At 29.9% G+C, this 56941-nt stretch carries 65 protein-coding genes and 1 pseudogene (1 of these 66 cut by a window edge); 40 read left to right on the top strand and 26 right to left on the bottom strand.

Annotated elements, in window-relative coordinates:
• The 4 genes and pseudogenes from ACFQ1U_RS06895 to ACFQ1U_RS06910 form a co-directional block, all read right to left on the bottom strand.
• Positions 1 to 1705: pseudogene (locus tag ACFQ1U_RS06895) on the bottom strand (hypothetical protein); the annotation flags it as partial.
• A 37-nt stretch (positions 1706 to 1742) separates the two neighbouring features.
• On the bottom strand, positions 1743 to 2591 hold the full coding sequence (locus tag ACFQ1U_RS06900; RefSeq protein ID WP_386106691.1) for an ABC transporter permease: 849 nt from the start codon (positions 2589 to 2591) through the stop codon (positions 1743 to 1745).
• A gap of 15 nt (positions 2592 to 2606) precedes the next feature.
• Positions 2607 to 3512 (bottom strand): ABC transporter ATP-binding protein, encoded by a 906-nt coding sequence (locus tag ACFQ1U_RS06905; protein ID WP_386106693.1) that lies wholly within the window; start codon positions 3510 to 3512, stop codon positions 2607 to 2609.
• 88 nt (positions 3513 to 3600) lie between these two features.
• Positions 3601 to 4113 (bottom strand): IS1096 element passenger TnpR family protein, encoded by a 513-nt coding sequence (locus ACFQ1U_RS06910; protein WP_386106695.1) that lies wholly within the window; start codon positions 4111 to 4113, stop codon positions 3601 to 3603.
• Positions 4114 to 4174: 61 nt separating this feature from the next.
• Between ACFQ1U_RS06910 and ACFQ1U_RS06915 the strand changes: the two genes are divergently transcribed.
• From ACFQ1U_RS06915 to ACFQ1U_RS06930, 4 genes are all read left to right on the top strand, one after another.
• Positions 4175 to 4591 (top strand): PaaI family thioesterase, encoded by a 417-nt coding sequence (locus ACFQ1U_RS06915; protein ID WP_386106697.1) that lies wholly within the window; start codon positions 4175 to 4177, stop codon positions 4589 to 4591.
• Positions 4591 to 5442 carry an alpha/beta fold hydrolase gene (locus ACFQ1U_RS06920; RefSeq protein WP_386106699.1) on the top strand — a complete coding sequence of 284 codons (852 nt, stop codon included), beginning with the start codon at positions 4591 to 4593 and terminating at the stop codon, positions 5440 to 5442. The genes ACFQ1U_RS06915 and ACFQ1U_RS06920 overlap by 1 nt, the downstream gene beginning before the upstream one ends.
• Positions 5439 to 6467 (top strand): chorismate-binding protein, encoded by a 1029-nt coding sequence (locus tag ACFQ1U_RS06925; RefSeq protein WP_386106701.1) that lies wholly within the window; start codon positions 5439 to 5441, stop codon positions 6465 to 6467. The genes ACFQ1U_RS06920 and ACFQ1U_RS06925 overlap by 4 nt, the downstream gene beginning before the upstream one ends.
• Before the next feature lie 121 nt (positions 6468 to 6588).
• Positions 6589 to 6729, top strand: a complete 141-nt coding sequence (locus ACFQ1U_RS06930) for a hypothetical protein (protein WP_386106703.1) — start codon at positions 6589 to 6591, stop codon at positions 6727 to 6729.
• A 120-nt stretch (positions 6730 to 6849) separates the two neighbouring features.
• Here the strand turns inward: ACFQ1U_RS06930 and ACFQ1U_RS06935 are convergent, their stop codons facing one another.
• Positions 6850 to 7206, bottom strand: coding sequence for a PUR family DNA/RNA-binding protein (locus ACFQ1U_RS06935; RefSeq protein ID WP_386106705.1), 357 nt, complete (start codon positions 7204 to 7206; stop codon positions 6850 to 6852).
• 81 nt (positions 7207 to 7287) lie between these two features.
• Positions 7288 to 9042 carry an ABC transporter ATP-binding protein gene (locus tag ACFQ1U_RS06940; RefSeq protein ID WP_386106707.1) on the bottom strand — a complete coding sequence of 585 codons (1755 nt, stop codon included), beginning with the start codon at positions 9040 to 9042 and terminating at the stop codon, positions 7288 to 7290.
• 192 nt (positions 9043 to 9234) lie between these two features.
• Here ACFQ1U_RS06940 and ACFQ1U_RS06945 point away from each other — a divergent pair, with 192 nt between their 5' ends.
• The 11 genes from ACFQ1U_RS06945 to ACFQ1U_RS06995 all read left to right on the top strand — a co-directional run bounded on the left by ACFQ1U_RS06945 (position 9235) and on the right by ACFQ1U_RS06995 (position 18040).
• A complete protein-coding gene (locus ACFQ1U_RS06945; protein WP_386106710.1) occupies positions 9235 to 10335 on the top strand; it encodes a Glu/Leu/Phe/Val family dehydrogenase in 1101 nt (366 codons plus the stop codon).
• Positions 10336 to 10413: 78 nt separating this feature from the next.
• Positions 10414 to 11352: a transcription antitermination factor NusB gene (gene nusB / locus ACFQ1U_RS06950; protein ID WP_386106712.1), complete on the top strand. Its 939-nt coding sequence runs from the start codon at positions 10414 to 10416 to the stop codon at positions 11350 to 11352.
• Between the two features lie 56 nt (positions 11353 to 11408).
• A complete protein-coding gene (locus ACFQ1U_RS06955) occupies positions 11409 to 11873 on the top strand; it encodes a DUF1573 domain-containing protein (RefSeq protein ID WP_386106714.1) in 465 nt (154 codons plus the stop codon).
• A gap of 3 nt (positions 11874 to 11876) precedes the next feature.
• Positions 11877 to 12188 carry a preprotein translocase subunit YajC gene (yajC, locus tag ACFQ1U_RS06960; protein WP_386106716.1) on the top strand — a complete coding sequence of 104 codons (312 nt, stop codon included), beginning with the start codon at positions 11877 to 11879 and terminating at the stop codon, positions 12186 to 12188.
• 90 nt (positions 12189 to 12278) lie between these two features.
• Positions 12279 to 12665, top strand: coding sequence for a lipocalin family protein (locus tag ACFQ1U_RS06965; RefSeq protein WP_386106718.1), 387 nt, complete (start codon positions 12279 to 12281; stop codon positions 12663 to 12665).
• Between the two features lie 79 nt (positions 12666 to 12744).
• On the top strand, positions 12745 to 13683 hold the full coding sequence (locus tag ACFQ1U_RS06970) for a CdaR family protein (protein ID WP_386106720.1): 939 nt from the start codon (positions 12745 to 12747) through the stop codon (positions 13681 to 13683).
• Positions 13683 to 14273: a dephospho-CoA kinase gene (coaE, locus tag ACFQ1U_RS06975; protein ID WP_386106722.1), complete on the top strand. Its 591-nt coding sequence runs from the start codon at positions 13683 to 13685 to the stop codon at positions 14271 to 14273. Before ACFQ1U_RS06970 ends, coaE begins: the two co-directional genes overlap by 1 nt.
• Positions 14274 to 14382: 109 nt before the next feature.
• A complete protein-coding gene (locus tag ACFQ1U_RS06980; RefSeq protein WP_386106724.1) occupies positions 14383 to 15951 on the top strand; it encodes a sensor histidine kinase in 1569 nt (522 codons plus the stop codon).
• Between the two features lie 15 nt (positions 15952 to 15966).
• A complete protein-coding gene (locus tag ACFQ1U_RS06985; RefSeq protein WP_386106827.1) occupies positions 15967 to 16662 on the top strand; it encodes a response regulator transcription factor in 696 nt (231 codons plus the stop codon).
• Between the two features lie 93 nt (positions 16663 to 16755).
• Positions 16756 to 17376: an L-threonylcarbamoyladenylate synthase gene (locus tag ACFQ1U_RS06990; protein ID WP_386106726.1), complete on the top strand. Its 621-nt coding sequence runs from the start codon at positions 16756 to 16758 to the stop codon at positions 17374 to 17376.
• A gap of 4 nt (positions 17377 to 17380) precedes the next feature.
• Positions 17381 to 18040 (top strand): hypothetical protein, encoded by a 660-nt coding sequence (locus ACFQ1U_RS06995; RefSeq protein ID WP_386106728.1) that lies wholly within the window; start codon positions 17381 to 17383, stop codon positions 18038 to 18040.
• Here the strand turns inward: ACFQ1U_RS06995 and ACFQ1U_RS07000 are convergent.
• Both ACFQ1U_RS07000 and ACFQ1U_RS07005 read right to left on the bottom strand, forming a co-directional pair.
• On the bottom strand, positions 18032 to 19030 hold the full coding sequence (locus ACFQ1U_RS07000) for a glycosyltransferase family 2 protein (RefSeq protein ID WP_386106730.1): 999 nt from the start codon (positions 19028 to 19030) through the stop codon (positions 18032 to 18034). The genes ACFQ1U_RS06995 and ACFQ1U_RS07000 overlap by 9 nt on opposite strands.
• Before the next feature lie 47 nt (positions 19031 to 19077).
• Complete coding sequence (locus ACFQ1U_RS07005; RefSeq protein WP_386106732.1) at positions 19078 to 19524, bottom strand: type I restriction enzyme HsdR N-terminal domain-containing protein; 447 nt, start codon at positions 19522 to 19524, stop codon at positions 19078 to 19080.
• A gap of 85 nt (positions 19525 to 19609) precedes the next feature.
• On the opposite strand from ACFQ1U_RS07005, the gene holA reads away from it, so the two are divergent.
• Positions 19610 to 20611, top strand: a complete 1002-nt coding sequence (gene holA / locus ACFQ1U_RS07010; RefSeq protein WP_386106734.1) for a DNA polymerase III subunit delta — start codon at positions 19610 to 19612, stop codon at positions 20609 to 20611.
• A gap of 10 nt (positions 20612 to 20621) precedes the next feature.
• Positions 20622 to 21080, top strand: a complete 459-nt coding sequence (locus tag ACFQ1U_RS07015; RefSeq protein WP_386106736.1) for a DUF1569 domain-containing protein — start codon at positions 20622 to 20624, stop codon at positions 21078 to 21080.
• 5 nt (positions 21081 to 21085) lie between these two features.
• On the opposite strand, the gene ACFQ1U_RS07020 is transcribed toward ACFQ1U_RS07015, so the two are convergent.
• A complete protein-coding gene (locus ACFQ1U_RS07020; RefSeq protein WP_386106738.1) occupies positions 21086 to 21445 on the bottom strand; it encodes a DUF1304 domain-containing protein in 360 nt (119 codons plus the stop codon).
• A gap of 60 nt (positions 21446 to 21505) precedes the next feature.
• On the bottom strand, positions 21506 to 22018 hold the full coding sequence (locus ACFQ1U_RS07025) for a lactoylglutathione lyase family protein (RefSeq protein ID WP_386106740.1): 513 nt from the start codon (positions 22016 to 22018) through the stop codon (positions 21506 to 21508).
• A 91-nt stretch (positions 22019 to 22109) separates the two neighbouring features.
• Here ACFQ1U_RS07025 and ACFQ1U_RS07030 point away from each other — a divergent pair, with 91 nt between their 5' ends.
• A complete protein-coding gene (locus tag ACFQ1U_RS07030; protein ID WP_386106829.1) occupies positions 22110 to 22397 on the top strand; it encodes a winged helix-turn-helix transcriptional regulator in 288 nt (95 codons plus the stop codon).
• A gap of 38 nt (positions 22398 to 22435) precedes the next feature.
• Here the strand turns inward: ACFQ1U_RS07030 and ACFQ1U_RS07035 are convergent, their stop codons facing one another.
• The 4 genes from ACFQ1U_RS07035 to ACFQ1U_RS07050 form a co-directional block, all read right to left on the bottom strand.
• Positions 22436 to 23482, bottom strand: coding sequence for a M28 family metallopeptidase (locus tag ACFQ1U_RS07035; protein WP_386106742.1), 1047 nt, complete (start codon positions 23480 to 23482; stop codon positions 22436 to 22438).
• A 61-nt stretch (positions 23483 to 23543) separates the two neighbouring features.
• The gene (locus tag ACFQ1U_RS07040; protein ID WP_386106744.1) at positions 23544 to 24341 is read right to left on the bottom strand and encodes an ABC transporter ATP-binding protein; all 798 of its coding nucleotides are present in this window, start codon (positions 24339 to 24341) and stop codon (positions 23544 to 23546) included.
• Complete coding sequence (locus tag ACFQ1U_RS07045; protein WP_386106746.1) at positions 24342 to 25376, bottom strand: FecCD family ABC transporter permease; 1035 nt, start codon at positions 25374 to 25376, stop codon at positions 24342 to 24344.
• A gap of 34 nt (positions 25377 to 25410) precedes the next feature.
• Positions 25411 to 25992 carry a non-canonical purine NTP diphosphatase gene (locus ACFQ1U_RS07050; protein ID WP_386106748.1) on the bottom strand — a complete coding sequence of 194 codons (582 nt, stop codon included), beginning with the start codon at positions 25990 to 25992 and terminating at the stop codon, positions 25411 to 25413.
• Between the two features lie 202 nt (positions 25993 to 26194).
• Here ACFQ1U_RS07050 and ACFQ1U_RS07055 point away from each other — a divergent pair, with 202 nt between their 5' ends.
• Complete coding sequence (locus ACFQ1U_RS07055) at positions 26195 to 26977, top strand: helix-turn-helix domain-containing protein (protein WP_386106750.1); 783 nt, start codon at positions 26195 to 26197, stop codon at positions 26975 to 26977.
• Here ACFQ1U_RS07055 and rlmH read toward each other — a convergent pair.
• Positions 26968 to 27441 (bottom strand): 23S rRNA (pseudouridine(1915)-N(3))-methyltransferase RlmH, encoded by a 474-nt coding sequence (rlmH, locus tag ACFQ1U_RS07060; RefSeq protein WP_386106752.1) that lies wholly within the window; start codon positions 27439 to 27441, stop codon positions 26968 to 26970. The genes ACFQ1U_RS07055 and rlmH overlap by 10 nt on opposite strands.
• 132 nt (positions 27442 to 27573) lie before the next feature.
• On the opposite strand from rlmH, the gene nadC reads away from it, so the two are divergent.
• From nadC to folE, 5 genes are all read left to right on the top strand, one after another.
• The gene (gene nadC / locus ACFQ1U_RS07065; RefSeq protein ID WP_386106754.1) at positions 27574 to 28434 is read left to right on the top strand and encodes a carboxylating nicotinate-nucleotide diphosphorylase; all 861 of its coding nucleotides are present in this window, start codon (positions 27574 to 27576) and stop codon (positions 28432 to 28434) included.
• The gene (locus ACFQ1U_RS07070) at positions 28434 to 29006 is read left to right on the top strand and encodes a pentapeptide repeat-containing protein (protein WP_386106756.1); all 573 of its coding nucleotides are present in this window, start codon (positions 28434 to 28436) and stop codon (positions 29004 to 29006) included. The genes nadC and ACFQ1U_RS07070 overlap by 1 nt, the downstream gene beginning before the upstream one ends.
• A 4-nt stretch (positions 29007 to 29010) precedes the next feature.
• Positions 29011 to 29931: a YihY/virulence factor BrkB family protein gene (locus ACFQ1U_RS07075; protein ID WP_386106758.1), complete on the top strand. Its 921-nt coding sequence runs from the start codon at positions 29011 to 29013 to the stop codon at positions 29929 to 29931.
• Positions 29932 to 30059: 128 nt separating this feature from the next.
• Complete coding sequence (hisS, locus tag ACFQ1U_RS07080) at positions 30060 to 31424, top strand: histidine--tRNA ligase (protein WP_386106760.1); 1365 nt, start codon at positions 30060 to 30062, stop codon at positions 31422 to 31424.
• Positions 31425 to 31473: 49 nt separating this feature from the next.
• Entirely contained in the window at positions 31474 to 32163 is a 690-nt protein-coding gene (gene folE, locus ACFQ1U_RS07085) for a GTP cyclohydrolase I FolE (protein ID WP_386106762.1), read from the top strand.
• 73 nt (positions 32164 to 32236) lie between these two features.
• On the opposite strand, the gene ACFQ1U_RS07090 is transcribed toward folE, so the two are convergent.
• The 5 genes from ACFQ1U_RS07090 to mtaB are packed head-to-tail and all read right to left on the bottom strand — an operon-like array spanning position 32237 to position 36189.
• Positions 32237 to 32446 (bottom strand): hypothetical protein, encoded by a 210-nt coding sequence (locus tag ACFQ1U_RS07090; RefSeq protein ID WP_386106764.1) that lies wholly within the window; start codon positions 32444 to 32446, stop codon positions 32237 to 32239.
• 1 nt (position 32447) lies between these two features.
• Positions 32448 to 33434 carry a lytic transglycosylase domain-containing protein gene (locus ACFQ1U_RS07095; protein ID WP_386106766.1) on the bottom strand — a complete coding sequence of 329 codons (987 nt, stop codon included), beginning with the start codon at positions 33432 to 33434 and terminating at the stop codon, positions 32448 to 32450.
• 20 nt (positions 33435 to 33454) lie between these two features.
• Positions 33455 to 34120 carry an alpha/beta hydrolase gene (locus tag ACFQ1U_RS07100; RefSeq protein WP_386106768.1) on the bottom strand — a complete coding sequence of 222 codons (666 nt, stop codon included), beginning with the start codon at positions 34118 to 34120 and terminating at the stop codon, positions 33455 to 33457.
• Position 34121: 1 nt separating this feature from the next.
• Positions 34122 to 34814 (bottom strand): DUF6438 domain-containing protein, encoded by a 693-nt coding sequence (locus ACFQ1U_RS07105; protein WP_386106770.1) that lies wholly within the window; start codon positions 34812 to 34814, stop codon positions 34122 to 34124.
• A gap of 40 nt (positions 34815 to 34854) precedes the next feature.
• Positions 34855 to 36189: a tRNA (N(6)-L-threonylcarbamoyladenosine(37)-C(2))-methylthiotransferase MtaB gene (mtaB, locus tag ACFQ1U_RS07110; protein WP_386106772.1), complete on the bottom strand. Its 1335-nt coding sequence runs from the start codon at positions 36187 to 36189 to the stop codon at positions 34855 to 34857.
• Between the two features lie 124 nt (positions 36190 to 36313).
• Here mtaB and ACFQ1U_RS07115 point away from each other — a divergent pair, with 124 nt between their 5' ends.
• Positions 36314 to 36811, top strand: a complete 498-nt coding sequence (locus ACFQ1U_RS07115) for a GNAT family N-acetyltransferase (RefSeq protein ID WP_386106774.1) — start codon at positions 36314 to 36316, stop codon at positions 36809 to 36811.
• Positions 36812 to 36865: 54 nt separating this feature from the next.
• Here ACFQ1U_RS07115 and ACFQ1U_RS07120 read toward each other — a convergent pair whose 3' ends face one another.
• Positions 36866 to 38131, bottom strand: a complete 1266-nt coding sequence (locus ACFQ1U_RS07120) for a S8 family serine peptidase (RefSeq protein ID WP_386106776.1) — start codon at positions 38129 to 38131, stop codon at positions 36866 to 36868.
• Positions 38132 to 38628: 497 nt separating this feature from the next.
• On the opposite strand from ACFQ1U_RS07120, the gene ACFQ1U_RS07125 reads away from it, so the two are divergent.
• A complete protein-coding gene (locus tag ACFQ1U_RS07125; protein WP_386106778.1) occupies positions 38629 to 40254 on the top strand; it encodes an ABC transporter substrate-binding protein in 1626 nt (541 codons plus the stop codon).
• On the opposite strand, the gene ACFQ1U_RS07130 is transcribed toward ACFQ1U_RS07125, so the two are convergent.
• From ACFQ1U_RS07130 to ACFQ1U_RS07150, 5 genes are all read right to left on the bottom strand, one after another.
• Positions 40241 to 40573 carry a nitrilase-related carbon-nitrogen hydrolase gene (locus ACFQ1U_RS07130; protein ID WP_386106831.1) on the bottom strand — a complete coding sequence of 111 codons (333 nt, stop codon included), beginning with the start codon at positions 40571 to 40573 and terminating at the stop codon, positions 40241 to 40243. The genes ACFQ1U_RS07125 and ACFQ1U_RS07130 overlap by 14 nt on opposite strands.
• Positions 40574 to 40647: 74 nt before the next feature.
• Positions 40648 to 41151: a type VI secretion system TssO gene (gene tssO, locus ACFQ1U_RS07135; protein WP_386106780.1), complete on the bottom strand. Its 504-nt coding sequence runs from the start codon at positions 41149 to 41151 to the stop codon at positions 40648 to 40650.
• Positions 41152 to 41169: 18 nt separating this feature from the next.
• A complete protein-coding gene (locus ACFQ1U_RS07140) occupies positions 41170 to 42036 on the bottom strand; it encodes a TssN family type VI secretion system protein (RefSeq protein ID WP_386106782.1) in 867 nt (288 codons plus the stop codon).
• 5 nt (positions 42037 to 42041) lie between these two features.
• Positions 42042 to 42938 (bottom strand): hypothetical protein, encoded by an 897-nt coding sequence (locus ACFQ1U_RS07145; protein WP_386106784.1) that lies wholly within the window; start codon positions 42936 to 42938, stop codon positions 42042 to 42044.
• A gap of 15 nt (positions 42939 to 42953) precedes the next feature.
• Positions 42954 to 43922 (bottom strand): NlpC/P60 family protein, encoded by a 969-nt coding sequence (locus ACFQ1U_RS07150; RefSeq protein WP_386106786.1) that lies wholly within the window; start codon positions 43920 to 43922, stop codon positions 42954 to 42956.
• 125 nt (positions 43923 to 44047) lie between these two features.
• Between ACFQ1U_RS07150 and ACFQ1U_RS07155 the strand changes: the two genes are divergently transcribed.
• The 14 genes from ACFQ1U_RS07155 to ACFQ1U_RS07220 form a co-directional block, all read left to right on the top strand.
• Positions 44048 to 44479: a GPW/gp25 family protein gene (locus tag ACFQ1U_RS07155; protein ID WP_386106788.1), complete on the top strand. Its 432-nt coding sequence runs from the start codon at positions 44048 to 44050 to the stop codon at positions 44477 to 44479.
• Between the two features lie 10 nt (positions 44480 to 44489).
• Positions 44490 to 46313, top strand: coding sequence for a type VI secretion system baseplate subunit TssF (locus ACFQ1U_RS07160; RefSeq protein ID WP_386106790.1), 1824 nt, complete (start codon positions 44490 to 44492; stop codon positions 46311 to 46313).
• A gap of 180 nt (positions 46314 to 46493) precedes the next feature.
• On the top strand, positions 46494 to 46880 hold the full coding sequence (gene tssD / locus ACFQ1U_RS07165; protein ID WP_386106792.1) for a type VI secretion system tube protein TssD: 387 nt from the start codon (positions 46494 to 46496) through the stop codon (positions 46878 to 46880).
• A 103-nt stretch (positions 46881 to 46983) separates the two neighbouring features.
• Positions 46984 to 47376, top strand: coding sequence for a type VI secretion system tube protein TssD (gene tssD / locus ACFQ1U_RS07170; RefSeq protein ID WP_386106794.1), 393 nt, complete (start codon positions 46984 to 46986; stop codon positions 47374 to 47376).
• Positions 47377 to 47404: 28 nt separating this feature from the next.
• Entirely contained in the window at positions 47405 to 47824 is a 420-nt protein-coding gene (locus ACFQ1U_RS07175; RefSeq protein ID WP_386106796.1) for a hypothetical protein, read from the top strand.
• A gap of 155 nt (positions 47825 to 47979) precedes the next feature.
• Complete coding sequence (locus ACFQ1U_RS07180) at positions 47980 to 48699, top strand: hypothetical protein (protein ID WP_386106798.1); 720 nt, start codon at positions 47980 to 47982, stop codon at positions 48697 to 48699.
• A gap of 3 nt (positions 48700 to 48702) precedes the next feature.
• Positions 48703 to 49299 (top strand): hypothetical protein, encoded by a 597-nt coding sequence (locus tag ACFQ1U_RS07185; RefSeq protein ID WP_386106800.1) that lies wholly within the window; start codon positions 48703 to 48705, stop codon positions 49297 to 49299.
• Positions 49300 to 49350: 51 nt separating this feature from the next.
• Positions 49351 to 51165 (top strand): type VI secretion system Vgr family protein, encoded by a 1815-nt coding sequence (locus ACFQ1U_RS07190; protein WP_386106801.1) that lies wholly within the window; start codon positions 49351 to 49353, stop codon positions 51163 to 51165.
• Position 51166: 1 nt separating this feature from the next.
• Positions 51167 to 51652: a PAAR domain-containing protein gene (locus ACFQ1U_RS07195; RefSeq protein WP_386106802.1), complete on the top strand. Its 486-nt coding sequence runs from the start codon at positions 51167 to 51169 to the stop codon at positions 51650 to 51652.
• 15 nt (positions 51653 to 51667) lie between these two features.
• Positions 51668 to 54706, top strand: a complete 3039-nt coding sequence (locus ACFQ1U_RS07200; protein ID WP_386106803.1) for a TIGR02594 family protein — start codon at positions 51668 to 51670, stop codon at positions 54704 to 54706.
• A complete protein-coding gene (locus ACFQ1U_RS07205) occupies positions 54690 to 55187 on the top strand; it encodes a hypothetical protein (RefSeq protein ID WP_386106805.1) in 498 nt (165 codons plus the stop codon). The genes ACFQ1U_RS07200 and ACFQ1U_RS07205 overlap by 17 nt, the downstream gene beginning before the upstream one ends.
• 189 nt (positions 55188 to 55376) lie before the next feature.
• On the top strand, positions 55377 to 55820 hold the full coding sequence (locus tag ACFQ1U_RS07210) for a hypothetical protein (RefSeq protein ID WP_386106807.1): 444 nt from the start codon (positions 55377 to 55379) through the stop codon (positions 55818 to 55820).
• Between the two features lie 11 nt (positions 55821 to 55831).
• Positions 55832 to 56461, top strand: a complete 630-nt coding sequence (locus ACFQ1U_RS07215) for a hypothetical protein (protein WP_386106809.1) — start codon at positions 55832 to 55834, stop codon at positions 56459 to 56461.
• Positions 56462 to 56588: 127 nt separating this feature from the next.
• Positions 56589 to 56941, top strand: partial view of a M23 family metallopeptidase gene (locus ACFQ1U_RS07220; protein ID WP_386106812.1) — the 5' portion only. Its footprint extends 154 nt past the window's final position; the window shows 353 of its 507 coding nt (coding positions 1-353); its start codon is at positions 56589 to 56591; its stop codon lies beyond the right edge, outside the window.

The raw sequence follows: 56941 nt of genomic DNA on the forward strand, positions 1-56941 counted from the left end.
TAGTTTGTGAGCTAAAAGGAGTTGGATTTGTGTAAGGATTAGGCAGTGCATTTGCTGTGTTATTATTATCGGCATCAGATTGATTTAAGAAGTATAGTACTTCAAACTGATTAGGGTCTTGAGCAGCTAAAACTTGTGGAGTAACATCTGCCTCTAAATCAAACGCATTGAAACCATCATTATCTGTGTCACAAAACGAAATATTATTAACCGAATTAGCAGAGGCAGCTTCATAAACTTCAATATTGAAAGTTCCTTCAAGTTTTGTTATATTTCCACAATCATCAACTAAGTTTACAGTTAATGTGTAGTTACCATTATCGTTATTGCTTAAATTAGAAATTGTTAAGTTGGGAGAGGAACTTATTGTGTTTTGAGTAATACCGTTATCGAAAATCCATTCGTATGTAATATTATTTCCTGTTACAGGTTCTGGATTAATTTCAATGAAATTTCCAGTACACAACTGAAGGTTTTGGTTGTTAATACTTTGGTTAGTAGCTACATCTATAATTTCTATTGGTAATAATAAAGAAGAAATAAAAGGAGGAAGCCCCTGAGTTGAAAGTCTACCGTCTAGGTCAATAGCATTTTTCGTAAAAATTACATCAGCTGCATTATCGTTGGGATTTTCTATGACATCGAGAAATCTAGCATCACCGGTCGGATCGTTATAAGCCAATGGAATAGTAGCATATATTTTACCATCAGGACCGAGTTGTAATCCTCCTCTAAAACCAGGTGTTTGCTGATGAACGATACTTTTTGTACTTGGTATGTTTATTTGAGATAAATCAAATTGAAAAAGGGTGTATGTGGTAGGAGGATCGGTCATGGTGTCTCTAAACCCGGAAACTGTACTTATATATAATTTCTGAGAATCAACTGAAAACTCAGCACCATAAGGTTCTCCATCTAAAAAATTTGTTAAGGAAACTCCATCATTAGAAACTTCTCCTGTCATTGAATTAAAACTAAAAACATACGAGCTTCCAGCTTGATTTGCTACAGCTAATTTTGTTCCATCAGGAGAGAGTTTAAGATACCCTCTTCTTGACATAAAGTTGTTAACTGTAGAAATAACAGGAGTTAGATCAACTCCATTTTGATCTATTTTATATGCGTAAAATTGATTTTGTACAACAGAAACAACCCAATATGTATTACATTCTGCACCCCTAACAGCAGCAACTTTTTCAGTCCAATCAATTTCTCTTCCAAAAGAAAGGTTTTCAAAAAATTGTCCATCATTATCTTCGTCAATAAGTGCTCCAAGTCCACTATTTAAACTCATGTCAATAGTGTATAAATTAAACCCTAAACTTATATTATTTGTGCCAGGTCCATCATCTACAGTGAAAAGATAATAAATATTAGAGGAATTAGGTTTTGGAATGATCATACCAGATTGTGTGCTTGATGGATTTCCTCTTAGATTATTTGCAAGATTACCGTTTGTGTATTGCATAGTTTGATGATTCTTGTTCCAAACAGTAACACCATCAGAATAAAATAAAAGGTTGCCATCTTCATCTGAAAATGAAGAGCAACCTTCTAAAGTATTTATTTGTCCATTAGTAATAGCACTTGGAGTACCTGTGCTAAAATCTATTCCAGCATTTCTTCCAAAATACCATACGTTTGCTTGTTTTTGAGCTGATACAAATAATGGATATATAAGTAGTAATAATAGTAGTTTTTTCATTTTTGGTAATTGATTCTGTCAAAAATACCAAAATAAATTACAAATCTCTCTTTTTCAGTAATGCATAAGATGCGTAAATAAATACTGCGATCCAAAATAATACGATAGCTATGTTAAGTATGCTTACAGAGTAGTCTTTTACAACGGTTTCGCCAATTTGTTTTGCTACAGATCTTACAGCTCCTAATCTAGAAAAAGGTTCTTTGATAAGGTTTGCCATGGCTTCTAAAGGTAAAAACTGCATTATGGCATCAACTTTTTCTGAAGCATCAAATTTTAAATGACGGTAATTCCAGTATAAGAAGCCTTTAAAAATACTTTCAATAATTAACCAAACTACCATTCCTGCAACAGCAAAGGCAGATCTTTTAATTAATATACCTAAGAAAAGTCCGAATGAGAAAAAACCAACTAATTTTACAAAAAAGGCTAATAAGTATTCGAGTTCAGAAAAAATGATTCCAATCTCGTTAAAGTCAGAGTATATTAAACCTAAAATTAATGATACTCCAAATACAAATACTGTTGAAATAGCAGCAAATAAAATTACGGTGTAAAATTTAGAAAGTATAAATTCTTTTTTACTTAGGCCGTCTATCAAGTTTTGTTTTAGTGTTTTATAACTGTATTCGTTAGCCATCATAGATACAATTACTAAGAGTAAGAAAAACTTAAAAATAGCAGCCATATATGAGTTAAAATGCCAAACATAAGGGAAGTTAAAAATACCTTGTTCTGCTAAATGGAATTTAACAGGACCAATATCAAACTTAATAGCGGCTATTAATGCTATAGAAGCTAAAAGTCCAAAATAGACTAATGATAAAATTCTGCTTGCTCGGTTGTGTTTTATTTTGTGAAATTCAATATCTAATAATCGTAGCATAAATAGTGTTTTTGGTTAGTGGTTGTTGTTGCTTGTTAATTCTAGGAATTGCTGCTCTAAACTTAGTTTTCTTCTAACTAAATGTGATACTGGAATTCCGTTTTCAAATAAAAATGTATTGATTTTTGAAGCAGGAATTTCATTTTCTAATCTAGCTATAACTAAATCGTCTTCAACATTAACAGCAGCAACATCATGATGGTTTTTCAGTATATTAACAAGTTTGTCTTGATCGTCATCAGTTTTTACTTCAATTACTCCGTTAGAAGCGATCATGTTATCTACTCTTCCGTCATAAAGTTTTACCCCATTTCTAATAACTACAACGTGACTACATACTTTTTCTACTTCATCTAATAAATGTGAAGCTAGTAAAATAGTGGTTCCATTTGCTGCAATTTTTCTTATAATCTCACGAATTTCATGAATTCCTTGTGGATCTAAACCGTTAGTTGGTTCGTCTAAAATTAAAATCTCAGGATCATTTAAAAGAGCGGAAGCGATAGCTAAGCGTTGCTTCATTCCTAAAGAATATGTTTTAAACTTGCTATGCCTTCTTTCAAAAAGGTTTACGGTTTTTAATTTTTCTTCAATTTTATTTTTAGGAACACCTTTTATTTTACAGATAAGTTCAAGGTTTTGAACCGCTGTCATGTATGGGTAGAAGTTGGGTCTTTCTATGATAGCTCCCACTTTTTTTAAAGCTTGATGTGTAGATAAAGAACCATCAAACCAGAAAAATTCTCCAGATGTTTTATTAACTACATTTAATATAATTCCTAATGTAGTTGATTTTCCACTACCATTTGGACCTAATATGCCATAAACAGTTCCTTTTTTTATTTCAAAAGATAAATTATTTACGGCATGTATATTGCCAAATTTTTTGTGTAAATTTTTAATAGTAAGTACAGTTTCCAAAGGCTAAGTTGTTTAGTCGGTTTATTATACGACGAACAATATACCAAAATGTTACTTACTTTTTGGAGAATTATGTATTGATAGTAGATTAAATACTATCTAAATCTAAGTCATCTAAGCTATCAAATTCATCAAAACCATCATCGTTAAAGTCATCAAATTCATCATCAAAATCATCTGATAAACTAGTGTTTTCAAAGTTTTTTTCTGGAGCTTCATCTGGAACAGTTCCAAAAGATAAAATCACTTTAGGCTCAGTAATTTGTTCGTCAGAAATTTCAATTACTTCTACATAAAAAGTCCACATATTAAAAAAATCATACACATAAATTAATTTATCATGTGTTTGAGGAAGTGTATGTTTTAAGATCGCATTAGCCATTGAAATTCCCTCGCCGGCTTCTGCCATACTAAATAAAGGTATTTCTTCTCCTTGATTCCATTCATTATCGGCAGTATAAAACGAAGCCATTTCTTGACCGTCAAAACCAAAAGCTTTAGCAATTTCAGTATGTAAATGTTCTAAAGATTTGTTTTCATCTATTAAAAGGGTTCTTAAAACATCTTCTTTAGTGTCTAAAATTGCGCGTACTTTATACATGATTTCTTGGTTTTTGGTACCGACAAAAATACGTATTTTTGCTATTCTAACTACCAAATTAATGGATAAACAAGAAATCTTACAGAAATTTAATAGCTATAATAAAGATACATTGATGGAAACTCTTGAAATTGAGTTTGTAGATGTAGGAGATGATTTTTTAACAGCAAAAATGCCCGTAAATTCTAGAGTTTATCAACCATATGGTATTTTACACGGGGGAGCTACTGCTGCTTTGGCGGAAACGGTTGGAAGTTCTGCATCAGCTTTCTTTTCAGATACTACTAAAAAAGTAGTTAAAGGCATTGAGTTAAGTATAAATCATGTAAAAAGTAAAAAAGAAGGAGAGGTTTTTGCTACTGCGAAAGCAATTCATAAAGGAAGAACAACTCATTTATGGGAGGTTAGAATTGTTGATGAAGATAATAACTTGATATCATTGTGTAAAATCACAAACATTATTTTGGATAAAAAATAATGCCTAGTTTGTATAAAATATCAAAGATAACGGCGTATTTTTTATTATCGTTATTGATAGTTGCTTATGTAGCTTTTATCTATTTTTCTCAGCCTAAATCAGATGACGATATTTTAAAGTCTTTCAATAATAGTTTGGTAAACCCTGTGTTAACTCACGATAGTTTTAACGGGTTTAAGTTTAGAAAAATAGAAGTACAATCAGATTCTTTAAAGCCAACTATTGTTTTTATCCACGGAACAATTGGTTCTTTAGCTGATTTTAAAACTTATTTGTCGGATAGTACCTTACAGTCTAAAGCAAATATGATAGCTTATGATAGGGTAGGTTATAATTTTAAGAGTAAAGACACGGTACAAGAGAGTATTGCTTTTGAAAATAAAATGCTTCAGTATATTTTAAAAAACAAAAATTTTTCAAATACTATTGTTGTTGGATATTCTTTTGGAGGTCCTATAGCTTTGTCGTTAAAGCAACCAGTGAAAAAAGTAGTTTTATTAGCTCCTGCGTTGTATAGTGATTATGAAGTTACTCCATGGATGTTAAGTTTTTATAAATCTAAACTAACTAGATGGTTGGTTCCATTTGTATGGAAACAGGCTTCTAAAGAAAAAATATCACACCCAAAAGATTTGCTTAATTTTGAAGATGATTGGCAGAATACACCGAATTCAGTAGTTAGTATTCATGGAAAACCTGATTGGATTGTTCCTTATGCTAATTCATTACAACTTAAAAAAGTATTTCCAAAAGATAAAATGAGTCTTATAACTATTGATGATGTTGGACATGAATTAGTTTGGACAGAGTTTACTTTAATTAAGCAGCAAATTTTAAATTTATTAGATTGAGTTTATTATATAAAATAGAAAAACATTTAGAAAACAAGTTACCTTTTGTAGCTTATAAGAAGAAAGAGGATGTAGAAGTAAAAGCTTTTTTTCAGAAGAATGATATTTTACATAAAACACAATTAAATGATAAAGGCTTTGTATTTGCGCCATTTGAATTTGATGATAACGCTATTTTAATACCAGAAGAATCATCAGACTTTGTAAAAGAAGAACTTTTGGTTCAGCCGTTTGAAAATTCACACCCATATATTTCTTTTGATGAAAATGCTAAAAAAAAGCATATTAATATAGTTGAAAAGGGTATTTCTGCTATTCATCAGCAACTTTTTAAGAAAGTTGTATTATCAAGAGAAGAACAGGTTGCAGGGCAATACAATCCCGTTACTTTATTTAGCAATCTATTATCAGCTTACCCTAATGCTTTTGTTTATTTATGGTATCATCCAAAAGTAGGCATGTGGCTTGGAGCAACACCAGAGACTTTAGTTAAAATTAATCAGAACAGATTTGAAACAATGTCTTTGGCAGGAACTCAAGTGTATATTGAAGGCAAAGAAATTATTTGGGGAAGTAAAGAGAAAGATGAACAACAGCTAGTAACTGATTATATTGAAGAAAATTTAAAAATCATATGTGAAAATATATATGTTGGAGATCAAGAAACAGTAAGAGCAGGTAGTTTACTACATTTAAAAACAACTATTTCTGGTGTTTTAAGATCGGATTTAAAATCCTTAATTAAAGCCTTGCATCCAACACCTGCAGTTTGTGGTTTTCCTACTAAAGAGGCAAAAACTTTTATTTTACATAATGAAGGGTATTCAAGACAATTTTACACCGGTTTTTTAGGTGAGTTAAATTTAGAAGAGTCATCACAATTATTTGTAAATTTAAGATGTATGCAGTTGTTTGATAATAGCGCAAGTTTATATATTGGAGGAGGAATAACAAAAGATAGTAATCCAGCGTTAGAATGGGAGGAAACCATGGCTAAAAGTAGGGTGATTAAACGGGTGCTTTAGGGGGAAAACCTTATTTTTTTGTTAAATAACTTGTTTTTAGTGTTTTAGTAACATAAAAATCCTTTAATTATCAGTAGTTTTGCAAAAGAGGGATTTTTTACTAATTATAAACACTATTGCTATGCTTTTTAAAAAACATAATTTAAGATTTGCAGCTTATGATGATAAGCTGAATAGTAGAGTAGGTAGAGTTTTTTCTGCTAACAATGAAGATTTATCAATAGTAGAGAAAGACGAAACTTTACAAGAAGACATTGTATAATTTACAACTAAAAAAACCACAGACTAAAAATAGTCAGTGGTTTTTTATTGTGTAAATTGAATTTGAATTAAAATTTTGGCAAAAGTTCATTAGTTGATAAACTTTTGTCAATTTTTAGTTTTAAATATCTTCAAAAGAAACATCTGTAAAGCTTTCAGTTGTAGCAGCTTCTAGTGCTTCTTCTTTTTTGTAATCTTTTTGATGACGTTCACTAATTACTTCACTTCCTTTTTCATTAACAATGTACTCTGTAGCTTTGTTTAACATATCTTTGAAGTCGTTAAAGTCTTCTTTGTAAAGATATATTTTGTGTTTTTGGTAGTGAAATGAACCGTCTTCATGTGTAAACTTTTTACTTTCAGTCACAGTTAAATAATAGTCATCAGCTTTTGTAGATCTTACATCAAAAAAATAAGTTCTTCTTCCTGCTCTTAAAACCTGTGAAAAAATTTCTTCTTGTTCAACTCGCTCGCTCATAATTCTTGTCTTAAAAACTTTAGGTTATGTTACATTTTTACAACAAATCTAACAAAATATTTTACGTGACAATGAGAAACCTTAATTTTCTTTCTCTAAAAGTTGTTGTTCATATAGGTTTTTATAATAGCCTTCTAATGTTATTAGTTGATTATGAGTTCCTTGCTGAATAATGTTTCCGTCTTCTAAAACAATAATCTTATCTGCATTTTTGGCAGATGATACACGATGACTAATTATAAAAGTTGTTTTGTTTTTAGAAACTCTGTTTAAATTAGAGAGTATTTTTTCTTCAGTTTCAGTATCTACAGCAGATAAACAATCGTCAAAAATTAAAATTTTTGGATTTTTTATAATAGCTCTAGCAATAGAGGTTCTTTGTTTTTGACCGCCAGATAAGGTAACACCACGTTCACCAAGTATTGTTTTATATCCTTCTTTAAAGTCTATAATATTAGTATGAATGACAGCATCTTTAGCTGCTTGTATGATTTCCTCTTCTGATGCGTCCTCTTTTCCAAACTTAATATTATTTTCAATAGTATCTGAGAACAAGAAAGGGTCTTGTGGTACAAAGCCTATTTGATGTCTAATAGCATCTATATTACACTCGGTAATTGGCGTATCATCTATAAAAACAGTTCCTTGGGTAGCATCATAAAGTCTAGATACTAAATTAACTATGGTGGATTTACCGCTTCCTGTTTTTCCTAGAATAGCGATGGTTTCTCCTTCGTTTACCTCAAAACTTATATTGTTTAGAGCTTTAATTCCAGTGTCATCATAAATTAATGTAACATTTTTAAAGGTTACTTTTCCATTAATTTGAATAGGATTATTGTTGTTGTTTATTACTTCTGGTACTTGTTGTAAAAATTCATTAATACGTTGTTGAGATGCTTCTGCTTGCTGAACAATAGAGGTAACCCAACCAACAATAGCAACAGGCCATGTTAAAATATTTACATATAATATAAACTCGGCAATTACACCTATTCTGATCTCACCAGCTATGTATTGTTTTCCGCCAATGTACAATACTAAAACATTACTAAAACCAATTAGTAAAATCATTAACGGGAAAAACAATGCTTGTACTTTAGAAAGTTCTATGTTTTTATCTTTCGTTTCATCGGCAAGTTCATCAAAGCTATCTATTACGGTGTTTTCAATAGCGTAAGATTTTACAACACTAATACCTGAAAAGAATTCTTGATTAAATGTTGTTAGTTTTGATAAATATTGCTGAACAATAGATGTTTTTTTATTAATCTGTTTGCTTAGTAGGAATATAGATACAGATAATATAGGAAATGGTATTAATGTGTATAATGTTAAAGTAACATCAGCTTTTATCATTTGAGTAAAACCAATTATAAAAGATACAACCATGTTTAATGAATACATGATGGCTGGTCCAAAATACATTCGTACTTTAGAAACATCTTCAGAAATACGATTCATTAAATCCCCAGTTCTGTTTTTCTTGTAAAAGTTTAGGGATAATCTTTGGTACTGTTGATATATTTCATTTTTTAAATCAAACTCTATCAATCTTGATACTACAATTATAGTTTGTCTCATTAAAAATGTAAAAAAACCAGCAAGTAGTGTAACGCCAACAATTAAAAGAATATTAATTAAGAGTTCATGTTTAACATTTTCTAAATTATTAGTGTTCCCTTTAACATAATCTTCAACTACGTTAAGGGAGTTTTTTATTATTTCAGGAATCTTTAACGAAAGAATTTTTGATAAAACTGTGATAATAATTCCTAATAGTAAGCGCCACTTATATTTTATGAAAAATTTGTTTAAGTATTGTAAAGCTTTCAATGTTAGTAGTTTAAAATGTTTTTTTGTTAAACTTTAGTTTATTTTGTTGTGAATTTTTAAACGTTAAAATGCTTGTTGTTAAAAATATTACAATTTAGAGGCCTATTTTTGTGTATGATTTACGAATTTCTTATTTTTGCTGGGTAAAATTTGAGGAAAAACAAATTTCCATCAATCAAAAACAAACAACATATGATATCGGAAATCATTGATACTAAAGACCTTAAAAACGATCCAGTTTTTGGGCAACTATCTTTTGACGGTCACGAACAAATCGTTTTTTGTAACGACGAAGATACAGGTTTAAAAGCAATTATTGGTATACATAATACAACTTTAGGCCCTGCATTAGGTGGTACTCGTATGTGGCAATATAAAAGTGAATGGGAAGCATTAAATGATGTTTTACGTTTATCTCGTGGAATGACTTACAAATCAGCAGTAACTGGTTTAAATTTAGGTGGAGGTAAAGCTGTAATTATTGGTGATGCTAAAACTCAAAAGAACGATGCTTTAATGCGTAAGTTTGGAGAGTATGTTAATTCTTTAAGCGGTAAATATATAACTGCTGAAGATGTTGGTATGGAAACTCGTGATATGGATATCATTCGTGAAGTAACTCCTCATGTAACTGGTGTTTCTGAGTCAATTGGAGGTTCTGGAAATCCATCTCCAGTAACAGCTTACGGTGTTTATATGGGAATGAAAGCAGCTGCTAAATATAAATTTGGTACTGAAAACTTAGCAGGAAAAAAAGTTTTAGTTCAGGGTGTTGGTCATGTTGGAGAAACTTTAGTAAAACATATCACTGATGAAGGAGCTCAAGTTATTTTAAATGATATTAACGAAGCTCGTTTAGAAGAATTAAGTAAGAAATACAATGCAAATGTTGTATTAGGGAATGATATATTTGGTTTAGATATTGATATTTACGCACCATGTGCTTTAGGAGCAACAGTAAATGATGCTACAATTGGTCAATTAAAAGCTCAGGTTATTGCCGGAGCAGCAAACAATCAATTAGCAGACGAGCTTAAACATGGAAAAATGTTAAGAGACAAAGGAATTGCTTATGCACCAGATTTCTTAATTAATGCAGGAGGTATTATAAATGTATATGCAGAAATTGAAGGTTATGACAAAGCTGAAAGTTTACGTAAAACAGAAAATATTTACAATACTACATTAGAAATTTTCAGTCTTTCTGAAAAAGAAAATATCACAACTCATCAAGCAGCATTTAATATAGCTCAAGCTAGAATTGATGCACGTAAAAAAGAGAAAAATAGCTAGACTAAAAACAAAATAAGTTTTATTTTTGCAGAGCGTTAGAAATTCATCTATCGCTCTTTTTTTTAAAGTTCTTTCAAGATGATTAATAGAAGACATATTCGTGTTAAAGTAATGCAGTCTGTATATGCTATGCAGCAATCACATAGTGATGATTTGGTTAAAGAAGAAAAGTTTTTAAAGCATAGCATTCAAAAAATGTTTGATTTGTATGTATTAAACCTTCAATTAATCATTGAAGTCCAAAAACTAGCCAAGAAGCGACTAGAATTATCTAAAAAGAAAATCTTAGCAACTCAAGAAGAACTTCAACCAAATACCAAATTTGTAGATAACAGACTTATAAATTTATTAGCGGATAGCGTAAGTTTAGAAGGTTATTTAGAGTTGAATAAATTAGATAATTGGTATTTAAATGATGACTATGTGAAAATTGTGTTAGATCAGTTATTGGATAGTGATTTATATGGTAAATACATGACTTCTAAAGATAATAACTTTAATGAAGATAGAACTTTTGTAGTTAACTTTTTTAAAGAAATTATTGCGCCTAATGAGAAAATAGCAGATTATTATGAAGATGTTATGATTTCTTGGGTAGATGATATTCCGTTTGTAAATACATGGGTTGTAAAATCATTAAACAAACAAAGTCCTAAAAATCCATTTATTTTAGGATCTTTATACAAAGATCAAGAGGATAAAGATTTTGTTGGGAATTTATTTAACAAAACAATGTTAAATCATCATAAGTACAATGATGATATAAAAGAAAAAACACCAAATTGGGAAGCAGATAGAATTGCTGAAATAGATATGATTTTAATAAAAATGGCTATTACAGAATTTTTACATTTCCCATCTATACCAAGTAAAGTAACTATTAATGAGTATATTGAGTTAGCTAAAGATTACTCAACAGAAAAAAGTGGTTATTTTATAAATGGAGTTTTAGATAAATTATCAAAAGATTATCAAGAGAATAATAAAATGGTTAAAATGGGAAGAGGTTTAATTTAATCTTCTTGTTATTAACTAAAATATGTATTTTTATAGCTTTAAAATTTAATTAAACAATGAAAAAACTAATATTAACTTTAGCGTTTTTAGTATCGGCAGGTGTATTTGTTTCGTGTGAAAAGTCAAATGCAGCATCAAAAATTAAAGATGAAAATGTAGCAAAAGCTGTAGAGAGAGATAATGAAATAAAAAAAGGAGCACCAGTTATAAGCTTTGATAAAGAAGAATATAATTTTGGAAAGGTTGCAGAAGGCGACGTTGTAGAAACTACTTTCACGTTAACTAATACTGGTAAATCTAACCTTGTAATTACCAATGCAAAAGCAACTTGTGGTTGTACCGTACCAACATGGCCAAAAGAACCTATTGCGCCAGGAGAAACAGGAGAAATAGCAGTAAAGTTTAATACAGCTGGTAAGCCTAACAAACAAAGTAAAACTGTAACATTATATACTAATACGGCAAGAGGTTTAGAGACCGTTAAGATTACCGGAATGGTAACTCCAAAAAGCGCACAATAATTTATGTTACAAGTAATATTTTTACAAGCAGAAACAGGAGGTTTATTAAGTATGTTACCTTTTGTAGCTATGATTGCCGTTTTGTATTTTTTTATGATTAGACCACAAATGTCTCGTCAAAAGAAAGAAAAACAATTTCAGTTAGAAATTAAAAAAGGAGCAAAAGTAGTAACAGGTAGCGGTATTCATGGTACTATTGCAGAAATTAATGAGAAAAATAACACTGTTGTTATAGAAACAGGAGCAGGTAAAATTCGTTTTGAAAGAGCTGCAATTTCCATGGAATTAACCAGAAAAGTAAACCAAGCTAAATAACTAGCTATATTTATAAAAATAAAAAGTGAGCATTTTGCTCACTTTTTTAATAGTAAAAATTAAAAAAAGAAAATGATTAATAATAAGCATATGAAACAAGTAATTAAAGGTTTAGCAATTTTTTTAATGTTAATAGTAGTAACATCTTGTCAAGATGATAATGATACTCAACAAAGAGATCCATTAGTAGGAATATGGTACCCATTTTCTGAAGATGGAGTAGAAGAGTCTGATTGTAGAAAAGAATCTACCTTTACATTTTCTACAGATGGAACTTATAGAAGCATTGGTATTATTGATGATACAGATGGTACTTGTATAAATGATTTTGATTATAATGGTACATGGGAGAACGTAGGATCAAATACTTATGAGTTTATAGCTTCTGATAATGATAACCCGGATCGCATTGAATTTATTTTTTCTGACAACAACAATACTTTTACCATTGGGACATCAGTTTATAAAAGAAAATAATAAGTGAAAATTTATAAAATAAAAAGTGAGCATTTTGCTCACTTTTTTCTTTTTAACTAGATTGCATTAAAAATTTATATTGAAAACAAAGTTTAACATACCTAAAGTTTTTTTTAGTTTTCTAGGCGCTTCTTTTTTAATGTGGTTGCTTATCAACTTGTCTAAAGAATATAGTTCGGTAATCACTTATAATGTTTCTTATGAATCTTTAGCGCAAAATAAAATACTTCAAGAAGCACCTTTAAAAGAGATAGATTTACAGGTAAAAGGAAGCGGTTTTGAGTTGCTTTCAGAAAATTTTTCAAAAAGAAACATTGAGCTATTTGCCAATAATTTAAAATCGAAATCTAAGTCAGATTATTACTTTTTACCGGCTCAACAAACAGGAGTAATTCAAAAGCAATTACGTTCTGGATTGGTGTTAGAGGAGGTTCTAAAAGATACAATTTTTTTAAAATTAGGTAGCTTATCTACCAAAAAAGTACCTGTGGTTCCTAATTTAGCTATTCAATATCAATTAGGGTATGATATTGCTAAATCAATGGAGGTTTTGCCATCTGAGGTAAGTATTTCTGGACCAGAGTTACAATTAGAAGAAATAACTTCAATAAGCACAAACTTATTTGAGGCAGAAAATGTTTCAGAAAATATAGAAAAAAAGTTAACGTTGGTTTTACCAAAATCATCAGAAAAAATTAAAATTAATACCAATGAGGTAACGGTAAAAATTTCTGTTGATAAATTTACAGAAGGAGAGGTTGAAGTTCCTGTTGAAATTGTAAATAAACCTGTAGGGATGACAATTAATATGTTTCCTAAAAAAGTTAAAGTAATATTTAAAGTTGGATTAAAAGACTTTAACAAAGTGACAGAAAATTCATTTAAAGTTGTTTGTGATTACAGTATTGCTAAAGCGAATGATTTAAATTATATGGAGCCAAGATTAATGACAAGACCTGATATTATATCTAACATAAGAATAGTGCCTTCTAAAATTGATTTTTTAATTTATAAATAATGGTAGTAGGTGTAACAGGAGGAATAGGAAGCGGAAAAACAACAGTTGTTAAAATGTTTGCCAAGCAGCCTAATGTAGCCGTTTATTTTGCAGATATTGAAGCAAAACAGTTGATGAATACATCAACAGTAATTAAACAACAGCTTATCGCTAATTTTACAGAAGAGGTGTATGAGAATAATCAGTTAAATAGGCCTTTTTTAGCATCTATAGTTTTTAATGATAAAGAAAAACTGGCGTTGTTAAATAGTATAGTGCATCCGGTTGTGCATCAACATTTTCAGGATTTTATTGCTAGTAATAGAGATAAAGAGTATATTTTGTATGAAAATGCGATTTTATTTGAAAATGGGAGTAATGTTTTATGTGATAAAATAATAACGGTAACTGCTCCACAAAATGTTAAAATTGAAAGAGTTATAAAAAGAGATAATTGTACAGAAAAAGAAGTACTTCAAAGAATGAAAAATCAGTGGTTAGATACCAAAAAAATACTCCAATCTAATTATGTGGTGTACAATGTTGATTTACAGTTTACTGAGCAGCAAGTCTTAGGAATTCATAATAAATTAACAAAATCGCTACTTTAAGTTATAGATTTGATAACATACTTCTTAAAATTTTCTTAAAAATAAATTATCTTTGTTAATCTAAGTTAAAAGAAGATTGCGCTAAGTTTTATTGAATTATTTTTGATTAATGGGCAAAAGAATTTTTATTCTTATAGTGGTGTTGATGAGTATTTCATTAATCGGAATCATATCGGTTCAGGTTTATTGGATTAAAGAATCAATTAAAAATAAACAGTTGCAATTTAAAAGTGACGTAACCGTTGCATTGGCTCAAACCTCTCAAAGAATAAAAGATAGAGAGTATTCAGAGTTTATAAGACGCAACAAAGAGTTCTTTGAAAGTTACAAGTACAGAACTTCTGCTGAATTAAAAAATTATTTATTTCAGCATATAGATACTACCAGCAAACGCAAGTTTACATTTGGAGCAACAATTTTAGAAGAGAATCTAAAAATTCCTTTAGATATTGTTAATAACGACTCAGTAGTAATTAAACGTTTTTCAGGAAAAGAAGATGTTTTCTTTTCAAAAGTAATAACCTCTGGCGATAAAGATTTTCCGGGTTTTACAGATGAAACAAGCTTTACTACCTATAAATCTTACCCTCGTTGGAATCAGCAACAAATGGAAGATTTATTTGCAGAAAGTAAGCGATTTACACCAATTCATCAACGTTTAACAGCCAGAGAGCTAAATAATACACTAAAAGATGAGTTGTTAAAACGTAATATTAAGCAAGATTTTAAGTTTGGTGTTTATGAAGGAGGTTTAGCAACACCTATAAAGTCAGGATATTTTAAAATTAATCCTACTGAGGATTATCACTATCCATTATTAGAAGATGATGATGGAAACAGTAAATACCAGTTGTATGTGTCTTTTCCGGATGAGCGAAAAAATCTATTATCAGGTATATTACAAATATTATTACTATCGTTATTATTTATAGGCATAATTATTGCTGCATTTTCAACATCGTTGTACCAATTGGTAAGACAGAAAAAAATATCTGAAATAAAAACAGATTTTATTAATAACATGACGCATGAGTTTAAAACACCAATTGCAACTATAAACCTTGCGTTAGATGCTATTAAAAATCCGAAAATCATTAAAGACGAAGATAAGGTGTTGCGTTATGTTCAAATGATTCGTGATGAGAATAAACGAATGCACGGACAGGTAGAAAACGTACTACGAATATCTAAATTAGAAAAAAATCAGATAGATATTAGTAAGGAAGCTGTTGATATGCACGACGTAATAGAAGAAGCAATAGAACACGTTCAATTAATAGTATCTGATAAAAAAGGAACCATAAAAACGCATTTTAAAGCAATATCTATGGAGGTTTTAGGAAATAATTTCCATTTAACCAATGTAATAGTAAATATGTTAGAAAATGCCATAAAATATTCTGAAGAAGCACCAAAAATTGATGTTTTTTCAGAAAGTACCAACAAATACTTCATCGTTAAAATTAAAGATGAAGGTATTGGGATGAGTAAAAACGCTCAAAAATATGTGTTTGATAAATTTTATAGAGAACACAAAGGAAATATTCACAATGTAAAAGGACATGGTTTAGGTTTAGCCTATGTAAAAGAAATAATAGACAATCACCATGGAACCGTTTATGTAGAAAGTGAAAAAGGAAAAGGAAGCACATTTACAGTAAAACTACCACTAATATAAAATTATATGGGAATGATGGGAAGCAAAAAGATACTCCTAGTAGAAGACGATCCTAACTTCGGAACCGTACTTAAAGATTACTTAGCATTGAATGATTACAATGTAACGCATGCTAAAGACGGAATTGAAGGCTTAATTATGTTTAAAAATTCAGATTATGATCTGTGTATTTTAGATGTTATGATGCCAAGAAAAGATGGCTTTTCATTAGCAGAAGACATTAGAACAACAAATAAACAAGTACCAATTATATTTTTAACCGCTAAAACAATGAAGGAAGATGTTTTAAAAGGCTATCAAGTTGGTGCAGATGATTATTTAAATAAACCATTTGATTCTGAGGTTTTATTACACAAAATCAAAGCGATTTTACAACGTAAAGAAACCGAAAAATCTATTGATGAAGATCAATTTGAGTTTACGATAGGTAAATTTAACTTTAACTCTAAATTACGCCATTTATCATTTAATGGAGATGAGCCAGTTAAATTATCACCTAAAGAAAGTAAGTTACTTAGAATGTTAGCGGTTCATAAAAATGATTTAATGCCTCGTGAGTTAGCGCTAACTAAAATTTGGAGAGATGATAATTATTTCACTTCAAGAAGTATGGATGTTTACATTGCTAAACTACGTAAGTATTTAAAACCAGATGAAACCGTAGAAATACTAAATATTCACGGAGAAGGGTTCCGTTTAATAGAAAACTAATACGTTTTATTACCTACAATTTTATAAAAACTTTCATCTTGCGAATCAAGTTGAAAGTTTTTATTTTTATATAACTTTTTAATGCAACACTATATGGCTCAATTTATTAAAATATACGATGAAAATCCAAATCAAAAAGAAATTGATAAGGTAGTCAAGGTATTGCGAAATGGAGGCTTGGTAATTTATCCAACAGACACCGTATATGGTTTAGGTTGTGATATTACAAATACAAAAGCCTTAGAAAAGATTGCAAAAATTAAAGGAGTTAAGTTAGAAAAAGCCAATTTCTCATTTGTTTGTAATGATTTAAGTCATTTATCAGACTATGTAAAACAAATAGATACACCAACGTATAAAATTTTAAAAAGAGCGCTACCAGGTGCTTATACATTTATTTTACCAGGAAGTAACTCATTACCTAAAACTTTTAAAAAGAAAAAAACAGTTGGTATTAGAGTTCCTAATAATAACATTGCGAGGGCAATTGTCGCATCGTTAGGAAACCCTATAGTTTCAACATCTATTCATGATGAAGATGAGGTGTTGGAATACACTACAGACCCTGAATTAATTTTTGAAAAATGGCAGAATATTGTGGATGTAGTAGTAGATGGAGGCTATGGTGATAACATTCCATCAACAATTATAGATTTAACCACTGATGAACCAGAAATTATAAGAGAAGGAAAAGGTGATGTTGCTGTTCTTTAAACTGTTGCAAAATTTTCTGAATGATAGCGGTCCAATTTACCAAGAAACTGTAGCAGGTAGGTTACCTGTAGAGCCGTTTAATACGTTTAGTAATCTAATTTTTATAGTTCTCTTAATATACTTTGTTTTTAAAATTAGGCAAAACCCCAAAAAACATCTCTTTTTTCTATTTGCTATTCCTACAATATTTATAAGCTGGATAGGTGGAACGATGTTTCATGGAACAAGAAGTCATCAATTTTGGTTGTTTTTAGATTGGGTTCCTATAATGTTAGTATGTTTTGGAGCCATAGTCTACTTTATTTTTAAGCTTCAAACCCAATGGAGCAAAAGGATACTTTTGATTTTATTATTTGTATTGTTTACAATTTTACCTAGAATGTTACCTTTAAATAAGGCTTATAAAATTTCTTTTGGTTATGTTGTAACAGCAATAAATGTACTAACTCCTTTTATCTGGTATGCTTACAAAACTAATTGGAAAAGGGTTCATCTTATTTTTACAGGAGTTTTAATTTTTGGAGTAGCTATTACGTTTAGAACACTAGATAATACAGTACAAATTTTACCAATGGGAACGCATTGGTTATGGCATACGTTTGGTGGAATAGCTGTTTTTTTTCTCCTCCAATATATTTACAAAGATGCTGAGAGCTTAACGTAGTTGTTTAAACTTTTTTCTTCCTAGTAAAAAATATTGCCACACAATAGAGGTGTGTATATTATAGTCTGATTTACGTTGTAATTGCCTACGTTTTTTTATAAACTTACGTAAGTTTTTATAAAAACTAGCATGAGCTTTTAAGATAGATAAAGTATGAACAGGTCTTAATTCAAAAGCGAATTTAATACCAGCAATACCATCAAGAACTAAACGGGCAAAAATTGTTTGAAAAATATACTGTTTCGGAACGTTTTTCAAAACAGTAAATAAACTATTTCTAAAGTTTAAATATGTTTTATGTGGATTGCTTTCTTGCAGAGTCGCACCACCTACATGATAAACAGTTGAAGCACCAACATATTTTATGGTATATCCTTCATTTTGAGTTCTCCAACATAAGTCTATTTCTTCTTGATGTGCAAAATAATCTTCATCAAATCCTTTAAGTTTATGAAAAACATCAGATCTAATAAAAAAACAAGCTCCAGAAGCCCAAAAAATTTCAGTAATATCATTAAACTGTCCGTTATCAGTTTCTAAACTATTAAAAACACGTCCTCTACAATATGGGTATCCAAAAAAATCTACAAAACCACCACCTGCACCTGCATATTCAAACTTATTTTTGTTTTTATAGTCTAATAATTTAGGTTGAATAATAGCTGTATTTTCTTCTTCTCTAAATACATTTAAAATGGGTGTTAACCAATTTTTAGTTACTTCAATATCAGAATTTATAAGACAATAAATATCAGCTTCAATTTGCTGTAAAGCATCGTTATAACCTTTAGCGTAGCCGCCATTTTCTTTGTTTATAACTATTTTAACTGTTGGAAAATACTTTTGAACGTAAGTAATCGAATCATCAGTAGAAGCATTGTCAGCTACGTATATGTCTGCATTTTCTTGGTTATAAGAAACAATAGCGGGTAAAAACTGCTCTAATAGCTGTTTACCATTCCAATTTAATATGACAATTGCTGTTTTCAAGGTCGCAAACTTACATTAATAAAATGACTTAAAAATGTAAAGATTTATTAAATTTTATAGTCTGGTAATTCTCTCAAAAACACATAAGTTTCGTTTTTAGTATCTAGCTTGCAAAAAAAGTGAGAAAGCCCGTTTGTAACCACCAATATAGAAGCGTTTAGTTTAAGGTTATACCTAGCAATTTGATCAAAAGTATTTTGAGTAATAGGTATATGAGGAGCTTTGCATTCCACAATAATATCGGGTTTGCCATTGGTGTTAAAAATTAAAATGTCAGTTCTTTTTTTTAAGTTATTTACTGTTAATTGCTTTTCAATACCAATTAAAGAAGCAGGATAGTTTTTTTGTTGAATTAAATACTGAACAAAATGTTGTCGCACCCATTCTTCTGGAGTTAGTACCATGTATTTTTTTCGTAATTCATCAAAAATAAGCGTATGTTTTTCGTTACTTTTGAGCTTGAAAGGGTAGGTTGGTAAATTTAATGGTTGCATATAGCAAATGTACTATTTTACCAATTTATTCTCACGTATTAGAAAGCTTAAATAATTTATTGTAACGTTTTTTCGGAAAGTAATTATGAATGAGGTAGTCAGTATTGTAAATGATATCAAAGAAGGAAACTATAAACCTATATATTTTTTGATGGGTGAGGAGGCTTATTATATTGATAAAATTTCTGATTATATAGAAAATACGGTGTTAGATGAGTCTGAAAAAGGGTTTAACCAAGTAGTAATGTACGGAAGAGACGTTACTATTGATGAAATAGTGGCTGCTGCTAAGCGATTTCCTATGATGGCTGAACATCAGGTTATTATTGTAAAAGAAGCACAAGATTTAAGTAGGTCTATTGATAAATTAGAGGCATATGCTAACAATCCTCAGCCTTCAACAATTTTAGTATTTAACTATAAATATAAAAGCTTAGATAAGCGTAAAAAAACATATAAAGCAATTGCAAAAAATGGATTGATTTTTCAGAGTAAAAAGTTATATGAAAATCAAGTTCCAGACTGGATTGTAAAAGTTTTGCGAGGTAAAAAGTATACTATAGAGCCCAAGGCTGCGCAAATGTTAGTTGAGTTTTTAGGTACAGATTTAAGTAAAATAAGTAATGAGTTAGATAAATTAACTGCGGTTTTACCAGCACAAACAATTATAACGCCTACGCATATTGAGGAAAATATAGGTATATCTAAAGACTTTAATAATTTTGAGTTACGTAAGGCGGTAGGAGAGAGAAATGTGGTGAAAGCCAATCAAATTATAAATTACTTTGCACAAAATCCAAAAGGGAATCCAATTGTGATGACTATTTCATTACTAAATAGTTTTTTTACTCAATTATTGCTGTTTCATGGTCTAAAAGATAAGTCTAAAGGATCTGTAGCCAAAAACCTAGGAGTAAACCCTTATTTTGTTGATGATTATTATAACGCTGCTAAAAATTATCCTATGCGAAAGGTGAGCATGATTATTGCTTTATTGAGAGATGCAGATGTAAAAAGTAAAGGTGTTGGAGCTAACCAAACTCCGCATGATATTTTAAAAGAATTATTGTTTAAAATTTTACACTAGAACTTTGTTTATGAAAATTAAAAATATTTTTTCTTTAGAAGTAACAGATCAGATAATAGCTAGAATTTTATCATTACAACCTACAACAACTCCGCAATGGGGAACTATGAATGTATCTCAAATGTTAGCTCATTGTAGTGTTGCTTATGAAATGGTTTATACAGACATGCATCCAAAACCTAATCCTTTTGTTAAGTTTATTATTAAGTTAGTGGCTAAAAAAGCAGTAGTTTCTGATAAACCATTCTCTAAAAACGGAAGAACAGCTCCTCAATTTCTAATAGTGAATGAGCGTGATTTTGAAAAAGAAAAACAACGTTTGATAAGTTATATCAGAAAGACTCAAGAGTTAGGTGCCGATTTTTTTGAGAATAAAGAATCTCACTCATTTGGTAAATTATCATCAAAAGAATGGAATACGATGTTTTATAAACATATGGACCATCATTTAAGGCAATTTGGAGTGTAAGAATCTTAGATAGAAAGTAAAAAGATCGTTATTAAAGCAGGTAAAGCCTGTACATAAAATATTTTTTTACTAGCTGTAAAAGCTCCAAAAATACCAGCAACAGCTACGCAACCTAAAAAGAAATAAGAAATATTTGTTTTCCAAGTAGTGTCGGTAATTAAAAAAGTCCACAATAAACCAGCAGCTAAAAAGCCATTATATAACCCTTGGTTAGCAGCCATGGTTTTGGTTTTTGGAAATAATTCTTTAGGGAAATTTCTAAATACTTTTCTACCGCGAGTTTCCCAGGCAAACATTTCAAACCATAAAATATACAAGTGAAAAAGAGCTATAACTCCTATTAAAACAGATATTATTAGTTGCATAGTTTTTTTGTGTTTTATGGTTTGAAATGTTGAATTTATAAAAAATAAATGATTTTATACTTATTTATTGTAGGCGCCAGAAGAATATGTTAGCTCATAACTATGGGTATATACCTCAAACACAATTCCAAAAGGATCTTCTACATAACACATTTTATAAGGTTTGTCATTGGGGTAGTATTCTCTTATAGGCATACGTTGTTTACCTCCATTGTCAACAATTTTAGCAACTAATTCTTCAATATTAGGATCTTGTATGCAAAAATGAAACAAACCAGTATTAAACGGATTAAACGCTGGAGCTTCTTTTATTTCGTTAGAGAAGCTAAATAACTCAACACCAATACCGTCAGAGGTAGATAAGTGAGCAATTTTAAACTCAGACCAATCTTCTCCAAAAACATCAATACACATTTGTCCTATTGCAGTATCTTTTTCTTTTTTAATAGTTGATGGTTCCATAATAGTGTACCAACCCATTACTTGAGTGTAAAAATTTACAGCCTTATGTATGTCAGGAACAGTGATACCAATATGTGAGAATGATTTAGGATAATTGTTATTATTCATCATTCATTATTTTAAACTGTAAGATTAATAATTTCAGGTATTTAGAATCAAAAATATTTTGAGTAAAATAGAAGATTGTCCGCTACATTATACAATGAACTTAATAGGAACTAAATGGAAGCCATTAGTATTATTCCATTTATTAGATGGGCCACAAAGATCTGGGATATTACAAAAAAAAGTTCCTGAAATTTCAAATAAAATGTTCACCCAAACAGTAAGAGAATTGGAAAAAGATGGGCTGATTTTTAGAAAAGTTTATCCTGTTGTTCCTCCTAAGGTTGAGTATGGTTTAACAGAAAGAGGAATTAGTTTACAAGAAATTTTACAGAGTTTAGATGTATGGGGAGCAAAGGATTTAAATAAAAAAAGACTCGTGTAATAATAACGAGTCTTTTTCTATTTTTTAGTAAAATCAATTTATTTAGCTTTATCAACTATTAAACGATTTTCTCTATTAGCAACCTCCCATGCAGTGTAAAATACTAAACGAGCTCTGTTTTCTAACAACTCATAGTTAATTTTATCAGGCGTATCGGTTGGTTGATGATAATCTGCATGTGTTCCGTTAAAGTAAAATATAATAGGAATGTTATGTTTTGCAAAGTTGTAATGATCTGAACGGTAGTAAAAACGATTTGGATCATTTTCATCATTATACTTATAATCTAAGTTAATATTCATGTACTTATTATTAACTTTTTCAGATAATTCGTGTAACTCAGTACTTAATTTATCAGAACCTATTAGGTATACATAATTAGGATCATCTTTATGTCTGTCATCTATTCTACCTACCATATCAATATTAAGGTTTGTGACAGTATTAGCTAAAGGAAAAATTGGGTTTTCTGTATAATATTTAGATCCTAATAATCCTTTTTCTTCACCAGTAACGTGTAAAAATAAGATTGATCTTTTAGGACCTTTACCAGCGTCTGCAGCTTTTTTAAAAGCTTCAGCAATTTCTAAAATTGCAACTGTTCCAGATCCATCATCATCTGCACCATTATAAATTTTGCCATTTTTTACTCCTTCGTGATCTAAGTGAGCAGAAATAACAACTATTTCATCAGGTTTTTCAGTTCCTTTAATAAATGCAACTACATTTTCAGAATCTTTTAACTTCATTCCTCTTCGGTTGTTGCTTAAGTATTCAGAAGGTACTTCTTGAAAATAATCATCGCCACCTAAAGGAGAAGGAATATTTTGGCTTTTGTAAAAGTTTTTTAAATATTCAACAGCCTTTTTTTGCCCTGGTTCACCCGTATCTCTACCTTCAAATTCATCAGAAGCGTAAATAAATAAATGTTTACCTAAATCTTTTGCAGTAATAGTTTCTGCATATGCTACAGCAGCATCAGTATTGTTAGTAGTGGCTGATGCACTTTTTGTAGTGGTAGTATCTTTTCCACTAGCACAAGAAGCTAGAGCGATAACACCAGCAGTGTATAAAATTTTTTTCATGAAAATATTCGATTTGTTGTATTAGTTATCAAAAGTAACGAAATGTTACAAGCAACCAAATTTAATTTTTGTTGATGACGAACTGTTGTAAATTTTTGTTAAAACTTATAAGATCTTTAGGAAATAGTGTATTAAATGCGTCTTGATCAATTAAGTCGTTAGCGTTGCCTGTAAAAACCTGTTTGTCTGACAGTAACACAAAATCATCTGCTAACTGTAATGCTAAATTAACTTGGTGGGTTGAAATTATAATTGTTTTTTGAGTGGTTTTAACTAAGTTTTTTAAGATAGAAAACACTTTAAAGGTATGATGGATATCAAGATGAGCGGTGGGTTCATCTAGCAAAATGATTTCCGTGTCTTGAGCTAAGGCTCTGGCAATTAAAACACGTTGTAATTGTCCGTCACTTAATTCGTAAAATCTTCTATGTTGAAGGTGGTCAATTTCTGTAAGGGATATGGCCCAATTTATTTTTTCAATATCATCAGAAGATAATCTATCTATCCAGTTAGTGTAGGGTTGTCTTCCTAAGGCTACTAGTTCAAAAACAGTAAGCTGACTAGCGGGTAACCTTTCTGTTAAAACCAAACTTAGTTTTGTGGCAAGCTCTTGAGGAGAATAATCTGCGAGTAATTTCTGGTTTATCTTTATAGAACCTTCAATAGGTTTTTGAACTTTACTAATAGTTCTTAATAATGTAGATTTACCTATGCCGTTTTTACCTAATACGGCAATTAATTTTCCTTTTTCAATTGCAATATTAATATTGTTAGCAACAATATTTTTCTCTTTTTTATGAAAATATCCAACAGCTAGTTTAGCTGTTTCTAATACAATATTTGATTTTTTGAAGGTCAATTATACGTAAATTTTTTTCTTTCTAACTAGTAACCAGATCACTATAGGTGCGCCAAATAATGAAGTAATAGCATTTATAGGTAATGTAAATTCACTGGTTGGTAGCTGTGCAATAGTATCGCAAATTAATAAAACAATTGCGCCTAAAATAGCAGTTGCTGGTAATAAAATTTTATGGCTTGCCGTTGTAAAAATAAGTTTTATAACGTGGGGTACAGCCAATCCAACAAAAGCTATTGGGCCAGCAAATGCGGTAATAACCCCGGTTAATAAACTAGTTACTAATAAAACTAAAATTCTTGTTCTTTTAATATCAATACCAAGGCTTTTAGCATAATTTTCTCCCAGTAAAAAACTGTTTAAAGGTTTTATAATAGTAAATGTAATTAGCATACCAATACAATAAATACTAGAAAATATTAGTATTTCATTCCAAGTTAAATTTCCAACACTACCAAAGCTCCAAAAAACATATTGTTTAATTTGTTCTGAAGAGCTAAAATATGATAATACACTAATTATTGCAGAAGTTAATGAGCCAAACATCAAACCAATTATTAAAATAGACATGGTATTACGTACCCTGTTAGCTGTTATAATTACTGCAGATAATACTAAAAATGAACCTATACTAGCGGCAATTGCAATAGCCCAATTTTCAAGATGAAGCATTCCAATAAAACCACCTAAAAACCCTGAGCCCAATAATAGTAAAGCTACACCTAAGCTTGCACCCGAGGAAATTCCAAGAACAAATGGTCCGGCAAGCGGATTTCTAAAAAGTGTTTGCATTAATAAACCACTTACGGATAATCCAGACCCAACTAAAATAGCGGTAATTGCTTTAGGTAACCGATAATTTAAAATAATGGTTTCCCAACTAATTTTTACAGCTTTTCCTCCTGACAAAATGGTTAAAATATCAGAAATAGGAATACGTACAGATCCTAAACTAATATTTGCTAACGTAAAAATTATCAGTAAAACTGCTAGTATTAAAAAAGGTTTTTTATATGATGTTTGTAGTTCTTTCATTTAAAGTTTGGTACACTTTAATAGTGAAACAAAGCTACAATTTATATTCATTTAAAAAATTGATTAGTTTTTTAATTGCTAAACCTCTGTGGCTTATTTCGTTTTTTTGACTTGAACTCATTTCGGCAAATGAAACAGCATACCCTTCAGGTTTAAAAATAGGGTCATAACCAAACCCTTTTTCACCTTGTTTATTTTTCAAAATTTCACCTTTACAAACTCCATCAAAAATAAATTGTTTACCATCAATGTTTAAGCAAATAGCAGTTCGGAACTGTGCTAATCTTTGCTCTTTGTTTGTTAATGCATGTAATAGTTTTTGCATATTGTTTTCTGCATTAGCCGGTTCACCTGCATATCTGGCTGAATAAACCCCAGGTTCTCCATTTAACGCATCAACTTCTAATCCTGTGTCATCAGCAAAACAATTAAAACCAAAATTTTGAGTAATATGATTCGCTTTTAGTTTTGCATTTCCTTCTAAAGTAGTTGCAGTTTCATCAACTTCATCAAAACAATTAATATCTTTTAAAGATAGTAGTTCAATATTTTTGGGAAGCATTTTTTGAACTTCAGCAAGTTTATTTAAGTTGTTGGTGGCAAAAACTAATTTCATTTTAAGTATGTTTAGGGTAACAAATGTAAGTATTTTAAAATTTTTTAGATATTTAAATTGTAAATACGTAAACTATTATTTTTGTTGAAACCCTTTGTAAATACTAGTGTGTCGGGTAAATGTCGGGCTAAAATCAATCTTAAAATTTTATACATCAATCAAGCTAAATTAACATTGCATGGAAATCGAAAATATATTTATTATGAAACAACCAGCATTAGGGAAAAGAATTTCCGAATTAAGAAAACAAAAAGGGTTAACTCAAGAAGAGTTAGTGGAGAAGTGTAATGTTAGTGTACGAACCATTCAGCGAATAGAATCAGGTGAAGTAACTCCAAGAAGTTTTACCATAAAAACAATTTTAGCAGCATTAGATGAAAAGTTAGAGACAATAACACTAGACAATGTTGTAGAAATATCAAAAAAGCAACTAACAATTTTACAGGCAGCTTGGATAGTTGGGGTTATATATTTTATTATTGGTTTTGTAGAAGTAATTGCAGATTATAATTTAATGATTGGTGAAACTGATTTTATAAGTAAACCAATTTATGTTGTGGTGAAAATTATAACAGCATTGTCTTTTTCTATCTTATTTATAGGATTTGCTGAAATTGGGAAGGTGTTTAATAAACGATTTATAACTATATCAAGTTATCTTTTTATCGTAATTTTTATTCTAAGCTGTTTGTATGATGTATTTGATACCAACTATAGTTATGAGATTACCTCTGTAAGTTTGGTATTAAAATCAATAGTATTTGGTGTGCTTCAGGTATTGTTTGGGATAAGTTTATTGAGTTTGCAAAAACAATTTGCAGGTGTTGTTATAGCATTAGCAGTTTTAGAAATATTAACAGGCGTGTTTTTTACAACTGTAGTTGGTGCGCCAGTAGCAATGTTTTTTTTAATACCAACTATTTTATTAGAAATTATAGTAGTATTTATGGTGTATCAAAAATTAAAAAAAGAACTTTATTCATGATGATAAGGCTCGTTTCTTAGAATAGTAAAACCTCGATAAATTTGCTCTACAACAAATAAGCGTATCATTTGGTGGGAAAATGTCATTTTAGAAAGTGATATTTTTCCTTGCGCTTTGTTGTATACAGCTTCAGAAAACCCGTAAGGTCCACCAATAACTAATACCAATTGTTTTAAACCAGCGTTCATTTTTTTCTGTAAATACTTAGAAAATTCCATAGAGGTAAATTGTTTACCTTTATCGTCTAATAAAACTAATTGATCTGTAGGTTGTAGTTTATTTAAAATTAGCTCTCCTTCTTTTTCTTTCTGTTGATCTTCTGATAGGTTTTTAGCATTCTTGATATCAGGAATCACCTCAATTTCAAATTTAACGTAGTGTTTAAGTCTATTTTGATATACATCAATTAATTTACTTAAATTTTTATCATCTGTTTTACCAATAGCTAAAAGTTTTATTTTCATGAGCTAAGAAATGATTTTTAAATTTTGAGGTTAAGAAAAAAGAAAAATTTAATGCAACAAATTTATTGTTTTAAAATTTAATTCTACAGAACAAAAATCTATTAGTATTTTTACATCAACAATAACAAAACTATGATTTCAAAAGAGCAATTTAATACAGAGTTAGATTTAATAATAAGTAACGCAATTAGAGAAGATATAGGAGATGGAGATCATACTTCTTTATCTTGTATTCCTGCTGATGCTTCAGGAAAAGCTAAATTATTAGTAAAAGATGAAGGTATAATTGCAGGTGTAGAATTTGCTAAAATGGTTTTTAGTTATGTTGATCCGGCCTTAACAGTTGAAACTTTAATTAATGATGGTGAACAAGTAAAGTTTGGAGATATTGTTTTCTATGTAACCGGTAAATCACAATCAATTTTACAAGCTGAAAGGTTGGTGTTAAACGCTATGCAACGCATGAGCGCAATAGCTACCAAAACCCGTTTTTTTGTAGATTTATTAGAAGGAACAGGAACCAAAGTTTTAGATACAAGAAAAACAACACCAGGTATTAGAGCTCTTGAAAAATGGGCTGTTAAAATAGGAGGTGGAGTAAACCATAGGTTTGCACTGTATGATATGGTAATGATTAAAGATAACCATATTGATTTTGCAGGTGGAATTACGCAAGCTATCAATAAAACAAAAGCATATCTTACAGAAAAGGAATTAGATATTAAAATTATTGTAGAAGCAAGAAATTTACAAGAAATTGAAGAAATCTTAAAAAATGAAGGAGTATATCGTATTTTAATAGATAACTTTAATTATGAAGATACACGAAAAGCTGTAGCCTTAATAGGTAATACATGTTTAACAGAAAGTTCTGGTGGTATTAATGAAAAAACTATTCGAAAATATGCAGAATGTGGGGTTGATTTCATTTCATCTGGTGCTTTAACACATTCGGTATATAACATGGATTTAAGTCTAAAAGCAGTTGATTAATGAATGATTTTTTTGATGAACAAACTTTTAAAAAAGTAGATTTTACGCAAACTAAGATTGCAAAAGGAGAGTATGATAATTGTGTTTTTATCAATTGTAACTTTGAGCAAATACATGCGTCTAATATTCAGTTTTTAGAATGTGAGTTTATCAATTGTAATTTTAGCAATACCATTGTTACTAATACCTCATTTAAAGACGCAGTATTTAAAAATTGTAAAATGATAGGGGTAAAGTTTCATGAGTGTGCCACTTTTTTATTAAGTTTTCAATTTAACAACTGTCAGTTAAGTTTTGCATCATTTTATAACTTAAAAATACCTTTTACAAATTTTAAAGATTGTAACTTAGAATCTGCGGATTTTTCAGAAGCAAACTTAACTAGTGCCGTATTTGAAAATTGTAATTTGCAAAAAGCTGTTTTCGAAAATACTATTTTAGAAAAAGCGAATTTATCAACAGCTTACAATTACAATATTCAGCCAGATAAAAACAAATTAAAATCAGCCATATTCAGTAAACAACACATAGAAGGTTTACTGCTCAATTACCAAATTAAGCTTGTAGAATAGTAACATGACAAAACAAATAGAAGACAACTTAAAAAAAATACCAGTAGTCAACTGGTTTGTTCAACTTGGTAAACAAATTAAAATACCAGGTTTAGAAGGAATGTCTTTTTATGATTTGTTAGAATTGTATGGGCTAGGTATTGTTAAAGGAGCATTAACAACACGTGCTGGTGGAATTGCGTTTAGTTTTTTTATGGCTATTTTTCCGTTTTTATTATTCATATTAACATTGTTACCCTACATTCCTATAGATGGTTTTCAAAATGGATTATTCTCGTTAATTAGTGAAATTTTACCGCCCAAAACATTTGATGCTGTAGATGGTGTTATTAAAGATATTTTAAACAATCAGTATGGAGGATTATTATCATTTGGTTTTTTAGCCTCTATCTTTTTAATGACAAATGGCGTGAATGCCATATTTGGTGGTTTTGAGTATTCAATTCATGTAGATGAATTTAGAAACGTGTTTAAATCTTATTTAATTTCGTTAGGAGTTTCATTATTAATGGTTTTCTTTTTAATAATAACTGTTACGCTCATTATTTTTTACCAAATAGCACTAACAAAAATAGGCTGGTTAGAAACAAGCGGACTCAATTTATTTTATTGGGGAAGAGGCTTTTTGTTTTTACTCATGATTTTTACAATTGTTTCTCTTTTGTTTAGGTATGGTACAAAACAAGGTAAGGAAGTTCGTTTCTTTTCACCAGGAGCAATTTTAACCACCATAGTATCTTTATTTAGTTTTTATTTATTTGGATATTATGTGGTTGAGTTTTCAAAATACAATGAATTATACGGATCTATTGGTACCTTATTAATTTTAATGCTATTTGTTTGGTTAAATGCTATTATACTATTACTTGGTTTTGAATTAAACGCATCTTTGTACCGATTAAAACATAGAAATAAAACTTCGTAATCCGCTAATAAATTCAGATATTTGCACCCAATTTTGTCATTCCTACATAGGTAGTTATTACAAAAGCCAATAATCAGTTGTTTAATATTTGTTTACCACAAGGGTGTAAACTAGCATAAATCAATTCAATGAAACCAAGTATTCCAAAAGGAACCAGAGATTTTTCATCAACCGAAGTAACCAGAAGAAACCATATTTTTAGTATCATAAAAAAGGCTTTTGAGTTATTTGGATTTCAGCCTATAGAAACTCCAAGTTTTGAAAATTCATCTACCTTAATGGGAAAGTATGGAGAAGAAGGAGATCGTTTGATTTTTAAAATATTAAACTCTGGAGATTATTTAAAGAAGGTTGATGATACGTTACTTAGCGCAAAAGAAAGTAATAAAGTTACTCCTAAAATCTCAGAAAAGGCGTTGCGTTACGACTTAACAGTGCCATTTGCCCGTTATGTGGTGCAACACCAAAATGAAATTACTTTTCCATTTAAAAGATATCAAATTCAACCAGTTTGGAGAGCAGATCGCCCACAAAAAGGTCGTTTTAGAGAATTTTACCAATGTGATGCAGATGTTGTAGGAAGCGGTTCTTTATGGCAAGAAGTAGAATTTGTTCAATTATATGATACCGTATTTAGTAAGTTAGGTTTAACAGGTACGACCATAAAAATTAATAACAGAAAAATCTTATCGGGAATTGCTGAGGTAATTGGAGCGAAAGATAAATTAATAGATTTTACAGTTGCCTTAGACAAATTAGATAAGATTGGAAAAGAAGGTGTGGTAAAAGAAATGCTTGAAAAAGGTATAACTGAAAGCGCTATCGAAAAAGTAGATCCTTTATTTAATTTTTCAGGCACAAATATTGATAAGTTAAATGCGTTAGCAGAAATGTTAGCAACATCTGAAGAAGGAACTAAGGGAGTAGAAGAGTTACGTTTTGTAACAGATTCTATAACTTCTTTAGGATTGCAGTCAGCAACTTTAACATTAGATGTAACATTAGCACGTGGATTGAATTATTACACCGGAGCTATTTTTGAAGTTGCTGCTCCAGAAGGAGTAAAAATGGGATCTATTGGAGGAGGAGGAAGATATGATGACTTAACTGGTATTTTTGGTTTAAAAGATGTAAGTGGAGTTGGTATATCTTTTGGATTAGATAGAATATACTTAGTAATGGAAGAGTTAGGATTGTTTAATGATGTTAGCTTGCCAAAACCAAAAGTATTGTTTTTAAACTTTAATGAAAATGAAGGTTTACAAAAAGTAAAAGCCATTGCAGAGTTGAGGTCAAACGGGATTAAAGCCGAGTTGTATCCGGATGTTGCCACAAGCAATAATCAACAAAAAAAGCAATGGAAATATGTAGATAAAAGAGCAATAGAATATGTTGTAACAGATGTTGAAGGAGAGAAGTTCAACATAAAAAATAGCAATTCTGGAGATCAAAAATTACTGACAATTAACGAAATAATTAATTTTATAGATTAAATCACGATTTTTTGTTTTACTTTTACGTGAAAATATTAAACAAAAAGAGATGTTTGAGATTACTAATAACATGAAAGACGAAAGAATAGACGAGATTGGAGAAAACCACATAGGAACTTCTGCAACTACACCTTTACGAGCAGATGCTTTTGACATTTCTGACAGTGAAAAAATTGAAAAGATTCAAGAGAGTGTAAGAGATATTTTAGAAACTTTAGGAATGGACTTAACAGATGATAGTTTACAAGGCACGCCAAAAAGAGTGGCAAAAGCCTTTGTTAACGAGTTGTTTGCAGGTTTAAACCCTAATAACATGCCAAAACCATCAACTTTTGATAATAATTACAAGTATGGTGAAATGTTGGTTGAAAAAAATATAGTAGTATACTCTACTTGTGAACACCATTTATTACCTATAGTTGGTAGAGCACATGTGGCATACATATCTAAAGGTAAGGTAATTGGTTTATCAAAAATGAATCGTATTGTAGATTATTTTGCAAAAAGACCTCAAGTACAAGAGCGTTTAACAATGCAAGTAGTTCAAGCTTTACAAGAGGCTTTAGGTACTCAAGATGTTGCTTGTGTTATAGATGCTAAACATTTATGTGTTAATTCTAGAGGAGTAAAAGATATTGAGAGTTCTACAGTAACTGCTGAATTTGGCGGAAAGTTTAAAGAAAAAGAAACTAAACGCGAATTTTTAGATTACATAAAATTAAACACCAATTTTGAATAACAATTGGTTTAATCATAAAAAAAGCCTTGAGTTTAATTTACTCAAGGCTTTTTTTATTAGTAAGTGTTAGTGTTTACCAACGTAATGCTTTTAATCGGTTGTACCCAACAGCCATAAAAACAAAAGAAATTAATGCTTTTACGGCACCAAAAGTTAGTTTATCGTCTGTTTTCCATGATGCGATAATAACATAAGTAGATTTATCAGCTAACAATTGTGTGGCTGTATCTACTAAAATTATTAACCCGAATACGATGTATAAATATGGAATAATTTTTTTCATTTTAATTATTTACTGGAATTTTGATAGTGTATAATTTTCTGCTTTTGTTGTTAAGATGCGTTTCTCTTAACCATGGATTTTCTAATTTTAACTCTTTATATGTAATCTTGTGTTGATTAGCAAAGTTAGCAATACTTGTAATAGCAGTATCTACTTTTACATCATAAGTAGTTATAGGTTGGTATAAATCTTCTTGTTCAAAAACAAATCCATATTTTTTAGGATTCGATAAGATTTCCTTTAATGCTAAAATTCTAAACACATATCGAGAAGTTTCATCATTTAAATATAAATCATAATAATTGTCAACTTTTTGTTCATTTAAACGTTGATTTATTCTTCCATTTCCAGCATTATAAGCTGCTGCTGCAAGTGTCCAAGAGTTAAACTTGTTCTTTGCGTTTTTTAAATATTCTGCGGCTACTTTAGTGGCTAATTCTAGGTTATAACGTTCGTCTACATTTTTGTTAACTTCTAGGCCATATTCTCTTGCTGTACCTCTTAAAAAATGCCAAAATCCAGCTGCTCCAGCATGAGATTTGTTATTCATTAAACCGCTTTCAGCAACACATAAATATTTAAAATCATCTGGTAAACCGTATTTAGCTAGCATTTTTTCAATTTCAGGAAAATATTTGTTGGCACGTTTAATTAATAATAGTCCGTTAGATTGCCAATAAGTATTCACTAAAATTTCTCTATCCAAACGCTCTCTGATATTGGCCTTTTCTAGCGGAACACGTTCTCCGGCAAACTCCATATAACTCGGAAGTTTTATGGCTTTTACTTCATACAATTCACTTACTTTTTTTGTAGGTGAATTATTACTAGATGATGATAAACTATTTTTATGAGCTCTCTTAGACTTTGGAATAGTGTCTTGAGAGGAAATCTCAGAACTTTTAAATGGTTTATAAGTAGCATTCATTAAAAAAAATGCTAATGCTACAAAGCTAATCATGCTTAAAAAACGAACTGACTTATTCATAGGTGTTGTTAGGTTTTTAATTATACAATGCAGGTACACTCTTTTGCTAAAATTTTTGAAATGGTTTTGGCCTTATTCAAAATCATGATGTGAGTACCGTTATTAATTTCTATAACATTTTTAATGTGCTTTATAGGAAACACTTCGTCTTTGTTGCCATGAATATGTAAAACGTAGTCTAATTCTTTATGTTGTTGCCAATTTAAAACTGTATGAATGGCCCATTGTAAATAGTTTGCGTTATTTACAGAGAGGTACATTTTGTATAATTCGGCTCTTTTCTTTAAATAATTACCTATAAACAAATGTTCATAAGCTTCGATATTTTCGGCAATTTTAGCTGGAAATAGTTTGTAAGCTCTAGTTTTTTGAGCAATTTTTAAGCGTTTTGGTAGTTCTTTCCTACTTTTTATGCTCGATATGATAATTACACGTTGTGTGTGTATTATTTTACTCATTTCTTGAACCATTACACCTCCAAAAGAAACACCAATTAAAATGGGGTTTTGATGTGTTATTTTTTCACACATTCTTTTGGCATAATGTTCTATAGGTTCTGTAGTGCTTACAGGTAAAATCCAGTCTAAAAAGTGTAATTCAAAAGTATCGGGTGGTAGTTGAATATGCTCAAATATCTTCGTGTTGGCAGCTAATCCAGGAACGAAATAAATGTGCGTTTTCTCCACGTTATTCAAAGAATTTTTTGTCTAATAAAATACCTTCTACATACTCTTTAACATCTATAAGTTCTGTTGGAACTTCATCACTCCATAGTCGAACTTCTATTTGTTCTCCATTGTATGATATAAACGTACTAGGCAAATCCATTATTTTAGGATTGTCGTATTTTTTTTGAAAAGAAGAAAAGTTATTTTTTTCTAATTTTTCTTTTAGTGTGTTAAATTCTTTATCGCTAAGTAGAAATTCTTGTATACCAGTAACTAAAACATTTTCTATGCCTTTATAGGTAACTTTTCCTGTTTCGTTAATACTAACTTCAAAAACAGGACAATCTCCAAAGCATGGTGTTTTTTTTATTTTAAATAAAGGAATATTTACTTCTTCATTATTATTTAAAGATGCTGAAGAGTTTAGATTTACTGATGCAAATTCATCAGATTTTCTTAATTTTTCAAGCCAAAAATCTCTCTTGTTAACAGGAACTTTTACTAATGCTATTCTAACATTATTATTGTTGAAAACTAATGAGTCCCAAGTTAAGCCACTGTTGGTAATTAAAGCTTTAGCATCATTTACAGTTGAACTCTTTTTTAATTCTACTAATAAATCGTTAGTTTCAAACGTTGTATTACCCGATGTTTTTTGTGGTGAATTACAACTAACAATCAAAAGAAAAAATGCTAAATATGCTAACTTCATATGTGTGTTTACTGGTAAATAAAACGATTATAATGCCAATTTACGCAATAACTTTGGCATCAACAAAATCAAAACGCACTAATCCGTCTTCGTCGATTGTAGTAAGTTTTACTTTTCTAAGCGTATTTACTAATGCAGGATTCCATGGGGTTTTTACTTTTACATAGTTTTGGGTAAAACCATGAATGTAACCTTCTTTATTCTCTCCTTCAAAAAGAACTGTTAACTCGTTTCCTAATTGGCTTTCATAAAAAGCTCTTCTTTTTTTAACAGAAAGTCCGCGTAACATTTTACTTCTTTTAGAACGAATATTTTTTGGAACTACACCATCCATTAAAACAGCTTCTGTATTGGCTCTTTCAGAATAAGTAAATACATGTAAATATGAGATGTCTAACTCTGATAGATAATTGTAAGTTTCTAAAAATAATTCATCTGTTTCACCTGGAAAGCCAACAATTACATCTACACCAATACATGCATTTGGCATTGTTTGTTTAATTTTAGCAACTCTGTCTGTATAAACCTTACGTAAATAACGACGTTTCATTTTTTTTAATAAGGTGTCGCTACCAGATTGCAAAGGAATGTGAAAATGCGGAACAAAAGTATCTGAATTTGCTACAAAATCTATCGTTTCATCTTTTAACAAATTGGGCTCTATAGATGAAATACGTAAACGATGAATTCCATCAACCGTATCTAAAGCTTTAACAAGATCGAGAAATGTATGTTCATGTCGTTTATTACCAAACTCACCTTTACCGTAATCACCAATGTTTACTCCTGTTAAAACAATTTCTTTAATTCCTTTTTCAGAGATTTCTTTAGCATTATTCATTACATTTTCTAGTGTATCACTTCTAGAAATCCCTCTAGCAAGAGGAATAGTACAATAAGTACACTTATAGTCACATCCGTCTTGTACTTTTAAAAACGCACGTGTTCTATCTCCAATAGAGTAAGCACCTACATAATTGTCTGCATCTTCTATTTCACAAGAATGTACTTCTCCAATATCATTTTTTGTTAAATCGTTAATGTAGCTGGTTACATTAAATTTTTCAGTAGCACCTAAAACTAAATCTACCCCATCTACGGCAGCCAATTCTTCTGGTTTTAACTGTGCATAACATCCAACAGCAATTAAAAAAGCTTCAGGATTTTGTTTTAAAGCAGATTTTACAATGGTTTTAAAACGCTTATCAGCATTATCAGTAACCGAGCAAGTGTTAATAACATATACGTCGGCTTCTTGTTCAAATTCAACACGAGAAAAACCTTCGTTTACAAAGTTACGTGCAATAGTTGAAGTTTCTGAAAAATTAAGTTTACAACCTAAGGTGTAAAAAGCTACTTTTTTATCTGCATTCATAATTCTGGCTATCCTAATTAAAATAAAAGCTTTTGGATAAGTCTTTATTTTTTTAGAAGTTCGTAAAATATGTGGTATTTAACGTACTTCATGTATTTTGAGTCTGCAAAAGTACAATTAAAAGATGATTTTTGAAACTGAAAGATTATTGGTTAGGAAATTAGAAGTTTCTGACATTGAGGGATTTTTTGAATTACAAAGCAATCCTAATGTAATGCAGTATGCAACAGGGAATGTACAATCTCGAGAAGCTATAGAATTTGAGCTTAAAGACTTAATATCTAAGTATTCAGATTCAAAAAATGATTTCTGGATTTACGCTGTAGCGCTTAAAACTAATAATGAATTTATAGGTACAGTAGCTTTTGTTAAAGATGGTAAAGACGATGAAATTGGATATCGTATCATCGAAAGGTGTTGGGGTTTAGGTTATGGAAATGAAATTTGTGGCGGAATGGTATGTTATGCTAAAGCTAGATGTATACCTAAATTAGTAGGTTATGTTGTAGATGTAAATAAGGCATCAGCAAAAATATTGGTTAATAATGGATTTACGGCAGTTCATAAATTTGTAAGTGACGATATTAATTTACCTGAAACAAAATATGAGATTATCTTGTAAAAAAACCACTTACTGAGATAGTAAGTGGTCAAATTTTTAAAAAACTAGTTATTATTATCTAACAGCTATTGGATAAGATTCTCCTCTATTAGATACAGAACCAGATGTTCTAGGTGCACCACCTCTTGCATGCATAATACCAGCAACGTGAGGTGAAGCCATAGAAGTTCCGCTTAAAGTTGCGTAACCTCCGTTTAAATAAGTACTGTATACACTACTTCCAGTAGCAATAACATCAATAGGATTCATGTTATAGTTAGAGAAAGAAGAAAAAGAACGGTTACATGTCATTGAAGCAACAGTGTAAATATTAGTTCCGTTAATACATGCAGGATCATAAAGAGCTGCGTTTGCACTACTGTTTCCAGCAGCAATTGCTACTAATGTACCAGAGTTAGCTAAAGATAAAAGTGCATTACGGTATGATGAGTTACTAGAACATCCATTTCCGTAGTATCCACCTAAACTTAAATTAGCTACATCTCCAGCAATATCATAAGTACCTACGTGGTTAATTCCAGCAAGGATAGTAGAAGTACTACTTCCTCCACTACAACCAAATACTCTTACAGGTACAACACTAGCACCAGCAGATACACCAACAACACCTTGGCTGTTGTTAATTGCAGCAGCGGTACCAGCAACGTGAGTTCCGTGACCGTTACAATCATTTGCACTTCCGCCTACAAAAGATTTAGCGTACGTTGAGTTGGTAACAACATTTAAATCTGGGTGATCTAAATCGATACCGCTGTCAATTACCCAAATCCACTGATCTTTTGAAGCTCCATTTGTAAATCCACCAGCATTAGAAATACCACATGGTGTTTGTTGTGCCATTCTTTGTGCTTTGCTTGCCTCTACAGTACTTTCTACTTTAAAGTCTGGTAATTCAACATATCTATCATGTTCAATCATTGCAATGCTTGGATCTTTAGATAATTCTAAAAATTCATCTTTAGATAATTTTACGGCAACCCCAGTAAATTTAGTAGTGTAGTAGTTTAAAACATTTTTAGAATCTACTAAACTTCTAGAAAGTACCGTATTCATTTTTTCAATCGATACTTCTGATAATTCTCTTACTTTTTCAGCTTTAGCAATTCTGCTAGTAAATTTTGTTGTTGATAGAGTTTTTGAAGTGGGGGACACTGCATCATTCTTAAAAACCACAATGTATTGCCCTGGAATGATGTTTCCATCACTAGCAGTAGCTTCACTGGTTGGTTGAACATTTGCATCGTTACTTTCGTTTTGACAAGAAGTAACAACTAGCGCCAGGGAGAGGGCGCAAAAAGTTAGTTTGACTAAATTTTTCATTTGTAATAAATTTTTAATTTCCTCAAATTTAGATAATTACATTTCTAACTACCAAATCTTGACTTTATGCAAATGAGTGTTTTTTAACATCAAAAATAACTATTATTTAAAGTTAACGCAACGCTGTAGCAATATATAAATATAGGGGTTCAGCTTTTTTTAAGATTTTTTTTTGCTTTTTTGTGGATAAAAAAACACATTATTTTTTTTAACATTAATTAACGTTTTTTAACTTAATTTAACAATAGTTGTTATTAATTTTAAATGTTAATTATTTATGTTATTTGCAATAGAAAAACACAATTGTAGTGATTATGTTTGTTTTTTAACTAATTAATTAAAAAATATTGTCATTATTTTATTTTGTTAAGAGTTGTAGTATTTTGTTAAAATTTTAGAAAAAAGTACGTTTTCCATTTTAATATTTTACGTCAGTTTAATTTAATAAACGTTCAAAAAACTAATAGTTTTATATTTACAAGAGATTAGTTACAAGAATGAGTGTATTTTTTAAATATAAGTTACAAAAAAGAGTTGCTGGTTTATTGGTGATAACTTTAATGTTGTTTTCATGCAACAAAAGAATTGGAAACTTTAGTGAAAATGAAGTTTTTAGATACAATGAACATGCAAATATTACATCTCTAGATCCGGCTTTTGCTAAAGATCAACGCAATATTTGGGCTGTAAATCAGTTGTACAATGGCCTTGTTCGTTTGGATGATAGTCTAAAAGTTAGACCAGATATTGCCAAGAGTTGGCGTATTTCAGAAGACGGAAAAACGTATTCGTTTCTTTTAAAAAACAATGTTTTCTTTCATAAAAGTAACATTTTTAAAGAAGATAGCACTCGAAAAGTAATTGCTCAAGACTTTAAATATAGTTTAGAAAGATTACAATCCTCTAAAGTGGCTTCACCAGGTGGTTGGGTATTGCAAAATGTATCGGCAATTAATGTGCAAAATGATAGTGTTTTAAATATTGAACTACATCAAGCTTTTCCACCTTTTCTTGGGTTATTAGCTATGAAGTACTGTTCTGTAGTTCCAAAAGAAGCAGTTGATTTTTTTGGAAATGAATTTAGATCTAATCCAGTAGGGACTGGTCCATTTCAATTTAAATTATGGGTGGAGAATACCAAACTAGTATTGCGTAAAAACCCATTGTATTTTGAGAAAGATATAAATGGAAACTCACTACCTTATTTAGAGGCTGTAGCTATTACTTTTTTACCAGATAAGCAAAGTGAGTTTTTACAATTTATTCAAGGAAATCTTGATTTTATGAAAAGTTTAGATGCTTCTTATAAGGATGATATTTTACAAACGGATGGAACTTTACAGCCAAAATATAATGCATCAATACAAATGCAAAAAGGTGCTTATTTGAATACTGAATATTTAGGTATTTATTTAGATGAAGCTGTAAAAGCTCCCACATCATCAAAGTTAATTAGGCAAGCAATAAATTATGGCTTTGATCGTAAAAAAATGGTAACATTTTTAAGAAACGGAATAGGTTTTCCTGCTATTAATGGTTTTATACCTAAAGGCTTACCCTCTTTTAATAATCAAGAAGGTTATACGTATCAACCTAAAAAAGCAAGAGAATTAGTGGAGAAGTACATTAATGAAACAGGAAATATTAATCCAACAATAACAATAACTACTAATAGTAATTATTTAGATGTTTGCGAATATATTCAAAGAGCACTTCAAAAAATAGGTTTACAAGTAAATGTGGATGTAATACCGCCTTCATCTTTACGTCAAGGAAAAGCGAGTGGGAAATTACCAATTTTTAGAGCTAGTTGGATAGCAGACTATCCAGATGCTGAAAATTATTTATCGTTATTTTACAGTAAAAATTTTACTCCAAACGGACCAAACTATACGCACTTTAAAAATAAAAATTTTGATGTTTTATATGAGTTGGCTATAAGAGAAACAAATGACGCTAAACGTTATCAGTTATATCAAAAAATGGACAGTATCATTATTGATGAAGCACCAGTTATTTCTTTATATTATGATGAGGTAATTCGTTTTAGTCAAAATAATGTTTCAGGGTTAGGTATTAATCCAATTGATTTATTGGATTTACGAAAAGTTAAAAAGCAATAGTTTCTGTTTTAATTTCTTTATCTGATAGATTTACCAATACAAGCCCTTCTTGGTTTTGAGTAAGTTGAGCTATCATTTCACCTTTGTCGTTAATGTAACAACTTTTTCCGCCTGCTTCAATGTTCCAGTTTGTACCACAGTAATTAGACATTATAATATGAAGTGAATTACTCTTAGCATATGATTTTAGTTTATCCAATCCGCTATCTATTCCGCTTTTTGAATAGAAAATACTTGGTAAATAAAATGAGCTATTTGTGTTTTTTGCGTTTTTTGCGTGATTTTCATGTTCAATATCAGCACAAATAGCAAACGATATTTGTTTTTGTTGATTTTAAAAAACAAAAAACTGGTATTTTAATACCAGTTTTTAAATTATGTTAGTGAATGTTTTTATCTGTTTCGTTCTATTAACAAATCTCTTTCAAGTGTTTTGTATTCTTCTTTGGCTTTTTCAAGTGCAATTTTATATTCTTCAATGGTTTCCTCAGCATTTTTAAGTTTACTTAACTTTCCTTTCATGTTTTGTATTTCTAGGTATAGGTTTACTACGTCATAATACATATCATGTTTATAAGCACTATTTTTATTGGGAATAGATTTTTGTAATTCAGCCAAGTCTTTTCCAATTAATTGATTGATATATTGAACGTTTTGTCCAGGAACATCTAGTGAATCAACTAATTTTTTTATGTTTCTCATCCTGTTAGAGAATTCACTTTGAAACTGAATTTCTTTATCAAAATTTTTTGCTTGCGTTTTTAAAATATTGTTTTCTTTAACAGGTACTTTAAATGTAAAAAATACAGCAGTAACTATAGTAGCAGTAGTTAATAAAAATAATAGTAAAAATTTTATAAAGCTATTTCTTCTTTCTTTAGTGTTTTTTGGTTTCATGTGCGTTTTTCAATAATATTAACTTCTTTGACAAATAACTACGTCGTCCTCTTTTAAGTTATTTGCATTTACGGTTTTCGAAAAATTTAAATATTGTACTCCTTTAAAAAAGGATGGTTTTCTGTAAAACACCCATTTATAAGGTTGGTTAGAATCATCTAAAAATTCTACTTTTTCTTCAGGGTTTCTTTCATTGTAATCATTTAAAAAGAAATAAAATAATTTCCCAAATTCAAGGTTCTCCGGAGCTTTAACTCTAAAGTTAGTTACCTCGTCGTCTGCATTTCCTTTTTTCTTGAACTCAAAGCTTATAACAATTGGGTTTTTTAGTTCGTTAGAAGTTGGATCTTTAACATTTTCCCCCAATGGATATAACCATTGTTTGTAAACCTTAACAGGAATTAGTAATGCTGCTTCAAACAACTTAACGGTAAGCATTGGAACCATAAAAGGAATGATTGCTGTTAAAAACGTGTAGTTAAAATCTGGTTTGAAAATATCTACCACTTTATAGAATGAAATCAATCCTATTAAGGCAAATGCTAATGAAAAAAAGAATTCATTAATAAAATTTGATTTATCTTCAGCTAAATCTTTAAAGAAAGTTCTTACTACCCATACATGTACACAACCTAAAATTAAAAATAGAACTTGAAATCCAATAAAACTATTTAAAGCTGTGTCGTTTAAAACTTTCGGCGAGCTTAATAAGCCTACTAAAGCAAAAACAATTAGTAAAATAATTCCGTAAATAATAGCCTTTTTCTTACTCTTGTTAAATAGTTTTCTAACGTCTTTAACAATCATCATTAAAAAAGTACTAACTAAAAATAAAAGTATGCTAACTTTAAGCGCATCTCCTTGTAAAATACTTTTTACTCCCATAACAATTATATTTTTGTAGAAACTCCCATAATAGGGTTATCTTTTTCATCTAAAACAAAATTTTGTTTTTTATTATTAAAAAAACTTGTTTTTATTTTTAGCTCTAAAGGTAAAAAATAACTGTAAAATAAATCAAGAAATTCGTTAATTTCTTGGTTTTTGTAGTACAGGTTAAGTTTCTGATTATTAACAGGTCCGATTTTAAATTCTACGTATGGAGCTGCAATATTACTATGTGTTGTTTTTGTGATGAAATTCATACCTAAAACAGTTTCTTTTTCTTCATTTTTAATTTCAAAAGATTCAAACCCTTTTACAAATTCTACTTTTTCTTCTAGTATTTTTGATAAACACAATTTTATCAATTCTAGATCACCTGCAATTTTATGACAATGAGGGAGTAATTTAGCTAACTGTATAATGTATTTGTTATTACTGAATTTATTTAATTTCCAAAAGTCAATTAAAAAGTCATTATTTGTATTGTAGAAATCATTAAGTAGTTCGTCTTCTTTTTTTCGGATATTTATTGATTGGTTGAATAATTCATTTTCTATTGGAGAAAACAACAATCGACTATCTCTTTCTTCTTTTTTTCTAGTTTGTCTACGTTTATTGAAGCTTTCATTATTTTTTCTTTTAGTATTATGAAAAATACCTTCGGGTAATACATCATAAATACCAGGTCTAGATAAATTTAAAAGCAAGGTTTCATCATTTAACTTACCCGTTTTTAAAATATCTCTTCTAAAACCTCGTTGAAAAGTTCCCTCGTTTTGAATACTGTAGTTGTTGCCAATTGAAGTAGTTTTTTGAAGTTCAATAAGTACAACTTCTGCTTTTAGATCTTCATAAAAGCTATTCAATTCGTTTAAAACAGCATACAATGTATCTTCATTCATGGAAATAAGAAATGATTAGTTAGCTTTTCTTCTTCCAGCAGATATTAGTTTTCCTGCCCAATATGGATGCTTTAAGTCGCTAATTTTAACTCCTGCCTCACCATCAACCTTTTGAGAAGTTGCATGAACAAATTTGTTATTATGCAGGTAAACACCTACGTGCACAACATTTAATTGATCTTCACCAAAGAATAACAAGTCACCTTCTGTTAAATGTTCCTCGTTAGTAAATAGTTCTGTTAATTTAGAGCTACATTGTTTTTGAGCAGTTCTTTCCAGGTATAAATCATATGCTTTGATAAATAAACGTTGAGAAAACGAAGAGCAATCAATGGCGTCTTTAGTTTCGCCACCCCATAAATAAGGTGTTCCCATCCATTCATCAATAAAGTTATATAACTCTTTATTAGTTAGACTTAATGGATCAACTTCTAAAATTTCAGCATATTTAATTTGAGTTTCAGAAATAGGATCTGGTTCAGGAATTTGAGTAGTATTATTTTGAATAGAATCGTATTCAACAACAACTGTATTTTCTCTTAATAATTTTTCTTTTTGTTTTTTTAATAAAGCTTCTTTTTTTCTTCTTTCTTTTTCTATTTCTTTAAGCCTTGCTTCAGCAATTTTTTGTTGCTCTTTTAACGCTTTTTTTCTTCTTTTAGCTTCTTTTTTGTTAACAGTAATTCTAACTTCTTTAAGTTTTATTTTTAAGTCTTTTTGTTGCTTAATCATAAAAAATTTAGGGTCATAGCCTTCTTTTAATACAGATATTACATAATTACCTTCTGGTAGTTCTTTCTCTAATGAGAAAAATCCATTTTCATCTGTATAAGTAGATAAATCAATATCTTCTATAATAACTTTAGCTTCCTTAACGGGTAATTCGGTATCATCTTCAATCACATAACTTTCTATAAATAAATTATTTTGTGCTGTAATAAAATTGAAGGATAATAGAAGCAATAATAGCGTGGTTTTTTTCATAATAGCATTTTTTTATTGAGACAACGAAAATAAAAAATATTTAGGTTACTTATTAAATTAAACTGAATAACTGTATGAATGTTATTATTTTAGTTATTTTTGGTTAAAAATTATTTATCTAATGTATGATCAAGAAATATTATCAACTACCATTAAAACCTGACAAGTTAATTAAGAATATGAGTCATGATAAATGCAGTTTAAATGCATCAATTTCTTCACATATTCATTTAATTAATACTACTTTTTTTGGTGAATGCAGCTTTGACGAAAGCTACGGTTGTTCTATTTGGGATATTGATTTTGATAATTTATCAAACGTTAATAAAATAAAAGAAAATATATCAAAATCACTTTTAAATTCATTAAAAGAACACGAAAAGAGATTAACTTCGGTTGCTATAGAAGTAAAAATTAAACAAGAAGAATTAACATCAGAAATTAAAAGTATGATTGTTAAAAAAAAGGTAACCATAAGAGTAAAAGCTACCATTGTAAAAACTAGTGAAAAGTTTTTTTATGAAGAGCATTTTTACATCGGACCGTTATCTTATTAAATAAAAAAAAATGAGCGAAACTAGTGAGGTAATTAAAAACCGAATGATAAAAAGAGCAGCTGCTCTTTGGGGAGTTCCTGCTAATGAAATTGAAATATCTTTTGACCCTGTTGTAACTTTACTATTAGGAGCATGTGCTTCTGAAATTGAAAAAATACATGAAAAAATAAATGAGTCTCAAGCAAGAGTTACTGAAAAAATTATTCAGTTAATGACTCCCGAAACTGTTTTTGGTCCAAAACCAGCACATTGTATTGTAAAAACAGAGCCTGAAGAAGATGAAGTAGTAATAACTCAAGATTTTCTTTTTTCATTTAAAAAGAAAGATGTAGAAAGAGCAAAAGAAAGGTTTAAAGATGTATTTTTTAATCCTATTCAAAATTTTAAAGCAGTAAAAGGAGAAGTAAAGTACTTAGCCTATGGCAATACTATTGTAGAGTTGAATGAGAATACAAAAGAACAAAACATATTAGTTAAAACACCTAAGTCTTTTGCAGAAAAATCTACTATATATATAGGTGTAAACACACCATTAAACGCTATTTCTTTAAAAAACACTTCACTGTATTTTGAAATACAAGATTTTAATAAAACCACGTTGTTTTATCATCATTTAAAAAATGCTAAATGGTTTGCTAATGGAGTAGAGGTTGCTACACATGCTGGATTGTCTGAAGAGAATGAACGTAAAGAGATCATAGCATCTATTTTAGAAGATAATTCTTTAAAGTTATCTAAGTTAACAGAACAGGTAAGAAACAATTATAACAGACACTTTATTTCTATTAAAGATAATTTTAATACACCTAAAGTATTACCAAATGCAATAGAAAATGTAGTTCAAGAAAATAGAATTGCTATTGATGAAAATACTACATGGATTAAGTTGGTGTTTCCTACTATTATTGACGCTTCTGTATTTGAAACTTTTTATTGTTGTTTGAATGCTTTTCCAGTCATAAATAGAAAAAAGGAAGAGTTTACCTATCAATTAAAAGAATACATTAATATTGTTCCAATAAAAACGAGTTCTTTGTTTTTAGATATTAAATCTATAACCAATACTAACGGAGATACATATAAGTTGTTAAATAAGCATCTTTCTTCTAACTCTAAAGGAGTTTATACTTTAAAAAGTGACGATATATCAAAGTTGGATAGTAGAAAATCAAAAGAGTATATTAATCACTTAATAGAATTATTAAAAAGTGAAAGTGCAGCTTTTTCATATTTAAATAATTCCTTTTTAAATACTAATCTTAAAAAATTAAACCAGATAATTTCTTTATTGGAGGTGAAAACGAATAATAAATTTACTGATGATGAAGAAAAGGAAACAAATTATGTAGCTGTTACGCCTTATTATCCTGAAGATTCTCTTTTTGTAGAGTTTTGGGTTACTGATGGAGAGTTTGCAAACAATATTAAGTTTGGAAGTACTTTAAAAAACTATCAAACTGTTGGATTAAAGCAAAAGAAAACATCATTATTAACATCAAGTTATAGTGGAAGAAATGCGTTAGATATGAAAGATAGGCTTAACGCATACAGGAAAACGTTATTAACTAGAGATAGGGTAGTAACAAAACAAGATGTAAAGCTAGTATGTATGGAGTTTTTTGGAGAAAAAATAACAGATGTACACGTTAAAAATAGCTATACTGTTGATGTTTCTTTAAATAAAGGAATGGTTAACTGTATTGATATAGAGTTAGTAAGTAATAAAAGTATTGATATAGACCCATATGAATGGGACTTTATGAAGAATAATCTATTATTATATTTAAAAAATAATGCAACTTCAGTTTTTCCATTCGTAATTAAAAAATTGTAATTCTTACATTTTTTCATACAATCTACACGGTTTTTGCAAGTGTAACTACTTGATTATAAGATTAATAAAAAGTAAAATTTAACAAAAAAAATTTTTAGCATAAAAAGAATTTACTAATTTCGAACCGTAAATATTTTTATATAAGTAAATATCTTTTTTTTAATTAATTAAATTTTTATTATGTCTTTTAAAGCAAAATTAAAAGTAGGCGGGAACGAATACAATGTATTATCGTGCTCATATGAATTACACCAGGAAACTGACGCAACAGGTAGACCATCATCTATAACAAGAGGTGGTAAAATTAAATTAACAGTTGAATCTACAGCAGATACTAGTTTATCTGATTGGATGTTCAACAACTTCGAAAGAAGAGACGGTTCAATAGTATTCTTGAAAAGAGATACAGAGGCAACAGCAAAAGAATTAAAGTTTACAGAAGGGTACATGGTTAAGTATCTTGAAAACTTTGACTCAACAGGTCACAACCCAATGGCAGAATCTTTCGTTATTTCTGCTAGATCTATAGCAATGGGTAATGGCGAACACATCAACGAATGGGTATAAATATATAATATAACCAATTTTATATAAAAATATCTATGAAAAACAACTGAAGGAAGTGTTTGCTATGCACTTCCTTTTTTTATCAATTAATATACTTATTACTATGTCATTTTTATCAAAACTAACCATTGATGACGATACAATGAATGTACTTCGCTGTTCTTTTTCCTTTGAACAAGGAGCAGATAGAACTGGGCGTCCATCTCAAAGACCCACAGGCGGTCAAATAACTATTTTAATAGAATCTACAAATAAAACCGATTTTTTAGAGTGGATGATTTCTCCAAACATGACTAAAGATGGTGAGGTTATCTTTTATAAAAGAGATAATATGTCTAATCTTAAAACAGTAAGTTTTAGAGAGGGCTATTGTTTAAACTATGATGAAGATTTTGATGCTGTTAGTAATGAACCTTTAAAAACAAGGATTGTAATATCAGCAAAAGAAATAACAGTAAAAGACACCACCTTTGTAAATAATTGGCATACTGTTTAATATAAAATAATAGTTATTAGTCACGTTAATGAAACAATTATCAAAAATATTATTATTGATTATAAGTAGTAGTATAATTTCATGCGAAACAATTAGTATTGAAAACGGAAAAATGTTTTCAACAAAAACAGTTGTAGATACTTCTTATAATTGTAATTCAGATTCTATTACAGTAAATTACTTGAAAAAAGCAACCTTAGATCAAGCGTTGAGTAATTGTCAATTAACAATTAATAATTCGGAGTTTATTCTTGGAGAATATGATTTTATGGAGCCAAGAAAGGATTTGTACAAATATTTTACCAACAAAGATTTTAATAAAAAATCTATTGTAATTAAAGAAATTACTTGGGAAACCAAAAACGGATTAGAGCTTATACAAGTTTGGTACAAGCAAAATAAAAACCTATGGAAACCCATTAATGCCTGTAGATATAAAAAAGTGTAAAATTAAAAATGCATATCATAAGTAGTATTCAAACAATATTGCCAGCCAGTTAAAACTATGTATTCTTCAAAAAAAAGCTATGAAAGTAATTAATATAGTTAAAAAGGTAAGCATAGTAAAATTGTTTATACAGTTTAAGAAACAATACTATTTTTATGGAAAATGAAAGAAAAAGTTATTTAGAAAGAAAAAAAGAGCTTACCAGTTATTACAAAGCACGTGTTAGTACATATGAAGGTTATGCCAATGAACCTAGAGAAAAGGCTATTGTAAATATAGTTGAAGAGGTTTCATTATTTGTAAATATCAATCCATCATATTTATACACTATTGCAGTTGGAGAGGGTTTAGGTAGTCAGTATTTAGATTTTATGTTTGATTCTAAAACAGGTATGCTTGTTACCGATGTTGAAGTTGACGGTTTTCAAAATTTAGGATTAGATTTTTTCTCAGCAAATTCTGAAATAAGTAGGATTAAGAAATACTTACCTTCAAATTTCAACGAAAATAATGAGTATAAAATATATCAAGTAGAGAGAAATGAAAAATATGGAGAGGAAATAGTTCCTAGTACTACATTTAAAGATCTAGAATCTGCTATGTATGGTTTTGCTGCAGTTTTAAAACATCGTGAAGAACTTTTTTTAAGGGCATGTATGCAGCTAGGGTACACAAGACCCACCGAAGATGAAAAGGCATATTGGACCTACTATTATTTTCAAGGAGAAGGACAGGCTTATCAAGCATTAAGTCATAATAAAGGATTAAATATTTTTAATAATATTTCAGTTAGTAGACAGTCTGTTCATATAAAAGCATTAGAAAGAGTTGCATCTTGGAGATATGTTCAGCATTTTAATATTTTTAGCAAGTAACTTATGAAAAAGACCATCATATTAATATTATTAATTGTTCTGGTTTCATGTAAAAATAAAACTGCACAAAAAGAACCATTGGTTACTGTTAAAAAAATTGATACAGTTTATTGCAATAACAACCAAAAAAACACACAGCAAAACTTAACTATGTATAATGAACAATACACCAGTGAGTTTGTGTACAATTATATCAATCAATTAATAAGTTATTCAAATACCAAAGACACTGTTTTTGTATGTGATGCTTTAGAAGCAACCGTAAATCTTACAAAAAATAACGATACAATATTTACTCATTGTTTTAACAAAACAGTTATAGCTAATGAGTATGATAACTATTATAAAAAACTTAAAAGTTTAACAGGAGAAAAAGCCGAGGAAATAACTAATTACATTCAACAATTAAAACCAAATTTAAATGATTTAAGGTTTGATTCTATTCGTTATAAATCAGTAAGAACAAATACTATTTATTATGATGCTTTTTTCTCTAATACTGCGGACAATAACGTGTACAAAATAAATTTAGGTATAGATTATCTAGGTGATGTAGGTACATATCACATTACAAACGTATCACCGCTCTTTAAACAATGATAAACTCATTGTTTGTATTATTTTAATTAATAACCAACACTTTAAAAAGCTATGGCATTACAAACATCAACAATAATAAATATAAACGGAACGGAAATAATGTCGTTTCAAAGGCTAACATTAAGTCAAGATATAGATTCAAATCATATTTTAACCCTAACATGTAGAATGGATGTTTTAGAAGATATAGAGGGTGAGTTAATTAATTCTAGTAAAGAGTTTTTAGGAGAATTAATTAGTGTAGAAGTACTACCTTTTGAAGGATTTGAAAGTAATTACGGTCAATTAAACTTTAAAGGAATTATTACAGAGGTAAGATCTATTAAAGGACATGATGCTGGTTCTGGAGATAAAATTTTAATTAAGGCATTAAGTCCCTCTTTTTTATCAGATGACGGTCCACATCATACATCACATAACGAAATTTCGTTATCAGAAATAGTAACAAAAACTTTTGAAGACTATGATCCGTCAAAGTTAGAAGTAGATATAAGACCAGTGAATGATCCAACTATTCACTACGCAGTTCAACACAATGAAAGTAGTTACAATTTTGCAAGTAGATTAGCAGCTCAGTACGGAGAATGGTTTTATTATGATGGCGAAAAATTAGTTTTTGGAGAGCCAGATACAGACGAGTTAGAATTAACCTATGGTTTTGATTTAAAAGAATATCAAATTAGTTTGTTACCACAATCGAACAATTACAAAATGTATGCGAACGATTATTTAACAGATGAAATTCAAGAAAAAGCAACCTCTGAAACAGATGCAGGACTGTCTGGTTTTGCAGGTTTTGTATCAGGTAAATCATCAAATATCTATACCAAAGAAACTAAAATTTGGCACAATTTACATTCAGACACACAAGTACAGCAAAGATTAGATACTGCCGTTGCACTTCAAAAGAAAGCAATAGAAGTTAAACAGGTTGAGGTACGGGGAATGAGTGATAACCCTGGAGTAAAACTAGGAAGCGTTGTTGTTATAGAAAATAATAAATACCGAGTAACCAATGTAAGTCATACCAATAATGAAGTAGGAGACTATCACAATTCGTTTACCGCAATAACTGCAGATATTAATGTATATCCGTTTACCAATATTAATGCATTTCCAAAAAGTGAAACACAAGTAGGTATTGTTAAAGATAATGCAGATCCGGATAGTTTAGGAAGAGTAAAAGTCCAATTTCCGTGGCAAGTAGAAGATGATATTACAACACCTTGGATTCGAGTATTAACGCCTCATGCAGGAGCAGATAAAGGCTTTCATTTTATTCCAGAAGTAGAAGAACAAGTCTTAGTAGGTTTTGAAGGAGGAAATGCAGAGCATCCTTTTGTAATGGGAAGTTTATATTCAGGAAACGGAAAACCTGAAGAATTTGCTACAGAAAATAACGACAGTAAAATTATACGTTCTAGAAGTGGTCATACCATAGAATTAAATGACACTGAAGGCGAAGAGAAAATTAATATTTATGATAATGAAGGAAGTATTATCATTTTTGATACACAAACCAAGTCGTTAACCATAAATGCTACAGAAAATATAGAAATTGGTGCTAAAAATATAAGAATTGTGGCTGAAGAAAACATAGAAATACAAGCACAAGGAAATATATCCAAAGCCGCAGAAGGAGACATAGCAATTCAGTCTCAAGGAGCAACAAATATAGAATCTCAAAGTGATACAACGGTTAGAAGTAATGCAGCAGTAGCTATAGAAGCAACAAGCGATGCTACTTTATCAGGTACCAATGCTGTGGTAAACGGTCAGACATCTGCAGAAGTAACTGGAGCACAAACAAAAGTTTCAGGAAGTGCTATGACAGAAGTATCAGGAGGAATTGTAAAAATTAATTAATATGCCAGGACCAGCCGCAACAATTGGAAGCATGCATACATGCCCAATGACAAATCCAGGAGGAAGCCCTCACACAGGAGGACCAGTTACAGGTCCAGGAGTTCCAACCGTTTTAATAGGTGGGAAACCAGCAGCAGTAATTGGAGATATTTGTACTTGTTCTGGGCCACCAGATACCATTGCACAAGGAGAAGCTACTGTACTTATTGGCGGAAAACCAGCAGTAACAGTAGGGTGTATGACAGCGCATGGAGGACAGATAGCCCAAGGAGAACCTACCGTTATTATAGGAACAGGTGCTGGTGCAACATCAGCAGTAATGCCAGTTAGTAGTATACCTTTTCCTACTATAACTCCAATAATGAAAGCTATGGCTTCAATTACAGGAAGAAGAGCAGAGTTGAATGAGGCAATTGCACAACAAGAAGCTTTAAGAAAAAGGTCTGAGAAAGATGGTTACTTAAGTAAGTTAGATTTTAGTATTTAGTAAAATAATGGCGTTATGAGAATAGAATATCCAATATTAGCATCAGATTGGGAAATAGCGGTAAATAACACAACAGAAGAGTTAAAAAAAGAAGAGCTTAATGCTCGTTATTTTGGTCATAATAATAGTTTTGGTTTTTACCCAATAGGACGATTAAATTCATGGCACGGAGGAATTCATATTGAACGTAGTAATTGTGTACGTGCTATTGCTGACGGCAAAATAATAGCCTATCGCATGGCAGAAGATTACTTACTAGAAAAAGGGACCCAAAGAAAGTATTCGAATAGTTTTATCTTGATACAGCATAATTACGAAAGCCCAGGTAAAATTAAAAAAGAAGCAGGTTCTACAGAATCAGTAAAGCAAAAACTTCGTTTTTATAGTTTATACATGCACTTACTTCCAAAGTCAGAACTAGAAAAAGATGGAGGAAATAACGTTCCAGATTTATACGCTAAATACCTTGTTAAAACTAAAAATAACACAGTGGCAAGAGGTTTAAAAGTGAGAATGTATTGTGAAGACGACACAAAAAAATCTAAAGAACATGTATTTGTGCCTTGTGGGGGAATTTTAAAAAAAGACACTACAACAGAAGCTCCAGAAAACCACTGGATGAATAACAAAGAATTGAATCCTGATAGAAAATTATATGGTAAAAAATATATTTTCTGTAACTATAATGGCGAAGTTGTTATTGCTTTAGGTGCTTGGCTAAAAGAAAAGGGAGACGATGAATACATGGTTAAACATATAATAGCTGTAGATAAAAATACATTTGATAAAGATGCAGTAAAAGGTACTATGATTTTCGATGGAGTAGCAGGAAGTCATATTCAAACGATAGGAAAAAACAAAGAACTAGAAATCGAAAAAACAAAAGATAAAAATTGGTATAAAATAAAAGATAAAAACCAGTACGTATTAGTTAAAGACTGCTTAAAGATTTATAAAAAATTAAAAGGAGATATACTAACAGACGAAATACAAAATGTAGATTATCCAGTTAAAGCAGGTGCTATTATTGGCGTACCTGCAAAATATGCATTTGAAAAACAAGACCATTATAATTGTATGCATTTAGAGGTTTTTACTGATGATCCAGAAGTTGAAAATTTTCTTATTAATAACGCTGGTGACGACAGTAAAACTAGCTTAGAAGTACCAGCTAATAAAACATTACAAAAAGCAAAACCATGTAATTTTTTAAAAAAAGACATCAAAGTAAAAATTCTTGAAATCAAAGAGAATTATACGCAAATAGGTTTTGAATCTATAAAAAATGTTGTTTTACCTGTCGAAGGAAATATATATACTCCAAATACTAATGGAAGAAAAGGTGAAAAAGGCTACAATAAAGAACCTAAGGGCTATCATATTTATGATTTTGAAACAGTTAACACTTATTTTTCAAATGCTTTAAAGGAGGGGGAAAGTAATATTACCAGAATGGCTGGTGGTGGTTCTGGTAAAGATCCTAACAGAATAGTAGAATTTATTCATCCTAAAGATGGAGAAAAATATTGGATAAACAGTAACGAAGTTACAGGAGAAAAAGATACTTGGGTTACACTAAGTACTGATATAAAGAGTTTTTACGAAAAAGAACCAAAAGACACTGATGTTGATATTTTATTAACAGAACAAATAAAAGTGCGTAAATTAGCAAGTGTAAAAGATTCTGAAGGTACAGAATGGTTTAATGTTCAAGGAAAGAAAGAACATAAAAAATACAAAGGTTGGATTATTAATAATAAAGAAAACATAATAGAAGTAAATCCGTTTAAATGGACAGATGAGCGTTTTGGCTGGCAAGTATTAGAAGATCCAAGTAATACTTATTTTTATCATTTTGGCGATAGTGTAAATGATAGCACCCCTAAAGATTTTGTAACCCAAGTTTGGGAAAAGCTCAAATCTTACGATAAAGATGGAGACAAGGTGCTTACTGTAAATGAACTTCATAATGCTTTGCGAAACGAAAACGCTGTAAACCATGTAAGTAAGTTGGTTTGTAAACATCAAAGTGAGTGGGATATGGCAAATAATTTATCGAGTTTCACAAGCGAAGTAGATGCCATTTATGCCAAAGGAATAGACCAGGAGGAAGATGCAGAAGAAAAAGAACAATTAACCATAGCAAGAGATGCTAAAAAAGTATTGTTAGAAGAAAAGATACAAAAACTTTGTTTTTGGGATAAGATAAAAGATGGGGAAATAGAAGATTATACTACTAGGGAAAAAAAATATGTAGAAAAACATCGTAAAAAGAAAAATGCCTCTAGCATACAAAAAGGTATAGAAGAAAAGCAACTAAAAGAAGTATTTGCTAAAATTGATGCTAAACGAATACCAAGAGCTTTTCCAAGTAGTAGCGCTAGTATTTACCATTTTCATCCCATTGCTTTTGTCGAGCATATGAAATTGATTACTGCGCCTACGACACCACCGTGGATGGAAATAGCATTAGGAGAAGCAAAAGCAGCCAAATTCATAAAAGAGAAATTAAGTCCAACTAATGAAATGGCAAAAAAATATCATACCTATGTTGGTTTGCCAAAAGCCTCAGGCTCGACAGCTTGGTGTTCTTCCTTTGTAAGTTGGTGTTTGAATCAGGCAGGTCAAAATAATGCTAAATCAGCTGGTTCACAAAGTGTTTTATGGAATGAAGGTAAATTATTTAAACGTATTACAGAGCCTGTTTATGGCTGTATAGTTTTGATGACTAATTATGTTAAAAGTACTGGAAAATCTAATGGGCATGGTCATGTTACTTTTTTGTATGGTGTTGACAGTAATGGTGATTTAATTTGTTTAGGAGGTAACCAAGGAGATAGATTAAAATATTCAAGATATTATACTAATAAGGTTAATCATACATTTACTCAAAAAGGTGTAAAAGTGGAACAAAAATTTAATGGTTTCTTTCTGCCTATAAACTATCCTGAAACCCAAAGTAAACAACCAGAACTTGTTGATATGACAAAGCTAAATAATGAACTGGCAGGTAAAACCGTAAAATCAAATCCAAATAATGAAAAGACTACTTAATATATTAATTTTATTTTTAACTGTAATTGCTTGTAAAAAAGCTCCAAAACTTGAAACAAAAAATAGAGAAACTACAACTACAGTGGTTTCAACTAACAATAAGTTAAAAAAAGAATCAGAAGTAAAACAAAATAAATTACCAGAGAATGAACAAACTATTCAAGAATTTTTAGAGCAATTAAAAATTGCTATTAAAAACAATAACTTTAATCGTATTGAAAGTGGTTTATCATTCCCCTTTGAACATAAATCAGGTGGAGAATTAGTAGATAGCTATAATAGTTTTAAAGAAATAAAAGCAGGAGATGGTGAATTATTTAATAAAATAGAAAAAGCAAATTACCTTAAGGATTGTAACGATGAAGTTGAAAATATAAAACGTTATTGTATATCTTATTTTGATGATACAGTAGATATAACTTTTTATGCAGTTAAAAAAGATAATCAATTTAAGGTAATAAGTATGGAGACCCCTAACTAAGGATGGCTAATCCGCTCTACGAAGTCTCCCGACTTCGTTTTATAAAAGATAAAATATACAAACCATAGTTGTTAGCGCTGTGTTTTTTTTGTTTTTAAGAAGCAAAGGCTTGTTTGGTTTTTACATTTTGTAATAAACTATTAAGCGTATATAAAAATATGCTCTTTATCCTTTTTAGGCAATGCATTGATGGAATTTGAAAGTGATAAGTTTAGATTTTTTAATAACTATAAAAATAGTTCTCAAGTTCAAAATGATGGTTGGGTTAATTATACGGACTTAGGAAGTAGTTATACTGACCCTCTAAAAAACCAAACCTATAATATTAGTTATGATGGTTCAACTTTACAAATCGATGAGAATTTTGTAGACATAGATTTGATAACCACGTTAAATGATAAATTCAAAGCAGATAATAGTTTAAAGATTAATAAAGGTCAAATAATAGGTTATACGGGTTCAACAGGAAATTCGTACCAAGGTAAAAAAGCCAACCACTTGCATTTTAATACATATATCGATTGGAAAAGCGTATTACCTTATGAAACCTTTAAAGAGTATATAGGCTTAGATATTTCTGGAACAGAAACAAGTAAAAAACAAGATGGTGTAACGCCAAGTAGTGAATGGTAATTTTTTAAATTATGAAATATTTTGTATTTAATGTATTTTTTGTTTTGCTTTTATTCAGTTGTAAATCAGACAAAAAAAACACTCCTACGGTTCCATTAGCAGCTAATAATATAACTTCTATTGATTCTATTAATATTAACCGAAAACAAGAATCTAAAGACTTAAAAGAAAAACTTGTTGGAAAGACTTGTAGTTATCTTAGTTCCTCTGAATTTGAAAAATTTTATATACCTGGTGGTTTTTTAATTGGAAGTACTTATCAAAATGAGCATATTTTAGATGGTAAAATATTTGGTATTACTAGAATCAATGGTAAAAAAGAAGATGAGAAAAACCATAATACTCATCTTATATTGAAACAATCCTATGAAGATGAAAAATTTCCTTGCAAAATAATTGATGTATTAGATATTGAAAAAGAGACTGATATATTTAAGAAGTTTCCTAATAAAGATATTGATATTTATACAGATGTTTTACAAAATGGCAATCGCGCACCAGAATTACTAGCTTTAGTAGAATACGAAGAATCTGAAGTAATGACCAATGTTTATAAGGTTTGGCGAGCCAATCGTAGAACAGGTAAATTTGAAGAAGTCAAAGATATATCTGGTATTACGGTGGTTAATGAGGATTATTAAACACTAAGTATGTGTTTAGACACCTACTCTCTTCGAAGTCTCCCGACTTCTTAGCGGTATGAGTAAGAAAATATTATAATCCACGGCAGTTTTGTTGTGGGTTTGTTGTTTTTAAGAGAATGCTTGTTTGGTTTTAAAATTTTGGATTTATCACACAACTAACAGGAAAATACAATGGGAAAACATATCATTTTCAATATTACATTTAATTAAATTTAAAGAAGAAAAATTTAGATTCTGTAATGATTATAAGAGTAAAACATTCAGAAATAAGGGTTGGTTAAACTATTCCTCTTTAGGAAGTGTTTTTAGTGATCCATACAATAATGAAACATATAAAATATCTTTTGACGGTATTTTTTTAGAAATAGATAATAATATTATTGATGTTGAGCTTGCAAAAAATATTTCCAAAGGAAAAAAAGTAAAAAAAGGAGACATTATAGGTTATACAGGTTCTACAGGAAATGCATTACAACC

It is taken from the genome of Tenacibaculum geojense (genome assembly GCF_042676005.1).
Classification (GTDB): domain Bacteria; phylum Bacteroidota; class Bacteroidia; order Flavobacteriales; family Flavobacteriaceae; genus Polaribacter; species Polaribacter geojense.

Excerpts from the sequence above, each read along its gene's own strand:
- ACFQ1U_RS06900 (WP_386106691.1), bottom strand. The coding sequence starts at position 2,591 with ATGCTACGATTATTAGATATTGAATTTCACAAAATAAAACACAACCGA.
- ACFQ1U_RS06910 (WP_386106695.1), bottom strand. The coding sequence starts at position 4,113 with ATGTATAAAGTACGCGCAATTTTAGACACTAAAGAAGATGTTTTAAGA.
- ACFQ1U_RS06915 (WP_386106697.1), top strand. The coding sequence starts at position 4,175 with ATGGATAAACAAGAAATCTTACAGAAATTTAATAGCTATAATAAAGAT.
- ACFQ1U_RS06920 (WP_386106699.1), top strand. The coding sequence starts at position 4,591 with ATGCCTAGTTTGTATAAAATATCAAAGATAACGGCGTATTTTTTATTA.
- ACFQ1U_RS06930 (WP_386106703.1), top strand. The coding sequence starts at position 6,589 with ATGCTTTTTAAAAAACATAATTTAAGATTTGCAGCTTATGATGATAAG.
- ACFQ1U_RS06935 (WP_386106705.1), bottom strand. The coding sequence starts at position 7,206 with ATGAGCGAGCGAGTTGAACAAGAAGAAATTTTTTCACAGGTTTTAAGA.
- ACFQ1U_RS06945 (WP_386106710.1), top strand. The coding sequence starts at position 9,235 with ATGATATCGGAAATCATTGATACTAAAGACCTTAAAAACGATCCAGTT.
- nusB (WP_386106712.1), top strand. The coding sequence starts at position 10,414 with ATGATTAATAGAAGACATATTCGTGTTAAAGTAATGCAGTCTGTATAT.
- ACFQ1U_RS06955 (WP_386106714.1), top strand. The coding sequence starts at position 11,409 with ATGAAAAAACTAATATTAACTTTAGCGTTTTTAGTATCGGCAGGTGTA.
- yajC (WP_386106716.1), top strand. The coding sequence starts at position 11,877 with ATGTTACAAGTAATATTTTTACAAGCAGAAACAGGAGGTTTATTAAGT.
- ACFQ1U_RS06965 (WP_386106718.1), top strand. The coding sequence starts at position 12,279 with ATGAAACAAGTAATTAAAGGTTTAGCAATTTTTTTAATGTTAATAGTA.
- coaE (WP_386106722.1), top strand. The coding sequence starts at position 13,683 with ATGGTAGTAGGTGTAACAGGAGGAATAGGAAGCGGAAAAACAACAGTT.
- ACFQ1U_RS06980 (WP_386106724.1), top strand. The coding sequence starts at position 14,383 with ATGGGCAAAAGAATTTTTATTCTTATAGTGGTGTTGATGAGTATTTCA.
- ACFQ1U_RS06985 (WP_386106827.1), top strand. The coding sequence starts at position 15,967 with ATGGGAAGCAAAAAGATACTCCTAGTAGAAGACGATCCTAACTTCGGA.
- ACFQ1U_RS06990 (WP_386106726.1), top strand. The coding sequence starts at position 16,756 with ATGGCTCAATTTATTAAAATATACGATGAAAATCCAAATCAAAAAGAA.
- ACFQ1U_RS07005 (WP_386106732.1), bottom strand. The coding sequence starts at position 19,524 with ATGCAACCATTAAATTTACCAACCTACCCTTTCAAGCTCAAAAGTAAC.
- holA (WP_386106734.1), top strand. The coding sequence starts at position 19,610 with ATGAATGAGGTAGTCAGTATTGTAAATGATATCAAAGAAGGAAACTAT.
- ACFQ1U_RS07015 (WP_386106736.1), top strand. The coding sequence starts at position 20,622 with ATGAAAATTAAAAATATTTTTTCTTTAGAAGTAACAGATCAGATAATA.
- ACFQ1U_RS07020 (WP_386106738.1), bottom strand. The coding sequence starts at position 21,445 with ATGCAACTAATAATATCTGTTTTAATAGGAGTTATAGCTCTTTTTCAC.
- ACFQ1U_RS07025 (WP_386106740.1), bottom strand. The coding sequence starts at position 22,018 with ATGATGAATAATAACAATTATCCTAAATCATTCTCACATATTGGTATC.
- ACFQ1U_RS07030 (WP_386106829.1), top strand. The coding sequence starts at position 22,110 with ATGAACTTAATAGGAACTAAATGGAAGCCATTAGTATTATTCCATTTA.
- ACFQ1U_RS07035 (WP_386106742.1), bottom strand. The coding sequence starts at position 23,482 with ATGAAAAAAATTTTATACACTGCTGGTGTTATCGCTCTAGCTTCTTGT.
- ACFQ1U_RS07045 (WP_386106746.1), bottom strand. The coding sequence starts at position 25,376 with ATGAAAGAACTACAAACATCATATAAAAAACCTTTTTTAATACTAGCA.
- ACFQ1U_RS07050 (WP_386106748.1), bottom strand. The coding sequence starts at position 25,992 with ATGAAATTAGTTTTTGCCACCAACAACTTAAATAAACTTGCTGAAGTT.
- ACFQ1U_RS07055 (WP_386106750.1), top strand. The coding sequence starts at position 26,195 with ATGAAACAACCAGCATTAGGGAAAAGAATTTCCGAATTAAGAAAACAA.
- rlmH (WP_386106752.1), bottom strand. The coding sequence starts at position 27,441 with ATGAAAATAAAACTTTTAGCTATTGGTAAAACAGATGATAAAAATTTA.
- nadC (WP_386106754.1), top strand. The coding sequence starts at position 27,574 with ATGATTTCAAAAGAGCAATTTAATACAGAGTTAGATTTAATAATAAGT.
- ACFQ1U_RS07070 (WP_386106756.1), top strand. The coding sequence starts at position 28,434 with ATGAATGATTTTTTTGATGAACAAACTTTTAAAAAAGTAGATTTTACG.
- ACFQ1U_RS07075 (WP_386106758.1), top strand. The coding sequence starts at position 29,011 with ATGACAAAACAAATAGAAGACAACTTAAAAAAAATACCAGTAGTCAAC.
- hisS (WP_386106760.1), top strand. The coding sequence starts at position 30,060 with ATGAAACCAAGTATTCCAAAAGGAACCAGAGATTTTTCATCAACCGAA.
- folE (WP_386106762.1), top strand. The coding sequence starts at position 31,474 with ATGTTTGAGATTACTAATAACATGAAAGACGAAAGAATAGACGAGATT.
- ACFQ1U_RS07090 (WP_386106764.1), bottom strand. The coding sequence starts at position 32,446 with ATGAAAAAAATTATTCCATATTTATACATCGTATTCGGGTTAATAATT.
- ACFQ1U_RS07095 (WP_386106766.1), bottom strand. The coding sequence starts at position 33,434 with ATGAATAAGTCAGTTCGTTTTTTAAGCATGATTAGCTTTGTAGCATTA.
- ACFQ1U_RS07105 (WP_386106770.1), bottom strand. The coding sequence starts at position 34,814 with ATGAAGTTAGCATATTTAGCATTTTTTCTTTTGATTGTTAGTTGTAAT.
- mtaB (WP_386106772.1), bottom strand. The coding sequence starts at position 36,189 with ATGAATGCAGATAAAAAAGTAGCTTTTTACACCTTAGGTTGTAAACTT.
- ACFQ1U_RS07115 (WP_386106774.1), top strand. The coding sequence starts at position 36,314 with ATGATTTTTGAAACTGAAAGATTATTGGTTAGGAAATTAGAAGTTTCT.
- ACFQ1U_RS07120 (WP_386106776.1), bottom strand. The coding sequence starts at position 38,131 with ATGAAAAATTTAGTCAAACTAACTTTTTGCGCCCTCTCCCTGGCGCTA.
- ACFQ1U_RS07125 (WP_386106778.1), top strand. The coding sequence starts at position 38,629 with ATGAGTGTATTTTTTAAATATAAGTTACAAAAAAGAGTTGCTGGTTTA.
- tssO (WP_386106780.1), bottom strand. The coding sequence starts at position 41,151 with ATGAAACCAAAAAACACTAAAGAAAGAAGAAATAGCTTTATAAAATTT.
- ACFQ1U_RS07140 (WP_386106782.1), bottom strand. The coding sequence starts at position 42,036 with ATGGGAGTAAAAAGTATTTTACAAGGAGATGCGCTTAAAGTTAGCATA.
- ACFQ1U_RS07145 (WP_386106784.1), bottom strand. The coding sequence starts at position 42,938 with ATGAATGAAGATACATTGTATGCTGTTTTAAACGAATTGAATAGCTTT.
- ACFQ1U_RS07150 (WP_386106786.1), bottom strand. The coding sequence starts at position 43,922 with ATGAAAAAAACCACGCTATTATTGCTTCTATTATCCTTCAATTTTATT.
- ACFQ1U_RS07155 (WP_386106788.1), top strand. The coding sequence starts at position 44,048 with ATGATCAAGAAATATTATCAACTACCATTAAAACCTGACAAGTTAATT.
- ACFQ1U_RS07160 (WP_386106790.1), top strand. The coding sequence starts at position 44,490 with ATGAGCGAAACTAGTGAGGTAATTAAAAACCGAATGATAAAAAGAGCA.
- tssD (WP_386106792.1), top strand. The coding sequence starts at position 46,494 with ATGTCTTTTAAAGCAAAATTAAAAGTAGGCGGGAACGAATACAATGTA.
- tssD (WP_386106794.1), top strand. The coding sequence starts at position 46,984 with ATGTCATTTTTATCAAAACTAACCATTGATGACGATACAATGAATGTA.
- ACFQ1U_RS07175 (WP_386106796.1), top strand. The coding sequence starts at position 47,405 with ATGAAACAATTATCAAAAATATTATTATTGATTATAAGTAGTAGTATA.
- ACFQ1U_RS07180 (WP_386106798.1), top strand. The coding sequence starts at position 47,980 with ATGGAAAATGAAAGAAAAAGTTATTTAGAAAGAAAAAAAGAGCTTACC.
- ACFQ1U_RS07185 (WP_386106800.1), top strand. The coding sequence starts at position 48,703 with ATGAAAAAGACCATCATATTAATATTATTAATTGTTCTGGTTTCATGT.
- ACFQ1U_RS07190 (WP_386106801.1), top strand. The coding sequence starts at position 49,351 with ATGGCATTACAAACATCAACAATAATAAATATAAACGGAACGGAAATA.
- ACFQ1U_RS07195 (WP_386106802.1), top strand. The coding sequence starts at position 51,167 with ATGCCAGGACCAGCCGCAACAATTGGAAGCATGCATACATGCCCAATG.
- ACFQ1U_RS07200 (WP_386106803.1), top strand. The coding sequence starts at position 51,668 with ATGAGAATAGAATATCCAATATTAGCATCAGATTGGGAAATAGCGGTA.
- ACFQ1U_RS07205 (WP_386106805.1), top strand. The coding sequence starts at position 54,690 with ATGAAAAGACTACTTAATATATTAATTTTATTTTTAACTGTAATTGCT.
- ACFQ1U_RS07210 (WP_386106807.1), top strand. The coding sequence starts at position 55,377 with ATGGAATTTGAAAGTGATAAGTTTAGATTTTTTAATAACTATAAAAAT.
- ACFQ1U_RS07215 (WP_386106809.1), top strand. The coding sequence starts at position 55,832 with ATGAAATATTTTGTATTTAATGTATTTTTTGTTTTGCTTTTATTCAGT.